Source organism: Streptomyces sp. NPDC107498 (genome assembly GCF_055582805.1).
The window spans coordinates 243440-300008 of the sequence record NZ_JBVJPE010000003.1 but is presented as its reverse complement, the minus strand read 5'-3'; the positions used below and the strand labels follow the sequence as shown (position 1 = coordinate 300008).

Here is a 56569-nt window from a genome sequence, read left to right as displayed (position 1 = left end):
CCTTCTTCTCGGCCTTCGTCTCCGCCCGTACGGCCTTCCGGTCCGCCGCCGCCTCGGCCTTCGCGAGCTCCCGCTCGTGCTTGGCCGCCTCCGAGGCCGCGAGCACGGCCTCCCGCTCCCGCGCGGACCGCTCCCGCGCCAGCTTCCGCAGCGTCGCGCGCGTGGAGCGGCTCAGCGCGATGGGCTGGAGCAGCGGCAGACAGTCGGCGACGGTGTCCGGCCCGAGGACCTCGACGGCCGCGGAGACCGCCCGCTCCGCCCCCACCCGCAGCCCGAGGGTGGTGAGCAGCTGGGCGATGTCCATCCGCAGGACCAGGTCGCCGGCCGCGATCTCGCCGCCCCTCAGATCGGTGAGGATCACCTTGCCGGAACGATCCACCAGGATCGCGTCCCCCGTGAGCCGGCGGTGCGCGATCCGCCGGGACTGCAGCGCCCGGACCTGCCGCCAGGCGCTCCGGGCCAGCTCGTCGGTGATCTCGGCGTCGTCGAGCGAGTCCAGGTTCCGGCCGCCGATGTGCTCGTACACCAGCATCACGGCGTCCGGGCCGAGCTCCGAGGTGGCGATCAGCTTGGGCGCGTTCGCCCCGGCGGCGATCGCCGCGTACGCGAGGAGCGCCTCCTGCTCCAGGGCCTGGCGCAGCGAGACGATCGAGCGGCGGGTGGTGATCGTCCGCAGGGTGATCCGCCGCCACGCGCGGTAGAAGAAGCCGTGCGCCTGCTGCTCCCGGTCGACGACGGTGACGTCGAGCGGCGGCCCGGCCTCCAGGGTCACGATGTAGCGGCGGCCCCGGTCGGCGCTGTCCGCCGAGTCGGGCACGCCCTCGGCGCGCAGCGCGGTCACCGGCCGGAAGCCGACCCGGCGCAGACCGGCGAGGAGGGTCTGCCCGGTGGGCCGGACGTTCGGCGAACCGACGGCGTACAGCGTGCCGTACGCCACCGTCCAGCCGATCAGCACGGTCAGGATGATCGAGAGGGCGGTGGTGTAGCCGGCCACCAGCATCGTGAACGCGTCGAGCAGCAGCACCACCCAGAGCGACACCCGCCAGCGGGGCCTGCGGGCCATGCCGACGGCCGTCATGTACGCGATCACCGGCGCGAGGTAGTTGTGCACCGGGTCCGTGAGCCCGCCCCCGGACTGCGGCTGGGTCAGCGCGTCCTGGATCGTGCCCGGCGCGGCCTGGGCGACCCACAGGTCGGTGGCGAGGGTGACGCCGTGCGCCAGGACGGCGGCGAGGACCCCGTCCGCGATGCGCAGCCCGTCCCGTTTGATCAGCCGCTCGATGGCGAAGGCGACCGGCACGAGCAGGACGGCGATGGACGAGACGAGACCGGCGATCTTGACGAAGACGTCCGGGGTGCCGGTCGCACCCTTGTTGATGTCCTGCTCCAGGCCCGAGGTCGTGGCGTGGGCGAACGCGGCGACGGCGATGACGAGCCCGATGGCGAGCAGACCGACGAGCAGCCGCATGAGGTCGGAGGGCCGGTGGACGCGGGCGGCGAGCAGCGGCTCGTCGCCGGAGACCCGCTCGGGCACGTCGGGCCGGGCCCCGCCGGGAGGCTGCGTGTCCTGCCCCATCACCATGTCCGTCTCTGCCTGCGCGTCTCGTCCATCACGTTCTTGTACGTCTTGTACGTGTGCGTGTCGCTCTTGATCTCGTATCACCAGTCACCGCCCGCACGATGGTGGCACGAAGAGCTGCCGCGCGGAGGCATCAGGGCCATGTCGGTGGAGTGAGGCAGGATGGGGCGGATGAGCATGGAGGAGCCCGTGGGGGAGACCGGAGAACTGCCCGAGTACGCGGAGCGGGTGCTCGACCTCGCCGACGCGATCCCTCCCGGCCGCGTCATGACCTACGGCGACGTGGCCGAGTGGCTCGGCGAGGGCGGGCCGCGCCAAGTCGGCCGGGTCATGGCCCTGTACGGCGGGACGGCCCCCTGGTGGCGGGTGGTCCGCGCCGACGGCACGCTGCTGCCCGGCCACGAGCTCCGGGCCCTCGGCCACTACCGCGAGGAGGGCACCCCGCTGCGCGCGGCGGGCCCGGTTGCCGAGGGGCACGTACCGAGGATCGACATGCGCCGGGCCCGTTGGGACGGAACTCACATCTGAGGGAGCCGCCCCGGTCGGCCCGGGCGGAACGGCCCCGCGGGGGTGGAAGCGGTACGGAGTGCGGCTTGTCGGCGGCCCGCTTCGCGTAACGTCTTCGCTCGCGTCTCCCGAGGCGGCGGCCACGGCACACGGCCGCCTCACCCGCATCACCCCACCCACCAGGACCGGCGAACCACGTGAGCTCCTCCTCCACCACCCGGCGTACGCCGCCGCACCAGGGACAGCCGTACCCGGGTCCGGGACGGCAGCGGACCCCGGGCGCGTACCGACTGGTGCGCACCACGCCGGCCCCGCTGGATCCCCCTCAGCTGGACGCAGTCCAGCGGGAAGTGGTTGACCACGCCGGCGGACCTCTCCTCGTCCTCGCCGGACCCGGCACCGGCAAGACGACCACGCTGGTCGAGGCGGTCGCCGCCCGCATGGAGGGCGGCGCCGACCCCGAGCGCCTCCTCGTCCTCACCTTCAGCCGCAAGGCCGCCGTCGAACTCCGCGACCGCATGGCCGCCCGGCTCGGCGGCCGCCGCCCCCCGCAGGCGACGACCTTCCACTCGTACTGCTACGCCCTCGTCCGCGCCCACCAGGACGCCGAGCTCTTCGCCGAACCGCTCCGGCTGCTCTCCGGACCCGAGCAGGACCTCGCCGTCCGCGACCTCCTCGCCGGCCAGATCGAGCTGGAGAAGGAGGGCCGCGGCCGGGTCGGCTGGCCCGACGAACTCCGCGCCTGCCTCACCACCCGGGGCTTCGCCGACGAGGTGCGGGCCGTCCTCGCGCGCTCCCGCGAACTGGGCCTCGGGCCGGACGCGCTCGCCCGCTTCGCGGACCGGGTCGGCCGCCCGGACTGGAAGGCGGCGGCCGGCTTCCTCGCCGAGTACCTCGACGTCCTCGACCTCCAGGGCGTCCTCGACTACGCGGAGCTCGTCCACCGGGCCGTGCCGCTCGCCCGGGACGCCCGCCTGCCCGCGTACGACGCGATCTACGTCGACGAGTACCAGGACACCGACCCGGCACAGGTCCGGCTCCTGCACGCGCTCGCGGGCGACGGCCGGAGCACGGTCGTCGCCTTCGGCGACCCGGACCAGTCCATCTACGCCTTCCGCGGCGCCGACGTGAACGGCATCCTCGACTTCCCGTCCTCCTTCGGCGGCGCGGACGTCCGCGTCCTGCGCACCTCGCGCCGCTCCGGCGCCGACCTGCTCGACGCGACCCGGCTGCTCGCCCAGCGCATGCCGATGCCCCGGCTCCCCGCCGACAAGGTCCGCGCCCACCGCGCGCTCGCCCCGACGCGGGAGGGGGGACGGGCGGAGGCGTACACGTACCCCACGGCCTCGGCGGAGGCCGAGAACATCGCCGACCTGCTGCGCCGCGCCCACCTGGAGGACGGCGTCCCCTGGCAGGACATGGCCGTCCTCACCCGCGCCGCCGCCTCCCTCCCCTCCCTCCGCCGCGCCCTCACCTCGGCGGGCGTCCCCGTGGAGACGGACGCGGCGGACACCCCCCTCCGCCACGAACCGGCGGTGGCACCGCTGCTCCTCGCCCTGAGGGCGGTGGCGGGCGCCACGCCTTCGGCCCCGGCCGCGGACACGCCCTCCCCGGCCCCGGCCGTGGACATGCGTTCCGCCGGGGCGGAACGGGCGGGCACGACCGACGACGGCGCCGCACCCACCCCGGACAGCGAGCCCCGGGACGCCGCGTCCGCGCCGGACGGCGACCCCGCCCCCGCCGCGGCGGACACCCCGGGCGCGCCCGGCACCGAAGCGACCTGGCTTCCCGTGGAGACCGCGCTCGAACTCCTCGCCTCCCCCCTCGCAGGGGTGGACCCCGCCGACCTGCGACGGCTCGGCCGCGCCCTCCGCGACGAGGAACGCGCCGCGGGCAACAAGGTCCCGCCCCCCTCCGACGTCCTCCTGGCAAGGGCCCTCGCCGAGCCCGAGCGCCTCGTCGCGCACGACCCCGCCCACGCGCGCGGCGCCCAGCGCCTGGGGCAGCTCCTCCAGGAGACCCGCGCGCTGCTCGACGCCGGCGGCACCGCCGAGGAGGCCCTCTGGGTCCTCTGGCAGGGCACCCCCTGGCCCGGCCGCCTGGAGCGCGCCGCCCTCCGCGGCGGCCCCGCGGGCCGCAACGCCGACCGCGACCTCGACGCCGTCTGCGCCCTCTTCGAGACCGCCGCCCGCGCCGAGGAGCGCGTCGGCGGCCGGGGCGTCCTCAACTTCCTGGAGGAGCTCGACGCCCAGGACATCGCCGCCGACACCCTCACCCGCCGGCACACCCGCCCGGACGCCGTCCGTCTGATGACCGCACACCGCTCCAAGGGCCTGGAGTGGGGCTTCGTCGTCGTCGCCGGTGTGCAGGAGGGCCTCTGGCCGGACCTCCGTCGCCGGGGCTCCCTCCTCGAAGCGGACCGCATCGGCCGGGACGGCCTCGCCGAGCCGCTCAGCCCCGGCGCCCTCCTCGCGGAGGAGCGCCGGCTGTTCTACGTCGCCACCACCCGCGCCCGCGACCGGCTCGTCGTGACCGCCGTGAAGGCCGCGGCCGAGGACGGCGACCAGCCGTCCCGCTTCCTCACCGAGTTCGGCGCCGAGCCGAAGGACGTCCCGGGCCGTCCGCGCCGCCCGCTCGCCGTCTCCGCCCTGGTGGCCGAGCTCCGCGCCACCACCGTCGACCCGGAGGCCTCGCCCGCGCTCCGCGAGGCGGCCGCCGACCGGCTCGCCCGGCTGGCCGCGCTCACCGACGAGGACGGCCAGCCGCTGGTCCCGGCCGCGCATCCGGACCGCTGGTGGGGCCTGTTCGAGCCGACGCACAGCGCGGCGCCGCTGCGCGACCGCGACCGGCCGGTGGCGCTGTCGCCGAGCTCCCTGGAGAACCTGGTCTCCACCTGCGCCCTCCAGTGGTTCCTGGGCCGGGAGGTCAAGGCGGCGGCCCCGGCCACCGCCGCCCAGGGCTTCGGGAACGTCGTCCACGTCCTCGCCGACGAGGTCGCCTCCGGGCGCACCCCGGCCGACCTCGACGTCCTCATGGCCCGGCTGGACTCCGTGTGGGACGCCCTCGCCTTCGACGCGCCCTGGAAGTCGGCCCAGGAGAAGCAGCACGCGCGCGTGGCCCTCGAACGCTTCCTCAGCTGGCACGTCATGGACCGGGGCGGCCGCACCCCCGCCGCCTCCGAGCACGGTTTCGACGTGACCCTGGCGGCGGGGGAGTACGAGGTCCGCATCCGGGGCTCGATGGACCGCGTCGAGACCGACGAGCACGGGCGCGCGTACGTCGTCGACTTCAAGACCGGCAAGTCGGCCCCCACCCGTGACGAGGTCGCCCACCACCCGCAGCTCGCCGTCTACCAGCTCGCGGTGCGGGAGGGCGCCCTCGACGAGGTCTTCGGCGGCGACCGCCCGGAGCCGGGCGGCGCGGAGCTCGTCCAGCTGCGGCAGGCCGCCCCGAAGAAGGAGGGCGGCGACGCGCTGCCCAAGGTCCAGGCGCAGGAGCCGCCGGCCGGGGAGTGGGTCGGCGAGCTGCTCGCCAACGCGGCGGGCCGGGTCCTCGACGAGCGGTTCACCCCGAGCACCGGCCAGCACTGTGCGACCTGCGCCTTCCGGGCCTCGTGCAGCGCCCGGCCGGAGGGCCGCCAGGTCGTCGACTGACCCCGGCCGCTTCATCAGCCCGCCGGCCCGCGGCCCCGCCGCCCCGCCGGCCCACCGCGACCCACCGGCCCCCGGCCCACGCGGCCCGCCGACCCGCCGCGGCCCGCCGCCCCCGGCCCGGTCGCGGCCACGCGCGCGTGGGGCGACCCTGGTGGACAGGGGGCAGGGAACGCGAGGAGGCCCGCATGGCGTCCCACCGAAAGCTCCGCGTCGCGGCGGTCGTCTGCGCCGCCGTCGTCGTCACGGGACCCGCGCCGACCGCGGCCTGGGCGGCGACCGCCCGGGCCGGCGCCGTCCCGTCCGGGGTCGCGGCGCCCGCGCCCCCTCCCTCCCCGGATCCGTTCAAGGGCCTCACCGCCGACGAGATCGGCGACCGGGCCGTGACCGCCACCCGGTCCGCGACCTCCCTGCGCATGACCGGCCGGGTCTTCAGCGAGGGACAACCGCTCGACATCGACTTCGCCGTCGACGACAGCGACGAATGCACCGGCCTGATGAAGATCAAGGGCGGCACCGCCGAACTGCGCCGGGTCGACCACGTCACCTACATGAAGGGCGACGAGGCCTTCTGGCGGGCCTCCATGGCCTCCCAGGGCCTGCCGGAGGCACAGATCACGGCCGCCCTCGAACTGATCAAGGACCGCTGGCTGAAGATCGCCCCGGGACAGGCGGGCAGCCGGGGCCTCGGAGGCGTCTGCGACCTGAAGTCGCTCCTCGCCGACCTGGGCAAGGACCGGAAGGAGCGCAGGGGACTGACCCGGGGGCCGGACGGCAAGGTCGACGGGACCCCCGTCGCGACCCTGGTGAAGAAGAAGACCGGCGGCGAGACGACCACCGTGTCCGTCTCCGAGCAGGGCAAGCCCTACATCCTGAAGATGGTCAGGACCGGCGGCGACGAGCCGGGCACGGTGGTGCTCTCCGACTACGACGAGCCGGTCGACGTGAAGGCCCCGCCGCCCGGCGAGACCGTCGACCTCACCAAGCTCGACCAGGGCGCCCCCGCGTAGAACCGCAGGTGGGAACCGCGCGGGGCCGGAGTGTCGGTGAACCCCGCTAGCCTCTTCCGGTGACCGCGCACCTCACCGACCCCGAGCAGCTCAAGGAGCTGCTCGGCATCCCGTTCACCCCGGAGCAGACGGCCTGCATCACCGCGCCGCTCGCCCCGCAGGTCGTCGTGGCCGGAGCCGGCTCCGGCAAGACGACGGTGATGGCCGCCCGGGTGGTCTGGCTGGTCGGCACGGGCCAGGTCGCCCCCGAGCAGGTCCTCGGCCTCACCTTCACCAACAAGGCGGCGGGCGAGCTCGCCGAGCGCGTCCGCACCGCCCTCGTCCGCGCCGGCGTCACCGACCCCGACGTCATCGACCCGGAGAACCCCCCGGGCGAGCCCCGCATCTCCACGTACCACGCCTTCGCCGGACAGCTCCTGACCGACCACGGCCTCCGCATCGGCCTGGAGCCCACCTCCCGCCTCCTCGCCGACGCCACCCGCTACCAGCTCGCCGCGCGCGTGCTGCGCGAGGCCCCCGGCCCGTACCCCGCGCTCACCCGGTCCTTCCCGACCCTCATCACCGACCTGCTCGCCCTCGACGCCGAGCTCGCCGAGCACCTCGTGCCGCCCGAGCGGCTCCTCGCGTACGACTCTGGGCTCCTCGCCGCCCTCGCCGACGCCAAGCTCAGCAACGCCGAACTGCGCAAGGTCCCCGAGGCCTCCGCCGCCCGCCGCGAACTCCTCGACCTCGTCGTCCGCTACCGCGCCGCCAAGCGCTCCCGCGACCTGCTCGACTTCGGCGACCAGATCGCCCGCTCCGCCGAGCTCGCCACCACCCGGCCCGAGGTCGGCGCCATCCTCCGCGAGGAGTTCCGCGTCGTCCTCCTCGACGAGTACCAGGACACCTCCGTCGCCCAGCGCCTGCTGCTCTCCGGACTCTTCGGCCAGGGCCCGTCCGGCCGGAGCACCGGACACGCCGTGACCGCCGTCGGCGACCCCTGCCAGGCCATCTACGGCTGGCGCGGCGCCTCCGTCGCCAACCTGGACGACTTCCCCGAGCACTTCCCGCACGCGGACGGCAGCCCCGCGAGCCGCTACTCCCTCTCCGAGAACCGGCGCAGCGGCGGCCGCCTCCTGGACCTCGCCAACGGACTCGCCGCCCCCCTGCGGGCCATGCACGCGGGCGTGGAGGCGCTGCGCCCCGCCCCGGGCGCCGAGCACGACGGCAGCGTCCGCATCGCCCTCCTCCCCACCCACGCGGAGGAGATCGACTGGCTCGCCGACTCCCTCGCCCACCTCGTACGGACCGGCCGCGAGCCCGGCGAGATCGCGGTCCTGTGCCGCACCGCCACCGACTTCCCCGCCCTCCACGCGGCCCTCGTCGCCCGTGACGTCCCCGTCGAGGTCGTCGGCCTCTCCGGCCTCCTCCACCTGCCCGAGATCGCCGACCTCGTCGCCGTCTGCGAGGTCCTCCAGGACCCGGGGGCCAACGCCTCCCTGGTCCGCCTCCTCACCGGCCCCCGCTGGCGCATCGGCGCCCGCGACCTCGCCCTCCTCGGCCGCCGCGCCCGCCTCCTCGTCCACCGGGGCGGCGAGGAGACGGACCCCGAGCAGCGGCTCGCCGCCGCCGTCGAGGGCGTCGACCCGGCCGAGGTCGTCTCCCTCGCCGACGCCCTCGACACGTTCCTCGACTCCGGCGGCACCGACGACGGCCTGGCCTTCTCCGCCGAGGCCCGGGTCCGCTTCGCGCGCCTCGCCACCGAGCTGCGCGCCCTGCGCACCTCCCTCGCCGACCCGCTCATGGACGTGCTGCACCGCGTCCTCGCCGCGACCGGCCTGGAGGTCGAGCTCTCCGCCTCGCCGCACGCGCTCGCGGCCCGCCGCCGCGAGACCCTCGGCCAGTTCCTCGACGTCGCCGCCGGCTTCGCCTCCCTCGACGGCGAGGCCGGCCTCCTCGCCTTCCTCGGCTTCCTGCGCACGGCCGTCCAGTTCGAGAAGGGCCTCGACAGCGCGCTGCCGGGCGGCGAGAACACCGTGAAGGTCCTCACCGCCCACAAGTCCAAGGGCCTCGAATGGGACGTCGTCGCCGTCCCCGGCCTGGTCGCGGGCCAGTTCCCGAGCGCCCGGGCCCGCGAGTCGTGGACCTCTCAGCCCCAGGTGCTCCCGCACGCCCTGCGCGGCGACGCGGCCACCCTGCCGGAGATCGACACCTGGGACGCCAGGTCCCTCACGTCCTTCAAGAACGAGATGCGGGACCACCAGCACACCGAGGAGCTCCGCCTCGGCTACGTCACCTTCACCCGCCCCCGCTCCCTGCTCCTCGGCTCCGCCCACTGGTGGGGCCCGGCCCAGAAGAAGCCCCGCGGCCCCTCGGACTTCCTGCGCGCGCTGTACGACCACTGCGCGGCGGGCCACGGCGAGATCGAGGCCTGGGCGGACGAACCGGAAGAGGGCGCGGAGAACCCGTCCCTGACGGAAGGGGACGAGGACCGGGCCTGGCCGCTCCCGCTGGACGGCGAGGCCCTCAAGCGCCGTCGGGAGGCGGCGGAGGCCGTGACGAGCCGGTTGCGGGCGTACGTTCCGCAGGGCGACGGGGACGCCCCCGGACGGAGTCCGGGGGAGAGCGGGCACGAGTCCACCGGCACGGCGCCCGGCTCCCCGCCCCCCGACCCCGAGGACCTCTGGCCCGAAGAGGAGGAGCCCGTCTGGGACGAGGACGAGGAGGCCCTCCCCGAAGACGTCCACGCGGACGCGATCCCCGCCCCCAGGGCACCCGAGGCCCCGCCCTCGGAGCCGTACACCGGGACCACCCCGGAGGACGCCCGCACCATCGCCTCCTGGGACCGGGACCTCACCGCCCTCACGGCGGAGCTCAAGCGCGCCCGCGCGACCACCCGGGACGTCCTGCTCCCCGCGTACCTCTCCGCCTCCCAGGTCCTGCGCCTGGCCGCCGACCCCGACGGCTTCGCCCAGGAGCTGGCCCGGCCCATGCCGAAGGCGCCGCAGCCCGCGGCCCGCCGGGGCACCCGCTTCCACGCGTGGGTGGAGTCCCGCTTCGAGGAGCTCCCGCTGCCGTTCCTCGGCCCGGAGGAGCTGCCCGGCGGCGAGGACTTCGCGGGCGAGCCCGAGATCCTCGACGAGCGGGACCTCGACGAGCTCAAGGAGGCCTTCGCCCGCACCCCGTACGCCCGCCGCACCCCGTACCGCGTCGAGGTCCCCGTGCACCTCGCCCTCGCAGGCCGGGTCGTCCGGGGCAGGATCGACGCCGTCTACCGGGACCCGGAGTCCGGCGCGTACGAGATCGTCGACTGGAAGACCAGCCGGGACCGCACCGCGGATCCGCTCCAGCTCGCGATCTACCGGCTCGCCTGGGCCGAACAGCACGGCCTCGCGCCCGAGGAGGTGGCCGCCGCCTTCGTGTACGTCCGAACGGGTGAGGTCGCCCGTCCCGCCCGGCTGCCCGGCCGAGCCGAGCTGGAGGCCCTCCTGCTGGGCGGGGCACCCACGGACGCCGGATAGGCTCGGGGCATGAGCGAGACCCCGGACAGCGCCGTCCGCACCGTACGCGCGTACGTCGAGCAGCACCGTGCCGCCTTCCTCGGCGACCTGGCCGAGTGGCTGCGCATCCCCTCCGTGTCGGCCCGGCCGGACCTGGCCGGGGACGTACGGCGCAGCGCCGAGTGGCTCGCCGCCAAGCTCACGGAGACCGGTTTCACCACGGCCGAGATCTGGGAGACCGACGGCGCGCCCGCCGTCTTCGCCGAGTGGCCCTCCGAGGACCCGGACGCCCCGACCGTCCTCGTCTACGGCCACCACGACGTGCAGCCCGCGGCCCGGGAGGACGGCTGGCACACGGACCCGTTCGAGCCGACGGTGATCGACGGCCGGATGTACGCGCGCGGGGCCGCCGACGACAAGGGGCAGGTGTTCTTCCACACCCTCGGCGTCCGCGCCCACCTCGCCGCCACCGGCCGCACCGCGCCCGCCGTCCACCTCAAGCTGATCGTCGAGGGCGAGGAGGAGTCCGGCTCCCCGCACTTCCGCGCGCTCGTCGAGGAGCACGCCGAGCGGCTCGCCGCCGACGCCGTGATCGTCTCCGACACCGGCATGTGGTCCGAGACCACCCCCACCGTCTGCACCGGCATGCGCGGGGTCGCCGACTGCGAGATCGAGCTGTACGGCCCCGACCAGGACGTCCACTCCGGCTCCTTCGGCGGCGCCGTGCCGAACCCGGCCACCGTCGCCGGCCGGATCGTCGCCGCCCTCCACGACGAGCACGAGCACGTCGCGATCCCCGGCTTCTACGACGGCGTGACGGAACTCACCGACGCCGAGCGGGCCCTCGTCGCCGAGCTGCCCTTCGACGAGGAGGCCTGGCTGCGGACGGCCAAGTCCCACGGCACCCTCGGCGAGGCCGGCTTCACGACCCTGGAGCGGGTCTGGGCCCGCCCCACCGCCGAGGTCAACGGCATCGGCGGCGGCTACCAGGGCCCCGGCGGCAAGACGATCGTCCCCGCCTCCGCCCGGCTCAAGCTGTCCTTCCGACTCGTCGCGGGCCAGGACCCGGCCAAGATCGAGCTCGCGGTACGGCACTGGCTCGAAGGACTCGTCCCCGCCGGCATCCGGTACGAGATCGTCTTCGGCGCCCCGACCCGCCCCTGCCTCACCCCCCTCGACCACCCCGCCCTCAAGGCGGTGGCCGGGGCCATGAGCCGGGCCTTCGACGGCGCCAAGGTCCGCTACACCCGCGAGGGCGGCTCCGGACCGGCCGCCGACCTCCAGGACGTCCTGGGCGCCCCCGTCCTGTTCCTCGGCATCTCCGTCCCGTCCGACGGCTGGCACGCCCCCAACGAGAAGATCGAACTCGATCTCCTCATGAAGGGCGTCGAGACGACCGCGCACCTGTGGGGCGACCTGCCCGCCGCCCTCCACGCCGCCGCGCGCTGAACCCACACACCGATCCGGGGGAGTTGGAAGCACCTGTGAGCACCTTGAAGAACGCGCCGAGCGGTCCGACGCCCGTGCCGAGCGCCCCGGCGCCCGTGCCGAGCGTCCCGGCGGACCGCCCGATCTCGCTCACCGCCCCGAGCGGCATCGACCGCGCCGCCCACCACCGCCTCGACGAGGCGTGGCTGGCGGCGGCCTGGAGCCACCCCACGACCCGGGTCTTCGTGGTCTCCGGCGGCCAGGTGCTGATCGACGACCGCCCCGACGGCACCACCGAGATCGTGATGACCCCGGCCTTCGAGGCCCCGGTCACCGAGACCCACCGCTACTTCCTGGGCACGGACGCCGACGGCGTCTCCTACTTCGCCCTCCAGAAGGACTCCCTGCCCGGCCGCATGGACCAGTCCGCGCGCCCCGCCGGACTGCGCGAGGCCGGCCTGCTGCTCTCCGACCGCGACGCGGGCCTCATGGTGCACGCCGTGGCCCTGGAGAACTGGCAGCGCCTCCACCGCTTCTGCTCGCGCTGCGGCGAGCGCACGGTCATCGCGGCCGCCGGTCACGTCCGCCGCTGCCAGGCCTGCGGCGCCGAGCACTACCCGCGCACCGACCCCGCCGTGATCATGCTGGTCACCGACGAGCACGACCGGGCGCTGCTCGGCCGCCAGGTGCACTGGCCCGAAGGCCGCTTCTCGACCCTCGCCGGCTTCGTGGAGCCGGGCGAGTCCATCGAGGCGTCGGTGGCGCGCGAGGTCTTCGAGGAGGCCGGCGTCACGGTCGGCGAGGTCGAGTACATCGCCAGCCAGCCCTGGCCGTTCCCGTCCAGCCTCATGCTGGGCTTCTTCGCCCGCGCCACGTCCTCCGAGATCACCGTGGACGGCGAGGAGATACACGAGGCCCGCTGGTTCTCCCGCGAGGACCTGGCCGCCGCCTTCGAGTCCGGCGAGGTCCTGCCCCCGTACGGCATCTCGATCGCCTCCCGGCTGATCGAGCGCTGGTACGGCAAGCCCCTCCCGAAGCCGGGCGACGTGATCTGACCCGCTCCCCACCACGGAGAAGTCCCCGTCCGGCGCCGCCGGACGGGGACTTCTCCGTACTGCTCACAGACGGACGAGGTTGCGCTTGAGGCACCGGCCGAGCGGCCGCTCGACGAGACGGTGGACCAGGTACGACAGCACCAGCATCCCGAGCAGCACGCCGATGAGCAGCACCCACGGGGGGACGCGCGCCGCGAAGCGGGCGAAGAACTCCCAGCCGATGACCTCGTGCAGCAGGTACAAGGGGTAGGTCAGCGCCCCGGCGACCGGCAGCCATCCCCACCGGATGCGGGAGAGCCTGCCGGTGGCGACCAGCGCCATCGCCCCGAAGAACGCGGCGAGCACGACGAGCACGGGCCACGCCGGCCGGTCGCCGAGGAAGGTGAGCCCCTTGAACTTCTCGATGGAGGGCGCGAGCGAGGCGCAGTAGCAGAATCCGACGACGCCCCAGAGCATCAGGTTCGGACGGAACCGGTACATCAGGTAGAACGCCATGCCGGCGATGAAGAACCAGCTGTACTCGGGGATCAGGAGCAGGCGCAGGGGGCCGGGCGCGGCCGGGGCGACCAGGGCGGTGGCCGCTCCCCAGACGCAGCAGAACAGCAGCACCCTGCGGTACGTCAGCCCCCACCAGGCGAGCAGCGAGAAGAGGAGGTAGAAGCGGAGCTCGGCGAAGAGGGTCCAGTAGACGCCGTCGACGGGGTCCGCTCCCAGCGGCTCCTGGAGCATCGTCAGATTGGTGAGGATGTCGTTCCACGGCAGGTGGTGCCGCCCGCCGGGGATCACGGCGACGGTGACGGACGTGGCGAGGACGGCGAACCAGTACGCGGGGTAGAGGCGTACCACGCGGGAGACGAAGAAGTCCTTCACCGGCCGTCCCCAGCCGCTCATGCAGATGACGAAGCCACTGATGAGGAAGAAGAACTCCACGCCGAGATAGCCGTAGGAGGCGATGGGGAAGGTTGCGGGGAAGACCTCCTCGACCGGCGTCGGCCAGCCCTCCCCGAAGGCCAGGTAGTGGTAGGCGACCACCATGAGGGCAGCGGTGAGGCGCAGTCCGTCGAGGGCATGGAGGCGTCCGGGACCTCTGCCCGTGGAGTCCGTCGTGGGGCCCGGCGCTCTCCAGGAGGGGCGCGGTGCCGGGACGACAGGAACTATCTGGTTGAGCAAGGGGTATCCCGCCTTGATATGCAGTCGCAAATCTTGGTCGGGACGAGAGCGTAGAGGTGACGTCGGGGGCCTTGCAAAAGCTCGCAGGTATGTGACGCCCCTCACGGCGGGCTGGGTTCGGCAGGGTTCGCTCGGGCGAAATTCCTGCACAAAGGCCCCGCGGCCGGCTCTCGCCGGCCGCGGGGCCGCTGCCACTCCTCGTGGTCTCCTCGCGAACGTTTCGCGATCTTCACTCGGAGACCTCGCGATCTCCTCGCGATCAGACGCCGAGCGCCTGCTTCACCTGCGCGAGGCTCGGGTTCGTCAGGGTCGAACCGTCCGGGAAGAGAACGGTCGGCACCGTCTGGTTGCCGCCGTTGGCCTTCTCGACGAACGCCGCCGAGTCGGGGTCCTGCTCGATGTTGATCTCCGTGTACGCGATGCCCTCGCGGTCCATCTGGCTCTTCAGCCGACGGCAGTAGCCGCACCACGTGGTGCTGTACATCGTCACAGTGCCCTGCATGACCAGGCGCTCCTCTTGTTCGCGGACGGGTGCCGAGAGGGAGAACGCACGGCCTCCCGGCGTCATTCCCGGAACTCGTACGACCGGCGTCCCCCGCCTGTGGACGAGCCGCCGCACCGGTCCCGTCGACCTGGCAGCATGGCGGGGTGACAGCAGCAACGCACTCCACTCTCTTCCCACAGGTCCCGGAGACGGCCGACGCGGTGCTCGACGGGCTCGACCCCGAGCAGCGCGAGGTCGCCCTTGCCCTGAACGGACCGGTGTGCGTCCTCGCCGGAGCCGGCACGGGCAAGACGCGGGCCCTCACCCACCGCATCGCGTACGGGGTGCGGGCCGGCATCCTGCAGCCCGCCAGTGTGCTGGCCGTCACGTTCACCAACCGCGCCGCGGGCGAGATGCGCGGTCGGCTCCGACAGCTCGGCGCGGGTGGCGTCCAGGCCCGCACGTTCCACTCCGCGGCCCTCCGACAGCTCCAGTTCTTCTGGCCGAAAGCAGTCGGTGGCGAACTGCCCCGCCTCCTGGAGCGCAAGGTCCAGCTGGTCGCCGAGGCCGCGGCCCGCTGCCGGATCCGACTCGACCGGAACGAGCTCAGGGACGTGACCGGCGAGATCGAGTGGGCCAAGGTCACCCAGACCGTCCCCGCCGACTACCCGGCCGCCGTCGCCAAATCCCTCAGGGACGCCCCCCGCGACCCGGCCGAGATCGGCCAGATCTATGCCACGTACGAGCAGCTGAAGCGCGACCGCTCGGTGATCGACTTCGAGGACGTGCTGCTGCTCACCGTCGGCATCCTCCAGGACCGGCACGACATCGCCGACCAGATCCGCCGGCAGTACCAGCACTTCGTCGTGGACGAGTACCAGGACGTCTCCCCGCTCCAGCAGCGGCTGCTCGACCTGTGGCTCGGCGACCGCGACAACCTCTGCGTCGTCGGCGACGCCGGCCAGACGATCTACTCCTTCACCGGCGCCACCCCCGACCACCTGCTGAACTTCCGCACCCGGCACCCGGGCGCCACCGTCGTCAAACTGGTCCGCGACTACCGCTCCACCCCCCAGGTCGTCCACCTGGCGAACGGGCTGCTCGGCCAGGCCCGCGGCCGGGCCGCCGAGCACCGCCTGGAGCTGATCTCCCAGCGCGACCCCGGCCCCGAGCCGGTCTACACGGAGTACGCCGACGAGCCCGCCGAGGCCGAGGGCACCGCCCGTCGCATCCGCGACCTCATCGCCGCCGGCGTCCCGGCCGGCGAGATCGCCGTCCTCTACCGGATCAACGCCCAGTCCGAGGTGTACGAGCAGGCCCTCGCCGACGCCGGAGTGCCCTACCAGCTCCGCGGCGCCGAGCGCTTCTTCGAGCGCCAGGAGGTGCGGGAGGCGGGCATCGCCCTGCGCGGCGCCGCCCGCGCCGGGGGCAACGACTCGCTCCTCGACGACGCCGAGGACCTCCCCGCCCAGGTCAGGGCCGTCCTCTCCACCAAGGGCTGGACCACCGAGCCGCCCGCAGGCTCCGGCGCCGCCCGCGACCGCTGGGAGTCCCTCGCGGCCCTCGTCCGGCTCGCCGAGGACTTCGCCCGCGCCAAGCCGGGAGCCACCCTCTCCGACCTGGTCGCCGAGCTCGACGAGCGGGCCGCCGCCCAGCACGCCCCGACCGTCCAGGGCGTCACCCTCGCCTCGCTGCACGCGGCCAAGGGCCTCGAATGGGACGCCGTCTTCCTGGTCGGCCTCACCGAGGGCATGCTGCCGATCACCTACGCCAAGACCGACGAGCAGATCGAGGAGGAGCGACGCCTGCTGTACGTGGGCGTCACCCGGGCCCGGGTCCACCTCACGCTCTCCTGGGCGCTCTCCCGCTCCCCGGGCGGCCGGGCCAACCGGCGCCCCAGCCGCTTCCTCAAGGGCCTGCGGCCCGGCTCCGGCTCCCTCGGCGCCGTCGGCTCCGGCGGTGCCTCCGGCTCCGTCGAGCGGGGGAGCGGCCTCCGCCGGCGGGGGCCCCGCGGCCCCGTCCTGTGCCGGGTCTGCGGCGCCACCCTCACCGAGGCCGGCGCGATGAAGCTGATGCGCTGCGAGGACTGTCCCTCGGACATGGACGAGGGGCTGTACGAGCGGCTCCGGGACTGGCGGTCGGAACAGGCCGGACGGCTCGGCCAGCCCGCCTATTGCGTGTTCACCGACAAGACGCTCATGGCGATCGCCGAGCGCGTCCCCGTCACCGACGGGGAGCTCGCCTCCATCTCCGGCGTCGGCGTCCGCAAGCTCGACCGCTTCGGAGCCGAGGTCCTGGCCATCTGCGCAGGTGAGCAGGGCGGGGCGGACGGGGACGAGGCCTGAGGAAAACTCGTCGGAAAAATAGTTTGCGCCCGCCCCGTCAAGCCCCATAGGTTCTTAACCACGGAAACAGCGGCTTCTTCGAAGCCCTGTCTTCGTGCTGTACTTGTCCAAATAAACACGAGGGTCCGGCTCGCACCCGAGCCCTCCGAGACGCCGAGAGGAGGCGATTCCAGTGATCAGCTACACCATCCAGACCAGCACCGTCAGCACCGCCGGCTTCATCGGCACGGCCAAAATGACCGATCTCTCGGTCGTCTCCGCCTGCTCGCTCGGCCTCTCCGCCTCGGCCCTCATCGGCACCGGTCTGCCCGTCGCCGGCCTGCCCGTCACCGGTCTCTCCGGTCTCGGTGCGGCCGCCGTGGCTCCGCGCAATGAGCGACCGACCAAGGCACTGGAAGCAGGAGTAGCAGGCAAGGCCACGACCTATGGCTTTGCGGCGACCAGTGCCGGAACCCAGCAGCAGACGACGACGCACCACCACATGATGTGGGCCTTCCGTGGGCTCGAACCCTGGAGTGATCCAGTCTGATCCATGATCAGACCGGCGCCTTCAGGGCCGCGGAACCCCACCCGGGATCCGCGGCCCTTCTGTTTGTCCCCGAACGGGGACGACGGCGCGAAGGGGCCTCGGGAAAGACACCACCCGGTACCAGCCGAAACCCCGGCCAACAGGCCGGAACGACCAGACGAGGAAAGACCACCGTGCAACTCGAAGCGCACGCCCCGTCCGTACCGCATTCCGAATCGATCCCCCTGCCCGGCTCCACGGAGGACCCCGCTTTGACCCCCCTCACCGCGCTCACCGCGCTCGACGACGCCATCGAGAACCTCGGCGTCCCCGTACCGTGTCGCGCCTACGACCCCGAGGTCTTCTTCGCCGAGTCCCCGGCCGACGTCGAGTACGCGAAGTCCCTCTGCCGGACCTGCCCGCTCATGGCCGCCTGCCTCGCCGGCGCCAAGGAGCGCCGTGAGCCCTGGGGCGTCTGGGGCGGCGAGCTCTTCGTCCAGGGCGTGGTCGTCGCCCGCAAGCGGCCCCGTGGCCGCCCGCGCAAGAACCCGGTCGCGGCATGAGCGCCACCGGAACCATCGACCGCCCCCTCACGCACGATCCCCAGAAGCAGGCCCCGATGACCTCTTCCACCAGCGAGCCCCTGGGCTCCGCGACCCCAGTCTTCGCCCCCGCCGCCGCGTACACCGCGCGTCAGAACAGGACCCGTGAAATGCAACTCGCCCCCGAAGCCCTGGCCCGTGCCCATATGCACGAGCGACAGCGTGAGGCCGACGCGGAACGCCAGGCCGTGCGCCTGGTCGCCGCCCGGCGCATGCAGCGTCGCGCCGAGCGCGTCTCGCTGCGCGCCCGCCGCGCGCTCGCCATGGCCGTCATGCACTGAGCATCTCCGTGATGCCCTCGCGGGGGCCGGTCCGAACGGACCGGCCCCCGCGGTGCGTTGTCCGCACCACGACCTCACGCCGGGCTATCGTCACCAGGATGAACGAAGCCCGCGTCCCCCAGGAGCCCGTCACCTGCGCCCGCTGCGGCAGGACCGCCGACCCCCTCCCGGTGACCTGGACCTGCTCCGTCGAGAACGGCCGCCGCGAGTACTTCTGCGAGGAGTGCGCCCGCGCCAACATCCGCTCCATCGAGGGCCGCCTCGACTCCTCCTGGTGGTGAGCCCCCGCCCCCCTGCCGCCCCTCCCCCCACCCCCTCCCCGCCCCGCCCCGAACTCGCATTCGTACCGCGTGTGGTGGACTTCCCCGATGGCAGCTCTCGTCGATCGTCTTCTGCGCACCCTCGAACGGTTCAACGCCGCCCACCCCTGGGACCACAACGCCCACTACCACCGGTGGATCCTGCGGCAGCTGCCGCGCCGCATCGACCGCGCCCTGGACGTCGGCTGCGGCAGCGGTGACCTCGCCCGGCTCCTCGCAGGCCGTGCCGCGGCCGTCCGCGCCGTCGACGCCGACCCGGTGATCGTCGCCCGCGCCCGCGAGCTCACCTCCCCGGCCGCCCCCGTGACCTTCGACGTCGAGGACGCCCTCGCCGACACCGGGGACGACGGCGACCACACCGCCGTCACCTGCGTCGCGACCCTCCACCACCTGCCGCTCGCCCCGGCCCTCCAGCGGTTCGGGGACCGGCTGGCCCCCGGCGGGACCCTGGTCGTCCTCGGGCTCTCCCGCCCCGACACCGCCGGCGACCACCTCCTCGGCCTCCTCTCGATCCCCCTCAACGCGGCCACCGGCTGGCTCAAGAACCGGGGCCGCCCGGCACCCCGGCCCGTGGCCATGACCGCCGTGACCCACGACGCCGAGGAGACCCTCACCGAGATCGCCCTCGCGGCCCGGCGGATCCTCCCCGGCGTCCGGATCCGCCGCCACCTCTTCTGGCGCTACACCCTCGTATGGCGCAAGCCCGCCCCCTAGACGGGGTCCGGGTCCTCGAAGCCCGGCAGCCACTCGACGAGCTCGTCCCGCAGCCGCACCGTCGCGTTCAGCTGGCAGAGCACCCCGATGGTGCTCAACGTCACACGGTGGATCAGCAGATACGCGGGCGGCAGGTTCAACTGCTTGCCCAACTGGTGGGCGGGGGAGCGGGGATCGGCGATCCGGGCCGCCTGGGCGCGCATCCAGCCGCGGGTGAAGGCGAAGGCCTCCGCCTCGGCCGGCTCGATGATCGGCAGCAGGTACTCCAGGACCGCGTCCGGGTCGAGCGCGACGGACTCCTTGACGAAACCCTCCGCGCACAACAGCTCGTAGACGGTCTCGGCCTCGCCCGCGACCGTCATCCGCAGACAGGTGCCGATCGTCTCCGGCAGCCCGCCCGGCAGCCGGTCCACGGTGCCGAAGTCGAGGACGCCGAGCCGCCAGCCCCCGGGCCCCTCGTCCTCGCCGCCGGGCAGCAGCCGGAAGTTCCCCGGGTGCGGGTCGGCGTGCAGCAGGCCCGTGCGCGCGGGGCCGGAGAAGAGGAAGCGGGCGAGGAGCTGACCCGCCCGGTCCCGCTGCGCCGCCGTGCCGTCCGCGATCACCTCCGCGAGCGGCACCCCGTCCATCCACTCGGTCACGAGGATCTGGTCCGACCGGTGCACCACCGCGGGCACCACCACATCGGGATCGTCCGCGAACTCCTCCGCGTGGACCCGCTGCGCCTCCGCCTCCAGGGCGTAGTCCAGTTCCTCCGAGACCCGGTCCCGCATCTCGGCGATCAGCGGCTTGATGTCCATGCCCGGGATCAGCGGACCGAGCAGCCGGGCGAAGCGGCTCAACTGCGTCAGGTCCGAGAGCAACGCCTCCCCCGCGCCCGGGTACTGCACCTTCACCGCGACCTCGCGGCCGTCGTGCCACACGGCCCGGTGCACCTGCCCGATGGAGGCCGCGGCCGCCGGCTTGTCCTCGAACTCGAGGAACAACTCCCGCCACCCGGCACCGAGCCGCTCCTCCAGGACCGTGTGCACCGTGCGCGTCGGCATCGGGGGCGCCGCTTCCTGGAGCTTCGTCAGCGCCGCCCGGTACGGTCCGGCGATCTCCTCCGGCAGGGCCGACTCGAAGACGGAGAGCGCCTGCCCGAACTTCATGGCCCCGCCCTTCAGCTCGCCCAGGACCTTGAACAGCTGCTCGGCCGTGCGCTGCTGGAGCTCGCGGGCGACCAGCTCGGCCGATCTGCCGCCGATCCGCTTGCCCAGGCCCCAGGTGGCCCGGCCCGCGAAGCCCAGCGGCAACGCGGCCAACTTGGCGGTCCGGGTGACCGCCTTCCGGGGAAGATCAGACATGCGCCCCTCCAAAACCCAGACTGCCGTGCCGCGCAGGGCCGTTACCCCGCCATTGTGTCGTGCGCTTCCCCGGCCGCCGAGGCGCGCTCCCCTTCCGCTCCGCGAGCTGCCCCGCAAGGACAGGCCGGGTGGGGTCTCAGCCGCTCCGCCCGCCACTCCAGCAGCGGCAGTGACGCCTCCCAGCGGGTGCCCGTGCTCGCCGGGAGGTCCCCGTCCAGGAAGGCCAGCGCGTGCGCGGCGGCCAGCCCGGCGACCGCCGTGGCCAGAGCGAGGTCGCAGGCGGGCAGCGGATGCGGGGCGCCGGAGCGCCACTGGGCGAGCAGCCGGGGCGCCACCGGTTCCCGGTCCGTCCGCTCCTCCTGGAGGCACCGCGCGCAGGCCGTGCCGCCGGGCAGCACGAGCGGCCCGACCGTCCCCGTCGCCTCCAGGACGCCCGCGTACAGGTGAGGGGTGCCGGTGGAGATCCACGGCTCGGCGGGGAGCGGATCGGGGACGTACGCCCCGAGCCCGTCCCGCGGCGTCACCACGACGAGCGACAACCCGGGCTCGCCCGGGCCGCCCCGACCGCCCGGCCCCATTCCCCCCGTCCGCGTCCCGCGGCCCGGTTCCCGCGTCCAGCGGGTGACCAGGCGGCGGGCCGCCGTCGCGCGGCGCTCGCCGACCGACTCGGCGGGGAGGCCGCCCGGGGCCGTCTCCCAGGGCTCGACCCGGCCCGAGTCGAGGACCTCGACCGAGCCGACGCCCGCGGCGGCGAGCAGGGACGCCACCGTCGCCCCCACCCGGCCCGCGCCCCGGACCTGGACGCGCAGGGCCCGCCGGGCCGTCAGGGTCCGCGCCGCCCGCTCCGGCTCGGGGTGCACCACGGAGAGGGAGGCCAGGTCCGCGCGGAGCGGGTCGAGGGCCACGTCCACCGCGCCGGCGGCCGGACCCGCCTTCCCGGGCCGTCCGGTCGCGGCGTCCGTGAGGAGTCCGGCCGACTCCAGCCGGCCCAGGAGCGCCTCCAGGCGCCCGTCCGGCAGGCCGAGCGCCCGCGCCTCGGCGCGCAGCAGCGCGGTCCCGCGGGTGCCGTCGAGCAGTCCGAGCACCGCCCCCGTCGCCGGGTCGACCGGGTCGAGCACCACCGCGTGCGCCGGGGCGGCGCCGAACTGCACGCACTGCAGACTGCGCCACGCCCGCCGCAGTGCCGGTTTCACCATCGGATGCATTTCCCCGCCCCCGTTCGTCCCCATGCCCGTCCTCGACATCCGTCCTCGCCCATGACCGCATTCATGATCGACAGCGACATTCCGTCGCCCGAAGTGAGAATGCCCCGCCGCCGTGGTGGGCGCCGAAAGTTGTCCACAGGGCAGGGGGATTAGTCATTCGAATGGTGCGCGGTGGGGTCGGATCGTTTCCGAAACGACTCCCGGGGCGGGACTTCCCCCGTCGGCACCGGGTAACGTCGGGCCCGTGCCCGCCGACCCACAGCGCAGCGTGACCAGTGAACCGCCCCGCGGGGCGGGGACGAGCGCGGTCGAGGTCCGCAGAAGCCCGCGGCGGAGGAGAACCGTCTCGGCCTACCGCGAGGGCGACCGGACCGTCGTGCTCATCCCGGCCCGCATGTCGGAGGCCGAGGAGCGCCGCTGGGTGGGCGTCATGCTGGACAAGCTCGCCGCCCAGGAGAGCCGGAGCGTCCTCGGCGACCGGGAGCTCACCGAGCGCGCGCTGCGCCTCTCGGAGCAGTACTTCGACGGCCGGGCCCGCCCAGGATCGGTCCGCTGGGTGACCAACCAGAACACCCGGTGGGGCTCCTGCACCCCCTCCGAGGGCAGCATCCGCCTCTCCCACCGGCTCCAGGGCATGCCCGAGTACGTCGTCGACTACGTCCTCCTGCACGAGCTGGCCCACCTCCTCGTCCCCGGGCACGGGCCGCGGTTCTGGCGGCTCCTGGAGGCGTACCCCCGCACCGAGCGGGCGCGCGGCTACCTGGAGGGCGTGGTCGCCGCCGGGCGCCTGCCGCACCTCGCGGACGCCCGCGAGGAGTGACGGCGCCGTCACGCGCGTGCGCGTGGATTTCCCGATTCCGTACCGAACAGGACCTGGCCTGTCTCAATGTCGTGCCCAGCGGTTAGCCTGGCGCGAGCATTCGCCATTCGGGATGGGGGACGGTCGTTACGCATGGCCAGGGAATTCCAACGCGGCCACAAGGCCAAGATCAGTGATCTGACCGCAGGGACCGATCTGTACGTCGGTGTGCAGATCGCGGCCCCCGGACTGACTTTCGACATCAGCTGCTTCGGACTCGACGCGGACGAACGGCTCTCCGACGACCGCTACTTCGTCTTCTTCAACCAGCCGAAGTCGCCCGAGGAGTCCATCCAGCTGCTCGGCGCGCAGTCCGGCGACACCGAGTCCTTCCGCGTCACCCTCGACCGCATCCCCGCGCACATCCACAAGCTGTCGTTCACCGCGACGATCGACGGCGCCGGCCAGATGTCCCAGATCGGCCCCGGCCACCTGCGGATCGTGGCGGGCGGCGAGGAGGTCGCGCGCTACGCGTTCACGGGCGCGGAGTTCTCCACCGAGCGCGCGGTGATGCTCGGCGACTTCTACCTCAAGGACGTGTGGCGCTTCGCCGCCGTCGGCCAGGGCTTCGACGGCGGCCTGGAGGCGCTCCTGCGGAACTTCGGCGGCGAGGTCGCCGAGGACCAGCCGGCCGCCGCCCCGCAGCAGCAGGCCGCCGCCCCCGGTTTCGCCCCGCCGCCGCAGGCCGCGGCGCCCCCGGCCTTCGGCGCCCCCGCCGCGCCCGCCCCGGCCCCCGCGCCCGCGTTCGGCGCGCCGCAGGCCCCGCCGCCCCCCGCCCCGCCCGCGCCGCCGGTCCACACGCAGCCGACGATGGTCGCGCCCCTGGCCCCGGCCCCCGTGCCGCCGCCCGCCCCGGCCCCCGCCCCGTACGGGCAGCCGCCGCAGCAGCCGCAGTACGGCCAGGTCCCGGGACAGCCTCCCGCCCCGTACCCGGGTCAGGTCCCGGGGCAGCACCCCGGCCAGTACCCCGGTCAGGGCCGGCCGCCGCAGGCCCCGTACGGGCAGGCCGCGCCCGCCCCGTACGGGCAGCAGCCCCCGGCGTACGGGCAGCAGCCCGGCGTCCCGCAGGGCGTGCCGGCCACCGGAGCGGGGCTCGCCGCCGCGCTCGCGCCGTACAAGGAGACCGCCACCGGCGCCCGCTGGACCCCGCAGAACCAGCAGCTCATGCGGGTCGACCTGGCCATGGGCGGGGTGCCCGTCCTCGCCCGGCAGGGCTCCATGGTCATGTACCAGGGCAAGGTCGACTTCGGCTACAAGGGCGCGGGCTTCGCCGGCCGGGTCGTGGGCAACGCCACCGGCCAGGAGATGCAGCTCATGCGCTGCACCGGCCGCGGCCAGGTCTTCCTCGCCGAGGAAGGCGCCCATCTGCACCCGATCGAGCTCCAGGGCGACGGCATCTGCGTCTCCGCCGAGAACGTCCTCGCGTTCGACGAGTCCCTGCAGTACGAGGTCCGCCGCATCGAGGGCCACGGCATCCCCGGCGGCGCCCTGTTCACCATGCAGTTCCAGGGCACCGGCACCGTCGTCGTGAAGACGCACGGCGTTCCCGTCGTCCTGCCCGTCACGCCGACCACCTTCGCCGACTGCAACGCCGTCGTCGCCTGGTCGTCCGCGTCCCAGGTCGTCCTCTCCAGCCAGGTGCGGCTCCGCCGCAACGCCTACCCGGGCCACAGCGGGGAGACCGTGAACCTCCAGTTCCGGGGAGCCCCCGGCAACTTCATCGTCGTCCAGCCCTACGAGGTCTGAGGGAGCCCGTCATGAACCAGCAACTCGCGGGCTACGCCCCGACCCCCGTCGCGGCCCGGATGGAGAACCACGGCCGCACCATGCTCAAGGTCGCCATGGCCTCCGGCCAGGACCTGTACGCCCGGACCGGCTCGATGGTCGCCTACGAGGGCTTCGTCACCTACGAGCCCAACCCGCCCGCCGTCCGCCAGGTCGCCCAGCAGTGGGCTACCGGCGAGGGGGCGCCCATCATGAAGTGCTCCGGCGACGGGCTGCTCTACCTCGCCGACTACGGCGCCGACGTCGTCGTGATCAACCTCCAGAACGACTCGATCTCGGTCAACGGCACCAACGTGCTCGCTTTCGACGCCCACCTCCAGTGGGGCGTCGAGCGGGTCAAGGGTCTCGCCAAGTTCGCCGGCCAGGGCCTCTTCAACGTGGAGATCGCCGGCACCGGCTGGGTCGCGCTCACCTCGCGCGGCACGCCGATCGTCGTCGACTGCGGCCGCGGCGAGGACGAGACGTACGTCGACCCCGACGCGCTCGTCGCCTGGTCGCCCGCGCTCAAGGTCAAGGGCAAGCGCAGCTTCAAGGCGTCCTCCCTCATCGGGCGGGGCAGCGGCGAGGCATACCAGATGGCCTTCTCGGGCCAGGGCATCGTCGTCGTACAGCCGAGCGAGGACAGCACCGACCGCCTGCGGGCCCGGGGCTGAGGGGGAGCGAGAACACACCATGCAGAGCCCGCTTTTCAACCACGCCGAACAGCAGAGCCAGGAGCGGTACGTCATCCAGAACCCGCAGCTCCTGCGGGTCAGCCTGACCGGGCAGGACGACGTCCTCGCCCGCAAGGGCGCCATGGTCGCGTACCAGGGACTCGTCGACTTCGACGGCGAGTACAAGACCCCCGGCCAGCGCCGGGCCCAGGCCCGCACCGGCGAGGGCCTGGACCTGATGCGCTGCTCCGGCCAGGGCACGGTCTACTTCGCCAACCTCGCCCAGCACGTCCACATCGTGGAGGTCGAGCAGGACGGCCTGACCGTCGACAGCGCCTACGTCCTGGCGCTCGACTCGACCCTCCACACCGAGGTCATCGCGGTCGACAGCCAGTACGGCGTCTCCGGCTCCGGCAAGTACCAGCTCAACGTCTCCGGCCGCGGCAAGGTCGCCCTCATGACCTCCGGGCAGCCGCTGATGATGCAGGTCACGCCGGAGAAGTACGTCAGCGTCGACGCGGACGCGATCGTCGCCTGGTCCACCGGGCTGCGCGTCCAGATGCAGGCGCAGACGACCAACTCCAGCGTCCGCCGCCGCCGGGGCGACACGGGCGAGGGCTGGGAGCTCAGCTTCCTCGGCCAGGGCTTCGCGCTCGTCCAGCCGAGCGAGGTCATGCCCCCGCAGCACGCGGCCATCGGCCAGGGCATCGCCGCCCAGTTCGGCGCCGGCCAGCACGGCTCCCACGCCCAGAACCAGAACAACGCCTGGAACTGAGCACCCGCGGACGGGGGGCGGTCTCCACCGGAGACCGCCCCCCGTCCGTGCTCACGCCAGCCGCGCCAGCGTGCCCTTCAGCAGCTCCACCACCGAGGCGTCGGCCACCGAGGCCACCTCGTCGTACGCGAACCAGCGCAGGTCCAGCGACTCGTCACTGATCTCCGCCACCGCGTCCGCCGGGGCGAGCGCCGCGTACTGCACGTCCAGATGCCAGTGGCAGGGCGCCGGGATCGGGTGCCGGTCAAGACGCACCGGACCGCCCGGCAGCAGGCCGAGACCCGCGATGCCGGACTCCTCGGTCGCCTCGCGCAGCGCCGCCGCCTCCACCGTCGGGTCGCCCGGCTCGCAGTGGCCGCCCATCTGGAGCCACATGCCCAGCTTCTTGTGCAGGGTCAGGAGGACCCGCCCCCGCGAAGGGTCGATCACCAGCGCGCTGGAGGTGAGGTGCCCCGCCCCGCAGGGCTTGTACATGCCGTCCTGGTGCCGGGCGAGATGGTCCAGGTAGACATCGCGCAGCTCCGGCTGGTCCTCGTACCCCCTCAGGACGAGGACCGCGTCGTCGTGCAGGGTCACTCCTTGCCGTCCCCGTCTTCCGGCGCGTCGCCCCTGGCCGCCTCGCCGAGCATCTTGTCCAGCTCGGAGAAGTCGAGGTGCTCCCGGTGCACGAAGCCGTCGGGGTCGTCCAGGTCCGTCGCCGTCGGCAGCATGTCCGGGTGCTCCCACAGCCCGTCCCGGCCGTCGACCCCGCGCGCGTCCGTGAGCGAGGCCCACAGGCGCGCCGCGTCCCGCAGCCGCCGCGGACGCAGCTCCAGACCGATCAGGGTCGCGAAGGTCTGCTCGGCGGGACCACCCGAGGCACGGCGCCGGCGCAGCGTCTCGCGCAGCGCGTCCGCCGAGGTCAGCCGGGACTTGGCGGCCTCGTGGACCACCGCGTCCACCCAGCCCTCGACCAGCGCGAGCGCCGTCTCGAGACGGGCCAGGGCCGCCTTCTGCTCCGGGGTGTCCTCCGGCTGGAACATGCCCTGCTGGAGGGCCTCCTGCAGCTGCTCCGGGTGCGTCGGATCGAGCTGCCCGACGGCCTCCTCCAGCTTCGAGGTGTCGACCTTGATCCCGCGCGCGTAGCCCTCGACCGCGCCGAAGAGGTGCGCCCGCAGCCACGGCACGTGCGCGAAGAGACGCTGGTGCGCGGCCTCGCGCAGGGCCAGGTAGAGCCGCACCTCGTCCGAGGGCACGCCCAGGTCCCTGCCGAAGACCTCGATGTTCAGCGGCAGCAGCGCGGCGCGCCCGGCCGGCCCCAGCGGCAGACCGACGTCCGTCGAGCCGACGACCTCACCGGCGAGCGCGCCCACGGCCTGCCCGATCTGCTGGCCGAACATGGCACCGCCCATGGAGCGCATCATGCCGATCAGCGGGCCGGCCATGGCCTGCATCTCCTCCGGCAGGACGTCGCCCATCGCCGAGCCCACCCGCTCGGCGACCGGGTCCACGAGCTGCTGCCACGCCGGCAGCGTCGCCTCGACCCACTCGGCACGGCTCCACGCCACGGCCGTGCCCGCGCCGGAGGGCAGCGAGGTGACCTGGTCCAGCCACAGGTCGGCCAGCCGCACGGCCTCCTCGACCGCCGACTTCTCGGCCGGGCCCACGCTCGCGTCCTTGGTGCCGTCGGCGGTGCCCTGGGCCACCACCTGGCGCGCGATCTGCTTGGCCATGTCCCAGTTCACGGGACCGCCCGAGTGGCTCAGCATCTGCCCGAGCTGCTGGAAGGCCGCGCCCAGGTCGTTGGGGTTCATGGAGCCGAACATCGCGGCGAACGGATTGTCCGCGCCACCGGGGCCGCCCATGCCCGGCAGCCCGCCGAAGCCGAAGGGATTCGCGCCGAACGGGTTGCCGCCGGACCCCTGGCCACCTCCGGCGGGGTCCTTCTTCTTGCCCTCGTCGCCGTTCTCCGGCTCCTCCGGCGGAAGGCCGAATCCGAATGGGGTGTCACTCACAGGTTTCCTCGGCTCGTAGGGCCGCCGGCCTCCTGCCGACGGCGACTGCCCGACCAGGGCCTGATCGACAGGCCCCGCACACCACCAGCGTAGACATCCGGGCCGGAAATGGGCTCGGTGCTCCGCCGGGTCGTGCCCTGCGGCAGGATGGACGCCACCTGGTCCGTACGCGTCATGCGCGTACGTACTGAAGACAACCGCTGGAGACGCCCGGTGAGTTCCCCAGATCCACAGGTTCGCGGAGCGCGAAACCACTCAACCCGGTCCGCCGCGCGCGGCCCCGTCGTCGCGGTCACCGGCGCCGCTTCCGGCGTCGGTGACCTGCTCACCAGGCGCCTCGCCGCCTCCGACGAGATCAAGCGGGTCGTCGCCATCGACGAGCGCCGCGGCGAGGTCGACGAGGCGCAGTGGCACATCCTCGACGTGCGCGACCCGGCCATCGCCGAGAAGCTGCGCGGCGCGGACGTCGTCGTGCACCTCGCCGTCGACCTCGACCTGGAGACCGACCCCGCCGCCCGGACGGCCTACAACGTGCGCGGCACGCAGACCGTGCTCACCGCCGCCGCCGCGGCCGGCGTCCACCGGGTGGTGCTCTGCACCTCCGCCATGGTCTACGGCGCCCTGCCCGACAACGACATCCCGCTCTCCGAGGACGCCGAGCTCAGGGCGACGGCGGAGGCCACCGGCGTCGGCGACATGCTGGAGATCGAGCGCCTCGGCCGCCGCGCCCCCCGCGCGCACCCCGGCCTGAACGTCACCGTCGTCCGCCCGGCCGTCCTCGTGGGCGGTACGGACACGGCGCTGACCCGCTACTTCGAGTCGCCCCGGCTGCTCGTCGTCGCCGGGTCCCGGCCGACCTGGCAGTTCTGCCACGTCGACGACCTGGTGAGCGCCCTGGAGTACGCGGCCCTGGAGAAGGTCGACGGGGAGCTCGCGGTCGGCTGCGAGGGCTGGCTCGAACAGGAGGAGGTCGAGGAGCTCTCCGGGATCCGGCGCATGGAGCTGCCCTCCGCGGTCGCCCTCGGCACGGCGGCCCGGCTCCACCGCATCGGCCTCACCCCGTCCCCGGCGGGCGACCTCGCCTACACCATGCACCCCTGGGTGGTGAGCGTCGGACGCCTGCACGACGCCGGCTGGCGCCCCAAGTGGACGAACGAGGAGGTCCTCGCCGCGCTCCTGGAGGAGGTCGAGGGCCGTCACACGGTCGCCGGTCGCCGTCTGGGCCGCAAGGACGCGACGGCGGCCGGGGCGGCCGGCGCGACGGTGGCGCTGCTCGGCACGGCGGCGCTGGTGCGCCAGATGCGGAAGCGGCGCGGGCTGTAGCGACCCGGCTTGTAGGACCCTCCTACGGAGGGTCCCGTCCACAGGTCGAAAGGTCCCTTGACCCGATGTCGGAGCCGTGCGGCACCATGGGCTCATGGCGCAGACGCACGACCACCCCGGCGAGCAGGCCGCGGACGACCCGATCAAGCTGCTCGCGATCCGTGACACCCCGCTCTCGGTCGACGAGGTCTTCCGGGCCGTCGGGGACGACGCCGCCGGCGGCACCACCCTCTTCGTCGGCACCGTGCGCAACCACGACGGCGGCGCGGACGTCGACGCGCTGGGCTACTCCTGCCACCCGAGCGCCGAGGCGGAGCTGCGCCGCGTCGCCGAGAAGGTCGTCGCGAACCACCCGGTCCGCGCCCTGGCCGCCGTCCACCGCGTCGGCGACCTGCGCGTCGGCGACCTCGCGGTCGTCGTCGCCGTCTCCTGCCCCCACCGCGGCGAGGCCTTCGAGGCCTGCCGGAAGCTCATCGACGACCTCAAGCACGAGGTCCCCATCTGGAAGCACCAGAAGTTCTCGGACGGCACCGAGGAGTGGGTGGGGGCCTGCTAGAGCCCGTCGTCCCCCCAGACCATGTCGTCCCCAACGCCCGTCGTTCCCCGGGGCGGCAAGGCGGCGCGCCGACAGGGCGTAGTCGAACGCCCGATTTGCGTAACCGGCCCCCAAGGGCGAGCGTTGACCTCACGGATGAGACAGTCTGCTGATCAACTCACTGGGGATGGGAGGTCGGGATGGCAGCGCTGGCCTGGTTGCTGATTCCGCTTTTCGCAGTCGTCGGCGCGGCGATATGGGGAAGCTGGGCCCAGAGGAACAAGACCATAGGCGACGTGGCGGAACTCGCCGGCTACGCGCGCTTCCGGGACGCCATGGAGCGGTCCCACACCGCGATCGCCGATTCCGCCCGTTCCGAGCGCGAGCCGGCCGCGACGGCCTCCGCCGTCACCACGTCGCCGTCCGGCTGAGGCGGGGCCGCCTCGTACGGACCGCCCCAGGGGTGCACCCACAGGCGGGTCCCGTACTGTCGTTCCATGCCACGCCGCACCGCGACGATGCTCGCCTCCACCCTGGTCCTGATCTGCCTGCTCATCGCGGGCGTCCTGATCCCGGTGCCGTACGCGGAGATGAGCCCGGGCCCCACGGTCAACACCCTCGGCGAGGCCAGGGGGGAGCCGGTCCTCCGGATCTCCGGACGCAAGACCTACCCGACCGACGGTCACCTCAACATGACGACGGTCCGCGTCACCAGCGCGGACTACAAGATGAACGCCGTCGAGGCCGTCTACGGATGGCTGGCCCACGACAACGTGGTGGTGCCGCACGACACCCTCTATCCGGACGGCAAGACCGAGGAGGAGTCGAGCCAGGAGAACGCCGAGGAGTTCTCCCAGTCGCAGGAGAGCGCGAAGGTGGCGGCCCTGAAGGAGCTGGGCATCCCGGTGGTCGCCCGGGTCGTCGTCGCGACCGTCGTCAAGGGCGCCCCGGCCGAGGGCAAGCTGCACGCCGGGGACGTCATCAAGGCCGTCGACGGGGTGCCGGTCAAGGAGCAGGGTGACGTCGCCAAGCAGGTGACGAAGCGGAAGCCCGGCCAGGACGTCGCGTTCACGATCGTCCCCGCCAAGGAGGCGGCCGCCGCCGAGAAGGCCCACAAGGAGCCCACCGTCACCCGGAAGGTGGTCATCACGACCACCACGTCCGAGGAGGGCGACCGGGCCGTCGTCGGCATCCAGGCCGGCACCGACCACGTCTTCCCGTTCACGATCGACATCAACCTGGCCGACGTCGGCGGCCCCAGCGCGGGCCTCATGTTCGCCCTCGGCATCGTCGACAAGCTCACCCCGGAGAGCCTCACCGAGGGCCGGTTCATCGCCGGCACCGGCACCATCGACGACAAGGGCGAGGTCGGCCCGATCGGCGGCATCGAGATGAAGCTGGTCGGCGCGCGGAACGCGGGCGCCGAGTACTTCCTCACCCCGGCCGACAACTGCGAGGCGGCCGCCGCGGACACGCCCGACGGGCTCACCCTGATCAAGGTCGACACCATCGACGACGCCACGAAGTCGCTGGAGAAGCTCCGCGGGGGCGACACGAAGTCGCTGCCGAGCTGCTCGAAGGGCTGAGCACGCGCGCGTACGCGAGAGGGGCGCCCGGTCGTCGACCGGGCGCCCCTCTCGCGCGTGCGAACCGCACGAACCGTACGCGCTCAGCTCTCGAAGGTCGCCGCCAGCGCCTCGGCGAGCCCCGGCACCAGGTCGGGGCCGGTCAGCACCTCGGTCGGGGAGTCCTTCTCGCGCAGCCGGATCGCCGCCTCGCGCCTGCCGTTCCGCAGCACCGCCACGGTCATCCGGACCTCCTGGCGGTCCGGGTGCCCGGCGACCCACTTGGCGAGCTGCTTCTCGTTCAGGCCCTGCGGGACCTGGGCCTCGGCCGACGGGGGCAGCATGAGCCGCTCCACCGTCATGGCGCAGCCGGCCACGGCGTCGGGCCAGGCGATCGTGCCGAGGAACTCGTCGAGCGGCTTGCCGCGCGGGAGCTTGTCCTGCTCGATCGGGGTGTAGGCGGTGGCGTCGTCGCCCAGCCCGAGCTGGGAGGCGAGCTTGGGTTCCTGGGCGCGCAGCCGTGCGGTGTCGACCAGGGCGAACAGGCGGGCGGGCTGGTCCCAGCCGAGGCCCGACGCGTACTCGTCGATCTCGAGCACCGCGCGGGTGAGGGGGCTCGCGGCCATGGCCGGGCCGGAGGGGGAAACGTTGGACATGACCAATATCCTGCCTCCTCTTCCCCGGAAGGCGGGAACTAGGTAAAGCCTCAGTAAGTTGCACCAGTGGGCTCTACGATCGCGGGGCCTGCTTTCAGACGCATCAACATCGAGGGGCGCACGTTGGCTTTCCAGATGCCGGACCGTGGCCAAGGTCCGTCCGGGCCGAGGATGAGAGTCGGCCGGCCGTCACGGCGGGCCCGCACCCTGCTCATGACACTCGGGGTGCTGGCCGTTCTGGCCATGGCGTTCGTGATGTTCGCCGGGTTCTGGACGGACTGGCTCTGGTACCGCTCGGTCGAGTACTCGTCCGTGTTCACCACCACCCTGTGGACCAAGATCGGTCTCTTCCTGGTCTTCGGCCTGCTGATGGGGCTCGCCGTCGGCTTCAACGTGTGGCTGGCGTACCGGCTGCGGCCGCCGCTCAGCGCGATGTCGCTGGAGCAGCAGAGCCTCGACCGGTACCGGATGGGTCTGGCCCCCTTCAAGAAGTGGGTGCTGCTCGCGGTCACCGCCCTGGTGGCCCTGATCGCCGGCGCCTCCGCGTCCGGCCAGTGGCGCACCTGGCTCATGTGGGTCAACGGCGTGAAGTTCGGCCAGAAGGACCCGCAGTTCGGGCTCGACGTGTCGTTCTACGCCTTCGACCTGCCCTGGTACCGCTTCCTCCTCGCGTTCGGCTTCGCCGCCGCCGTCCTGTCGCTGGTCGCCGCCGCGATCACGCACTACCTGTACGGCGGGCTGCGGATCACCAGCCCGGGCGCGCGTGCCACCGCCGCCGCCACCGGCCACCTCTCGGTGCTGCTCGGCCTCTTCGTCGCGCTCAAGGCCGTGGCGTACTGGCTCGACCGGTACGGCCTCGCGGTGAAGTCGAGCGACTTCAAGGCCACGGGCAACTGGACGGGCCTGCGGTACGTCGACGCCAACGCGTACCTGCCGGCGAAGACCATCCTGTTCTGCATCGCCGTCATCTGCGCCCTGCTGTTCTTCGCGACGCTCTGGCGCCGCACCTGGCAGCTGCCGGTGATCGGCTTCGGCCTGATGGTCCTCTCCGCGATCCTGATCGGCGGTCTCTACCCGGCCATCGTGCAGAAGTTCCAGGTCCAGCCGAACGAGCAGGCCAAGGAAGCGCCGTACATCCAGAAGAACATCGACGCGACCCGCAGGGCGTACGCGATCGACGGGACGAAGGCCGAGAACTACTCGGGCAAGTCGACGGTCAAGGCCAAGGACAAGCTGCGGGCGGACGCCGACACGGCGGCCAGTTACCGCCTGCTCGACCCGAACATCGTGTCGCCGACGTTCCAGCAGCTGGAGCAGAAGCGGAAGTACTACCAGTTCCCGACCACCCTGGACGTGGACCGCTACGCCGGCAAGGACACCGTCGTCGGCCTGCGCGAGCTGAACATCCGGGGCATCCCGAAGCGGAACTGGATCAACGACCACTTCACCTACACCCACGGCTACGGCGCGATCATGGCCGCGGGCACGCAGACGGACGCCAACGGCTCCCCGGTCTTCACCGAGTCCGGCCTGCCGACCACCGGCCAGCTCCCGAAGTACGAGCAGCGGATCTACTACGGCGAGAAGACCGACCAGTACTCGATCGTGGGCGGCCCGCAGAAGGAGCTGGACTACGAGGAGAACGGCGAGAAGACCACCAGCTACAAGGAGAAGAGCGGCGTCAGCCTCTCCAACACCTTCAACCGCGCCGCGTACGCGGTGGCCTTCAGCGAGCCGCAGATCCTCTACTCGGGAGCCATCGGCGAGGGCTCGCGGATCCTCTACAACCGCACGCCCAAGGAGCGCGTCGAGGCCGTCGCGCCCTGGCTGACCATCGACGGCGACGCCTATCCGGCGGTCGTCGACGGCCGGATCCAGTGGATCGTCGACGCCTACACGACGACCAACGGCTACCCCTACGCCTCGCGCACCACGCTCGGCGACACCACGGCCGACTCGCTGACCGTCGGCAACCAGCAGCGCACGGTCGTCGCCCAGCAGAACCAGGTCAACTACATCCGCAACTCGGTCAAGGCCACCGTCGACGCCTACGACGGCACGGTGAAGCTCTACGAGTGGGACACCCAGGACCCGGTCCTGAAGACCTGGATGAAGGCCTTCCCGGGCACCGTCGAGCCGAAGTCCGAGATCAAGGGCGACCTGCTCGCGCACCTGCGCTACCCGCAGGACATGTTCAAGGTGCAGCGCGAGCTGCTGACCCGCTACCACGTCACCGACCCCGCGCAGTTCTACAGCGGCTCGGACGCCTGGCAGGTGCCGGACGACCCGACCAACAAGGACGGCAACGCGGTCCCGCCGTACTACCTGAGCATGAAGATGCCCGGGGACGCGCAGCAGCGGTTCTCGCTGACCACGACGTTCACGCCGAACGGGCGGCCCAACCTGGGCGCCTTCATGGCGGTCGACGCCGACGCCACCAGCAAGGAGTACGGCCGGCTGAGACTGCTGAGGGTCACCGAGGACGTGCCGGGCCCGGTCCAGGTGCAGAGCAAGCTCAACGGCCTGCCCTCCGTGGCCACCTTCGTGCGGGACATGAAGGGCGCCGACTCCGACATCCAGTACGGCAACCTGCTGACCGTGCCGCTCGACGGCGGGTTCCTGTACGTGGAGCCGGTGTACGCCCAGGGGCGCAACGCGCTCTACCCGCTCCTGAAGAAGGTCGCGGTGTCGTACGTGGACGCGGACCAGCCGGACGGCGACACGACCAAGGACACCACGGTGTTCGAGGACAACCTCACCAAGGCGCTCAACGCGGTCTTCGGGGTGGAGGCGCCCACCGCGCCGACGACCCCGCCGGGCACCACGCAGCCGCCCGGCACGACCCAGCCGCCGGCCTCGAACGACGCCGCCCTGAAGCAGGCCATCGCCGACGCCCAGAAGGCGTACGACGCGGGCCAGGCCGCTCTGCAGAAGGGCGACTGGACCGCGTACGGCAAGGCCCAGGAGGACCTCCAGGGGGCGCTCCAGCGGGCCGCGGACGCCGGGGCGAAGCTCAAGACGCCCGGGTCAGGCGGCTGACCTGAGGTTTTCCGTCCCCGCGTCGTGATACTGTGGTTTCACCGACGCGGGGTGGAGCAGCTCGGTAGCTCGCTGGGCTCATAACCCAGAGGTCGCAGGTTCAAATCCTGTCCCCGCTACTCAGAGGACAAGGGCCCGGATCCATAAGGATCCGGGCCCTTGTCGTGTGTCGACGTGCCGGGGGGTGCCGAAGGGCGGTAGGGAGGGGGCGAGTTGGCGTGAGTCGTGTTTGACTTGTCTCTCTGTGGGCATGTCGACAAAACGCTGAGTGACCTCACTGGCTGCGGTATACCAGGTGTGCTCGGGTTGCGGGTGGTGCGACGATGGTATTTATGGGGGACAGGGCAACTCTGTTGGAGACAGGGCGGTTTGTGCAGCGGCACGCCAGAAACGCCGCGGACGAGATCATCGAGGCAGTGGGGGCCGTCGATGCGGCCGTCGACACCACCGCCGAGACCGACGCCGAGAACGAGACCGAGACCGAGGCCCGGCACCGGCGGGCCGCCGAGCGCGGTGACCTCGCCTCGATGAGCGCGCTCGGCGCGCTGCTGCTGCGCCGCGGCGACCTCGACGGCGCCGAGCCGTACCTGCGCGGGGCCACCGCCGAGGGGGACCGGGCCGCCGCCAACAACCTGGGCGTCCTGCTCCACCAGCGCGGATACCCCGACGAGGCCGCCGGCTGGTGGCGGGTCGCCGCCGTCGCCGGCTCGGCCCCCGCCGCCCACGCCCTCGGCCGCCACCACCGCGAGCGCGGCGACGAGCCGGCCGCCGAGTACTGGCTCCGCCAGGCCGCCGAGCAGGGCCACGCCCTCGGCGCGTACGCCCTCGCCGACCTCCTGGAGCACCGCAGCGACGTCGGCGCCGAGCGCTGGCTGCGCGCCGCCGCCGAACAGGGCCACCGCGAGGCCGCCTACCGCCTCGCCCTCGCCCTGGAGCGCCGGGCCACCGAGACCACCCGCGGGCCGCACGAGACCGGCACCCGGCTCCGCGCCCCGGGCGCCGGGGCGGCCGCGCCCTCCGGCGCGGCCGCGACCGGCACCGCGACCGCCGTTCCCGGCCAGCCGACCGGCGCGGGCGCGGGAGAGGCCGCCGAGGCCGAGCAGTGGTTCCGGCAGGCCGCCGCGCGCGGCCACCGGCGGGCCGCGCTCCACCTGGGCGCCATCCTGGAGCACCGCGGCGAGCTCAAGGAGGCCGGCCGCTGGTACCTCAGCTCCGCCAAGGAGGGCGAGGCGAAGGCCGCCTGCGCCCTCGGCTTCCTGCTCCGCGACGCGGGCGACGAGGAGAGCGCCGCCGCCTGGTGGCTGCGGGCCGCCCAGGACGGCGACGGCAACGCCGCCAACGCGCTGGGCGCCCTGCACGCCGCCCGGGGCGAGCAGCAGACCGCCGAGCGCTGGTACCGGGCCGCCATGGACGCCGGCGACGTGAACGGCGCCTACAACCTCGGGCTGCTCTGCGCCGCCCAGGACCGCATCCCGCAGGCCGAGCAGTGGTACCGGCGCGCCGCCTACGCGGGTCACCGCGAGGCCGCCAACGCGCTCGCCGTCCTGCTCCTCCAGGCCGGCGACGCCAACGGCGCCGAGCCCTGGTTCTCCAAGGCCGCCGAGGCCGGCAGCGTGGACGCCGCCTTCAACCTGGGCATCCTCCACGCCGGCCGGGGCGACGACCGCACGGCACTGGTCTGGTACGAGCGGGCCGCGGCCGCCGGACACACCGAGGCCGCCCTCCAGGTCGGCATCGCCGCCCTGCGGGACGGCGACGAGCAGACCGCCGAGCGGCACCTGCGGTGCGCGGCCGGCGGCGGCAGCGCCGAGGCCGCCTTCCGGCTCGCCTCGGTGCTCGACGCGCGCCGCCCCGACCCCGGCCCCGCCGTGCTCGGCGCGTCCCGCGAGGAGAAGTCCGAGTGCGAGGAGTGGTACGAGCGGGCCGCCCAGCAGGGTCACCGGCGCGCCCAGGTGAGGGTCGGGATGCTCGCCGCCGGGCGCGGCGACCTGGCCGAGGCCGACCGCTGGTACCGCGAGGCCGCCGAGGCGGGCAGCCGCAACGGCGCCTTCAACCTCGGGCTGCTCCTCGCCCGCGAGGGCAGCGAGCGGGAGGCCGCCCTCTGGTGGACCCGGGCGGCCCGGGCCGGCCACGGCCGCGCCGCGCTCCGGCTCGCGCTGCTCGCGGCGCGCCGGGGCGAGCTCACCGAGGGGCGTCGCTGGTGCGACCGTGCGGTGGAGCTGGGTCCGGCGGAGGTCGCCGAGCGGGCGGCCCGGCTGAGCGAGGCGCTGCACCAGGAGCTCACCGCCTGAGGCGTTAACGGATTTGCGCTGGTGACGGGGGTCCCGTAGAGTCGTGTTTACCGACGCGGGGTGGAGCAGCTCGGTAGCTCGCTGGGCTCATAACCCAGAGGTCGCAGGTTCAAATCCTGTCCCCGCTACTCAGTGGCAACGAAGGCCCGGATCCATTCACTGGATCCGGGCCTTCGTCGTGTCCACGTGCCCGGGGCGCGAAGAAGCCCCCGCCGGAGCGGGGGCTTCCTCGGTGCGTCGTCAGGCCGTCGTGGCGCAGCTCGGGCAGACGCCCCGGTAGGTGACCTCGACGTTCGAGATCGTGAAGCCGAAGCGCTCGGTGTCCGGGAGGTCCGCCAGCGGGTCGCCGGCCGGGTGCACGTCGCGGATCGCGCCGCAGCGGCCGCAGACCAGGTGCTGGTGGGGCCGGTGGGCGTTGGGGTCGTACCGCTTGGCGCGTCCGTCGGTCGCGACCTCGATGACCTCGCCGAGGACGACCATCTCGCCCAGCGTGTTGTAGACGGTCGCGCGCGAGATCTCGGGCAGCTTCGTCACCGCGCGGGCGTGGACCTCGTCGGCGGTCAGGTGCACATGATCCCCGTCGAGGACCTCGGCCACGACGCGGCGCTGTGCGGTCATCCGCCAGCCGCGTCCGCGCAGTCGTTCCAACAGGTCACTCATGGGGGCCAGCCTAACAGCCGGGAGCAAGATCCCGAACGGGTGTGAGTTTGGATGTTCACTTGACTTAGACATTATCTAATATAGGATCAACATCGAGATTGGCCAGGGTCTCGTTCAGGGGCCGGGTCGAGGGACAGGATCCGCAGGGATGACGCAGGAGGCGCACGTGACGCAGGGACCGCTCACCACGGAGGCCGGGGCTCCGGTCGCGGACAACCAGAACAGCGAGACCGCGGGCGTCGGCGGTCCGGTCCTCGTCCAGGACCAGCTCCTCCTGGAGAAGCTCGCCCGCTTCAACCGCGAGCGCATCCCGGAGCGCGTGGTCCACGCGCGCGGTGCGGGCGCCTACGGCACCTTCACGGTGACCCGTGACGTCACGCGGTGGACGCGCGCCGCGTTCCTCTCCGAGGTCGGCAAGGAGACCGAGACCTTCCTGCGCTTCTCCACCGTCGCGGGCAACCTCGGCGCGGCGGACGCGGTGCGCGACCCCCGGGGCTGGGCGCTGAAGTTCTACACCGAGGAGGGCAACTACGACCTCGTCGGCAACAACACCCCGGTGTTCTTCATCCGGGACGCCATCAAGTTCCCCGACTTCATCCACACCCAGAAGCGCGACCCGTACACCGGCTCGCAGGAGGCGGACAACGTCTGGGACTTCTGGGGCCTCTCCCCGGAGTCGACCCACCAGGTCACCTGGCTCTTCGGCGACCGCGGCATCCCCGCCTCGTACCGCCACATGGACGGCTTCGGCTCGCACACGTTCCAGTGGAACAACGAGGCCGGCGAGGTCTTCTGGGTCAAGTACCACTTCAAGACCGACCAGGGCATCGAGAACCTTACCCAGGGGGAGGCCAACCGCCTCGCGGGCGAGGACCCGGACTCGCACCAGCGCGACCTGCGCGAGGCCATCGAGCGCGGCGACTTCCCCACCTGGACCGTGCAGGTCCAGATCATGCCCGCGGCCGAGGCGGCGACCTACCGGTTCAACCCGTTCGACCTCACCAAGGTGTGGCCGCACGCCGACTACCCGCCGATCGAGATCGGCAGGCTGGAGCTGAACCGCAACCCGGAGAACATCTTCGCCGAGGTCGAGCAGTCCGTCTTCAGCCCCGCGCACTTCGTGCCCGGCATCGGCCCCTCCCCGGACAAGATGCTCCAGGGCCGCCTCTTCGCCTACGGCGACGCCCACCGCTACCGCGTCGGCATCAACGCCGACCACCTGCCGGTGAACCGCCCGCACGCCACCGAGGCGCGCACCCACTCGCGGGACGGCTTCCTCTACGACGGCCGCCACAAGGGCGCGAAGAACTACGAGCCGAACAGCTTCGGCGGCCCGCACCAGACGGACCGGCCGCTCTGGGTCGGCTCCCCGGTCACCGGCGCGACCGGCGACCACGCCGCCCCCTCGCACGCCGAGGACGACGACTTCGTGCAGGCGGGCGACCTCTACCGCCTGATGTCGGAGGACGAGAAGGGCCGTCTCGTCGGGAACCTGGCCGCCTTCATCGCCAAGGTCTCGCGCGACGACATCGCCGAGCGGGCGATCGACAACTTCCGCAAGGCGGACGGTGACTTCGGCAAGCGGCTGGAGGCCGCGGTCCAGGCCCTGCGCGGCTGAGGGCGCTTGCCGTCGAGGGGGGCGGGTCGGACGTCCGTACGGAGGTCCGGCCCGCCCCCGCACGCTCAGCCGGCGATGCTGTGCACCGGGATCCAGCAGCGGATGATGTCGCGCACGGAGACGATGCCGACGGGGCCCCGGTCGTCGAGGACGACGAGGTGGCGGAAGCCGCCGCGCGTCATGGCCTCGGCCGCCTCCGCCAGGGTCCAGGTGGGCGCGGCGAAGACCACGTCCCGGGTGGTGTGGGAGCCGGCGGTCTCCCGGTCGGGGTCCTGGTCCCGCGCCAGGGAGTTGAGGACGTCGCGCTCGGTGAGGATGCCGAGCCCGCCGGCGTCGGTGTCGAGGACGATCGCCGCGCCGACGCGGCGGGCCGACATCAGCCGGGCGGACTGTCGGAGGGTGTGGGCGGGGCCGATGGTGAGGACCACGGTGCTCATGGCGTCACGGACGAGCATGGACGGAGCCACCTCCTTGGTGAACCCTTCAACGAGAAGGGATTCACAAGTTCACAAGCGGGGGGACTCTCAGAGTGGCACCGGGGCGCGGGGTCGACAAGGGGGCGCGCGAAGCTCCTCCGGGGCGCCTCAGGAGCGCTCGCCCTCCTGGTTCAGATAGCTCAGCAGCTCGCCGTGGAGCAGACCGTTCGACGCCGCCGCGTTCCCGCTGTGCGGGCCGTGCCGACCGTCCAGGCCCGTGTACGTGCCACCGGCCTCCTGGACCACGATCGCGACCGCGGCCATGTCCCACAGCGACAGCTCCGGCTCGGCGCAGATGTCCACCGAACCCTCCGCGACCATCATGTACGGCCAGAAGTCGCCGTACGCCCGGGTCCGCCAGCACGCGCGCGTGAGGTCGAGGAAGCCGTCGAGCCTGCCCTGCTCCTCCCAGCCGCTCAGCGAGGAGTACGCGAAGGAGGCGTCCGACAGGGACGAGACCTTCGAGACGCCCAGCCGGGTCGCCGAGGACAGGCTGCGGCCCGTGTACGCGCCGAGCCCCTTCGCCGCCCACCACCGCCGGCCGAGCGCCGGGGCGGACACCACGCCCACCACCGGCTGGAAACCGGTCTCCCCGGCCTCCATCAGTGCGATCAGCGTCGCCCAGACCGGCACCCCGCGCACGTAGTTCTTGGTGCCGTCGATCGGGTCGATCACCCAGCGGCGCGGACCCGAGCCCTCCACGCCGTACTCCTCGCCCAGGACGGCGTCGCGCGGCCTGGCGCGCTGGAGCTGTCCGCGGATCAGCTCCTCCGCCGCCTTGTCGGCCTCGCTCACCGGGGTCATGTCCGGTTTCGTCTCGACCTGGAGGTCGAGCGCCTGGAAGCGGTCCATGGTGGTCGCGTCGGCGGCATCCGCGAGGACGTGGGCGAGACGCAGATCATCGTGGTAATCGGCCATGGTCGGCACTCTATCCCCGACGCGCGGACCCGCGGCGAACCGTCCGCCGCGGCCCCTTGACAGAGGGTGGCCGCCTGCCGACGCTGGGCGGAGAACCGTTCCGTCCGGAGGTGAGGATGGCGAACGCCCGCGAGGCCCTGCTCGACGCCGCGCTCGCCGCGCTCGCGCACCGCCCCTGGTCCGCCGTGCGGATGGCCGACCTCGCCGCCGCCGCCCGGGTCTCCCGGCAGACCCTCTACAACGAGTTCGGCAGCAAGGAGGGGCTCGCGCGCGCCCTCGTGCGCAGGGAGGCCGACTCCTACCTCCAGGGCGTCCGGCACCTGCTCGCCGCCCCCGCCCCGCCCGAACGGAACCTCGTCGCCGTCGCCGAGTGGATCGTCGCCCGCGCCGCCGTCCGCCCGGTACTCCGCGCCCTGCTCACCGGCGCCTGGAACGAGCGGCTGCCCCAGCCCCGGCCGGCCCGGCCCGGCACCCGGCCCGCCCCCGTCCCCGCCCAGCGGCGCGCCGACGCCGGACCGCCCGCGCCCGGCGAACTCGTGGCGCAGACCGCGGCCTGCGCGGGGGAGCGGTGGGCGGCCGGCTGCGAACTCGTCGTACGGATCGCCCTCAGCCACGTCGTCGCACCGGCCCTGCCGGTGACCCCTCAGTGCGCGGACCCGGAGAGCTGGAGCCCGATGACCCCCGCGATGACCAGGGTGATCGAGACGATCTTGAGCGTGGAGACCACGTCGCCGAGGAAGACCATCCCGTAGATCGCCGTCCCGGCCGCGCCGATCCCCGTCCACACCGCGTACGCCGGACCCACGTCGAGCTTGCGCAGCGCCAGGGTGAGGAGGCCGAAGCTGCCCAGGGCGAAGGAGGCGAAGGCGATCGTCGGCCACAGCCGGGTGAACCCGTGCGAGAGCTTCAGGCAGACCGCGAAGCCCGTCTCCAGGACTCCCGCGATCACCACCAGCAGCCACGCCATCGTCAGTGCCTCCCACGCCGTCGGTGACTGCTTCGTCGCACTTGGTGCGATTATGCACTTACCGGCAGCGACCGGGAGTGAACGCCGGGGGCTCAGTCGCCCTCGCGTCGCTCCCTGGTCGCGAGCAGCCGCCGCAGCGAGACCAGCCGCGCCGGATCGGCGTTCCCCTCCGCCACGTACGCGTCGAGCCCGCAGTCCTGCTCGTCGTGGCTGCACGCGCGCGGGCAGTTCTCCGTGCCCGGCACGAGATCGGGGAAGGCGAGGATCACCCGGGACGGGTCGACGTGGTGCAGACCGAAGGAGCGCACGCCCGGGGTGTCGATGACCCAGCCGCCCTCCTTGTCGTTCAGCGGCAGCGCGAGCGCCGAGGTGGTGGTGTGCCGACCGCGGCCCGTGACCGCGTTGACCACGCCCGTGGTGCGCCGCCGGTCCGGCGGGACCAGCGCGTTCACCAGGGTCGTCTTGCCGACGCCGGAGTGACCGACGAAGGCGGTGGTGCGGCCCTTCAGGTGCTCGTGGACCCGCTCGGCCGCGACCCCGTCGACGAACTCCTCGCGGGTCGTCACCACATGGGGCACGCCCAGCGCGCCGTACATCTCCAGGAGCGCGTCCGGCGGCGCCAGGTCCGACTTGGTCAGGACGAGCAGCGGGGAGAGCCCGCCGTCGTACGCCGCCACCAGACAGCGGTCGATCAGCCGGGGGCGCGGCTCCGGGTCGGCGAGCGCGGTGACGATCGCCAGCTGGTCGGCGTTGGCGACGACCACCCGCTCGTACGGGTCGTCGTCGTCGGCCGTGCGCCGGAGCACCGAGCTGCGCTCGCCGATCCGCACGATCCGGGCCAGCGTGTCCCTCTCGCCGGAGAGGTCGCCGACCAGGGAGACGCGGTCGCCGACGACGGCGGCCTTGCGGCCCAGCTCGCGCGCCTTCATCGCCGTCACGCTCCGGTCGTCCACCAGACAGGTGAGCCGCCCCCGGTCGACGGTGAGGACCATGCCCTCGACGGCGTCCTCGTGCTTCGGGCGGATGCTGGTGCGGGGACGGGTGCCCTTGCGGTTGGGCCGCTGGCGGATGTCGTCCTCGTCGGTGTGCTTGCCGTAACGCCGCATGGTTCAGACCCCGAGCATTTCGGTCCACATCGTCGGGAAGTCCGGCAAGGTCTTCGCCGTCGTCGCCACGTCCTCGATCTCCACGCCCTCGACCGCCAGGCCGATGATCGCGCCCGCCGTCGCCATGCGGTGGTCGTGGTACGTGTGGAAGACGCCGCCGTGCAGCGGGCGCGGGCGGATGTGGAGGCCGTCCTCGGTCTCCGTCACGTCGCCGCCGAGCTCGTTGATCTCCTTGGTGAGCGCCGCGAGCCGGTCCGTCTCGTGCAGCCGCAGATGGGCCACCCCGCGCAGGGTCGACGGGGAGTCGGCGAGCGCCGCGACCGCCGCGATGCCGGGGGTCAGCTCGCCGACCTCGCCGAGGTCCACGTCGATGCCGTGGATCCGGCCCGTGCCGGTGAAGGTCAGGCCCGCGTCGGTGAGCTCGCAGGAACCACCCATCTCGGTGAAGATCCGACGCAGCTCGTCGCCCGGCTGGGTGGTCCGCTCCGGCCAGTCGGGGACCGTCACCCGGCCGCCGGTCACCAGGGCCGCCGCCAGGAACGGCTGTGCGTTCGACAGGTCGGGCTCCACGACGAGGTCCCGGCCCCGCAGCCCGGTGGGCCTCACCCGCCACACGTTCGGGGCGCCGCCGTGCTCCGGCTCGTCGACCCGGGCGCCGACCGCGCGCAGCATGTCGACCGTCATCCGGATGTGGGGGAGCGAGGGGAGCCGGGTGCCGACGTGCCGCACCTCGACGCCCTGGTTGAAGCGGGGCGCGGAGAGCAGCAGGGCGCTGACGAACTGCGAGGACGAGGAGGCGTCGATCTCGACGGTGCCGCCGTCCAGGCCGCCGGCGCCGTGCACGGTCATCGGGAGCGCGCCCCGGCCCCCGTCGTCGATCCGGGCGCCGAGCGCGCGCAGCGCGTCGATCACGCCGTGCAGCGGGCGCTCGTGGGAGCGGGGGTCGCCGTCGAAGCGCACCGGCCCGTCGGCGAGGGCCGCGACCGGGGGCAGGAAGCGCATGACCGTGCCCGCGTTGCCGACGTCGACGGTCGCGGGGCCGCGCAGCGGGGAGGGGATGATCCGCCAGGCCTCGCCGGAGCCGTCGGGCCCCACCCCCTCCTCGATCTTCACGCCGAGGGTACGGAGCGCCTCGGCCATCAGGAGGGTGTCGCGGGAGCGCAGCGGGCGGCGCAGCCAGCCCGGCTCGGCGGCGAGCGCGGCGAGGACCAGGGCGCGGTTGGTGACCGACTTCGATCCGGGCACGGTGACGGTCGCGTCGACGGCGCCGCGGGCGTACGGGGCGGGCCAGAGGTCGGTGGACGGGTCGGTGTGCGCGGAAGCTGCTGCGGTCATGGACTCACTGTACGGGGGAGTCAGATGCCCAGGAGCCAGCGCCCGCCGCCGATCAGGGCGGATATCGCGACCGTGTGGAAGAAGAACAGCCATACGCCCGCGGGCACCTGGGTGAGCCGCGACAGCTGGTCCGCGTCCGAGTCCTGGGTGCCGCCGCGGCGCCGCTTCGCCTGGAGCTCGAAGGCCGGGCGGACACCGCCGAGCAGCAGGAACCAGACCGCCGCGTACGCGAAGGCCGACTGGACGTCGGGCCCGGTCAGCCAGGAGACGAGGAGGAAGGCGGCGCCCGTCAGGACGACGGTGAGGATCCCGTACGCGTTGCGGACCATCACCAGCATCGCGAGGAGCAGGGCGGTCGCGATCCAGAGCAGCAGGGTGACGTGGCGGGTGCCGAGCAGGGCGGCGCCCCCGAGGCCGAGCAGCGGGGCCGCCGGATAGCCCGCGGCGAGGGTGAGGACGACGCCGAGGCCGGTCGGGCGGCCCCGGGACACGGTCAGTCCGCTGGTGTCCGAGTGCAGCCGGATCGACTCCAGGCGGCGGCCGGTGGCGAGGGCGACGAGTCCGTGACCGCCCTCGTGGGCGATGGTGATCGCGTTGCGGGCCGGGAGCCAGAGACGGCGGAGGACGACCAGGCACAGGGCGCAGGCGGCGGTGGCGTAGGCGATCCACGTGTCGGGAGCCGGCTGGGTGCCGAGGATCTCGGTCATGTGGCGGACTGCTCCTCGCTCGTGGTCGGAATCGTGGCAGTGTGGCACGTATGTGCGGACGATATGCATCGAGTCGGCGGCCCGAGGACCTCGTCGGTCTCTTCGGCGTCGAGAAGTGGGAGCCGGAGGAGACGCTGGCCCCCGACTGGAACGTGGCCCCCACCAAAGAGGTCTGGGCCGTTCTCGAGCGTCCTGTGAAGGACGCCGGATCCCCGCGCCCGGTTCGCCAGCTGCGCGCGCTGCGATGGGGACTCGTGCCCTCCTGGGCGAAGTCGCCGGAGGGCGCTGCCCGGATGATCAACGCGCGCGCGGAGACCGTGGACGAGAAGCCCTCCTTCAAGCGCGCCTTCCAGGCCCGCCGGTGCATCCTGCCCGCCGACGGCTACTACGAATGGGTGACCGGGGCCGCCGAGCGCGACCTGGAGGTCGAGGGGAAGAGGAAGCGGCCCCGGAAGCAGCCGTACTTCGTGACCCCGGCGGACGGCTCCGTCTTCGCGATGGCCGGGCTCTACGAGTTCTGGCGGGACCGCACCCTGCCCGACGGCGACCCCTCCGCGTGGTGGGTGACCTGCTCGGTGATCACCACCGAGGCCGAGACCGGACCGCTGGGCGTCGCCCCGGCCGAGGGCCCGCGCTCGCTCGCCGACATCCACCCCCGGATGCCGCTGATGCTGACCGAGGACCGCTGGGACGCCTGGCTCGACCCGGCCCGCACCGACCCCGAGGAGCTGCGCGGTCTCCTCGCCCCGCCGCCGGAGGGCCTGATGCGGGCCTACCCGGTCGGGACCGCCGTCAGCAACGTCCGCAACAACGGCCCCGAGCTCCTGGAGGAGTTGGCCGGACCGGAGGTCGGCACGCTGTTCTGACGCGCGGGCCGGACGGCAGGATGGGGACGTGACACAGTACGAGACCGTCCCCACCGACGCCGGTGAGGCCCGCATCACGTGGTACGCCGGGACGAAGCCCCGGACCGTCCTCGCCCTCGGGCACGGCGCCGGCGGCGGCGTCGAGGCCCGCGACCTCCAGGCCCTCGCCGGGGCGCTGCCCGCGCACGGCGTGACCGTCGCCCTCGTCGAACAGCCCTGGCGGGTCGCCGGGAAGAAGGTCGCACCCGCGCCGAAGACCCTCGACACCGGCTGGCGCGGCCTCTGGCCGTCCCTCGCGAAGCCCGGCCTCCCCGTCGTCGCCGGCGGCCGCAGCGCCGGCGCCCGGGTCGCCTGCCGGACCGGACGGGAACTCGGCGCGCTCGCCGTCCTCGCCCTGGGCTTCCCGCTCCACCCGCCCGGCAGGCCCGAGAGGTCCCGCGCCGAGGAGCTCCTCTCCACCGGCCTGCCCACCCTCGTCGTCCAGGGCGGCAAGGACCCCTTCGGACGGCCCGAGGAGTACCCGGCAGGCCCGTACGAGCTCGTGGAGGTCCCGTACGGGGACCACGCCTTCGCCGTCCCCCGGCGCGCGCCGCTGAGCCAGGACGAGGCCCTCGCCGGTCTCGTCGACGGCGTCACCGCCTGGATCACCGCCCTGCGCTGACACGCGCCCCGCGCACCGGGAATGCGGAACGGAGGGCCACTGTTGTGGAGAGCGTCGGTGTGAGAGCGAGAAGAGGGAGTCCGTCGCATGGGTTCGACCATCTGCCCGGAGCGTGCGCAGGCCGCTGACCTCGACTGGACAGTGCTGCCCGCGCCCAGGACCGCCCCCATTCGGGCGGCGGGCGGAGCGGTTCCTCGTCTATCCTCCGAAACGAGCGGGTCCGCCCTCGGGCTCGCCGCCGCGCTGGAGGAGGTGGGTCCGGTCACTGGGACCGACACAGGGACCGACGACGGCCCCGAGGAGACGACCGAGGAGCGCAACGCGCGCTTCGAGCGGGACGCCCTCGGCTACCTCGACCAGATGTACTCCGCCGCGCTGCGCATGACGCGCAACCCCGCGGACGCGGAGGACCTGGTGCAGGAGACCTACGCCAAGGCGTACGGATCGTTCCACCAGTTCCGCGAGGGCACGAACCTCAAGGCCTGGCTGTACCGCATCCTCACGAACACCTTCATCAACTCGTACCGCAAGAAGCAGCGCGAGCCCCAGCGCAGCGCCGCCGAGGAGATCGAGGACTGGCAGCTCGCCCGGGCCGAGTCGCACATGTCGACGGGCCTGCGCTCCGCCGAGTCGCAGGCGCTCGACCACCTTCCCGACTCCGACGTGAAGGAAGCGCTCCAGGCGATTCCCGAGGAGTTCCGCATCGCCGTCTATCTCGCCGACGTCGAGGGCTTTGCGTACAAGGAGATCGCGGACATCATGGGGACACCCATCGGTACGGTGATGTCCCGACTGCACCGGGGCCGCCGCCAGCTGCGCGGCATGCTCGAGGACTACGCCCGCGACCGCGGGCTGGTACCCGCGGGCGCCGGAGAGTCGAACGATCTGAAAGGCTCGGGCTCATGAGCTGCGGAGAGCCGCACGAGACGGATTGCTCAGAGGTCCTGGATCATCTCTACGAGTTCCTCGACCACGAGATGCCCGACAGTGACTGCACCAAGTTCGAGGTGCACTTCGAGGAGTGCTCCCCGTGCCTGGAGAAGTACGGCCTGGAGCAGGCGGTGAAGAAGCTCGTCAAGCGCTGCTGCGGCAGTGACGACGTCCCCACCGACCTGCGCGCCAAGGTCATGGGCCGGATCGACCTGATCCGCGCCGGTCACCTGGTGCCCGAACAGGACATCACGGAGAGCGCCCCGACGACGCAGGCCCCGCAGGAGTAGCTCCCCTCCGTACCGGGAACCGAGGCCGTCGCGCACCGCTCGCGGCGGCCTCACGCATACATCAGCTTGTATCACCCGATGGTGCGAATCACCGCGACCGCGCCGTCGCCGTCCGCCCGACTCGCTAGCGTGACGGGCGTGATGGGCGTGAAGGTCATTCCGCGAGCGGCCCGCGTGTACATCGGCTGCGCCCTGCTCGGCGCGGGGGCGTGCACCCTGCCCGCACTGCGACCCGGCGCGCCCGTCCCCTGGGACACGGTCGCGCTCCTCGCCGCCCTGTACGCGTTCTGCGAACTGCCCGCCCGCCGTCGGTTCGTCGGCCGCGCACTGGGTCGCCCCCTCCCCGTGGCCACCGGCTCCTTCCTCCCCGTCCTCCTCGCCGCCGCCCTGCTCCTGCCGCCCGCCGCCGCCGCGCTCACCGCGATCCCTGGCAGCCTCCTCGCCCGCGTCGAGGAACCCCCCGCCGCACCCCGCCGCGCCTGGCGGGCCGCCGCGGCGGCCCTCGCCGTCTGGGCCGCGGCCCGGACCGCCGCCGCCCTCGGCGGCCCCGCCGCCCTCGGCCGCGGCCCCGACGCCCCCGACCTGCCGTACGCGCTGCTGCCCGCGGGCGCCGCCGCCCTCGCCTTCTGCCTGGCCCTCACCGCCCTCGACGGCGGCATCCGGGCCACCGCCCGAGGGCTCCCCCCACGGACCGCCTGGCGCGGCCTCCTCGGCCGGTCCCTCACCCCGCACACCGTCCACGGCCTCGCCGGGCTGATGATGGCCGTCCTCTGGCGCAGCACGTACGGCCCCGTCGCGGCGCTCTTCGTGCTCCTCCCCATGCACATCTCCCACTGGGTCTTCGCCCAGTACCACCGCGAGCGCGCCGCCCACCAGGCCACCATCCGCGCCCTCGTCCAGGCCGTCGACATCAAGGACCGGTACACCCGGGGCCACAGCGAACGCGTCGGCCAGGCCTCCGTCCTGATCGCCCGTGAGCTCGGCATGGCCGAGGACCGCCTCGACGTCGTCCGCTTCGCCGGCATCCTGCACGACGTGGGCAAACTCGGCGTGCCCACCCGGGTGCTCACCAAGGACGGCCCCCTCACCCCCGAGGAACGCCGGGTCATCGAGCTGCACCCCGAGTACGGCCACGAGATGGTCCGCGGCATCGGCTTCCTCGGCGAGGCGCGGGCCGCGATCCTCCACCACCACGAACGCATGGACGGCAGCGGCTACCCGTACGGGCTCCACGGGGAGCAGATCCCCGAGTTCGCCCGGGTCGTCGCCGTCGCCGACGCCTTCGACGCCATGACCTCCACCCGCTCCTACAGCCGGGCCCGCCCGGTGCCCACCGCCCTCGCCGAACTGGAGCGCTGCGCCGGCGCCCAGTTCGACCCCCGGATGGTCACCGCCCTCGTCCGGGCCCTGGACCGGCACGGCTGGCAGCCCGCCGTCACCGCCGACGAGACGACCGGAGGCCCGGCGCGGACGGAGCCGCTCCCCCCGCCGCGCGCGTCCCGCCCCGCCCCCGCCAGGAGGCCCGCGTGAGACCCGGGACCCTCACCGTCGGCGCCGTGCGCGGCGCCGCGCTCCTCCTCGGCCTCGCCGGCTTCGGCAGCACCCTCTGGCACGGCCTCGACGAACCCGGCAACGCCCTCGCCTTCGGCACCCTCGTCGCCCTCGGCGAGCTCGCCCGCTGGGACGCCCCGCCCGGCACGGACGCGCGCCCCGCGCCCGAACAGCCCCGGGGGAGCGAACCCGCGCCCCTCGCCGCCGCCGGAGCCCTCGCGTACGCCCTGCTCGGAACCAGCGGTGGCACCGCCACCACCCACGGCGTCCCGCAGACCGTCGCCGTCGTGGTCGCCGCGGGCCTCGTCGGGATCGTCCCGCACATCGCCCGCGGCCGGGGCCCCGGGCCCGACCACCTCGCCCGCCGCGTCCTCACCGTCGGTTTCGCCGCGCTCTGCTTCCAGCCCCCCTACAACACGGGCGCCGTCACCGAGCACCTCGGCCGGGGCCCCGCGTACGCCCTCTTCCTGACCCTCCTGCTCGTCCTGACCGCCCTGTGCGACGCCGTGCTCGCCGCCCTCCTGCTCCGCGCCCGCACCGGATTCCCGTACGGTCCCCTCCTGCGCGACGAACTCCGCGCCTTCCTCGGCATCGGCTCCGCCGTCTGCGCCACCGGCACCGTCATGGCGCTCGGCGTCGCCGCCGCCGGACTCTGGGCGCTGCCCGTGCTCGCCGTCCCGCTCCTGCTCACCCAGGTCTCCCACCGGCGGTACGCGGCCGTGCGGACCGTCAACCGGCAGACCATCGCCTCCCTCGCCCGCGCCACCGAGGTCGCCGGCTGCACCCCGCCCGGCCACGCCCACCGGGTCGCCGCCCTCAGCACGGCCGTCGGACGCGAGCTCGGCCTCTCCGGAACCGAACTGGCCGTCCTGGAGCACGCGGCGCTCATGCACGACATCGGCCAGCTCTCCCTCGTCGACCCGGTCGCGGGCGGCGCCACCGCCCTCCTCCCGGCCGAGGAACAGCGCCGGATCGCCCTCCTGGGCGGCGAGGTCGTCCGCAGGACCGGCGTCCCCGAGGCCGTCGCCGTCGTCGTGGAGCGGCAGGCCGACCCGTACCGCGAGCAACCGCTCCCCGCCCGGATCGTCCGTGCCGTGAACGCCTACGACGACCTCGCGGGCACCGGAACGGACGAGGGAGCGGCCGCCGCGCTCGAGGCCCTGGAACGGCTCAGACTCGGCACCGCCCGCGACTATCACCCGGATGTCGTCGAATGCCTGGCCAGGGTCCTGGCACGGGGCGGAGCCGCTGGGGTGACCTCCGCCGTCCCTGGGTAACCCATGGGTAATGAGCGCGCGTCCGACCGGGCATGGTTGGATGCGAACAAGAGGGTGAAGCGACCGGCAGGCGGGAATCGTGAAGATCTTCGGGAAGGTACGGCATCGGCCCTCCGCCTCGTGGCGGCAGGCCACCGACCGCGCGTTCACGCTGATCGGCGACGGCCGGTACGAGGACGCGGGCGCACTGCTCACGCGCGCGGCGGATCTGGAGCCCTGGCTCTCGGAGTCCTGGTTCAACCTGGCGCTGCTGCACAAGTTCCGGCACGACTGGGAGCAGGCCCGGGCCGCCGGACTGCGCGCGGTCGCGCTGCTCGACAAGGAGAGCGGCGCCCCCGACTGGTGGAACGTCGGCATCGCCGCCACCGCGCTCCAGGACTGGCCGCTGGCCCGCCGGGCCTGGCAGGCCTACGGCCTCAAGGTGCCCGGCGCCGCCGCCGGCACCGGCGAGCCCGCCGGCATGGAGCTGGGCAGCGCCGCCGTCCGGCTCTCGCCCGAGGGCGAGGCGGAGGTCGTGTGGGGCCGCCGGCTCGACCCGGCCCGGATCGAGGTCCTCTCCGTCCCGCTGCCCTCCTCCGGCCGCCGCTGGGGCGAGGTCGTCCTCCACGACGGCGTGCCCAACGGCGAGCGGACCACCACCGCCGGCCCCTCCTACCCCGTCTTCGACGAGATCGAGCTGTGGGCGCCCTCGCCCGTCCCCACCTGGGTGGTGCTCCTGGAGGCGGCCACCGAGGCCGACCGGGACGCCCTGGAGCACCTCGCCGCCGAGGCCGGTTTCGCCGCCGAGGACTGGTCGTCCTCCGTGCGGCTGCTCTGCCGCGCCTGCTCGGAGTCGACCATGCCGAGCGCCGAGGGCGAGGGCGAGCACTCCGACCCGCACGACCACAGCGAGCCGGGCCACCCGGGCCCGCTCGGCCACCGCTCGCCCGGCGAGTTGTGGGTGCCCGAGCGGGAGTGCGGCATCGCGGCCCCGGCGGGCCTGGTGCGGGGCCTCCTCGACGGTTGGGTCGCGGACAGCCCGGACAGCCGCGAGTGGCGCGATCTCGAAGAGGTCTGCTGACCCGGGGCCCCGTAGGCTGTCCCTCGACGGAATCGGGTTTTCAGAAGGGCGCGGCCGGACATGGCGCAGCAGGAGACGGACGAGCAGACGATCAACGACGGCTTCGTCGTGGACACGGAGGACTGCGAGGCGCGGGAGCTCGCCTACCGCGAGCGCGGCACGGCCCGCCCGATCACGGTCGTCGGCAACCCCGTCCTCCACCGCGAGTGCAAGGACGTCACCGAGTTCGACGACGAACTCGCGAAGCTCATCGACGACATGTTCGCCAGCCAGAAGGCCGCCGAGGGCGTGGGCCTGGCCGCGAACCAGATCGGCGTGGACCTCAAGGTCTTCGTCTACGACTGCCCCGACGACGAGGGCGTCCGGCACACCGGTGTCGTGGTCAACCCGGTCCTCCAGGAGCTCCCGGCCGAACTGCGGGTCCTGGACGAGTCCAACGAGGGCTGCCTGTCCGTGCCGACGGCCTACGCCGAGCTGGCCCGCCCCGACTACGCGGAGGTCCACGGCCAGGACGCCCAGGGCAACCCGATCAAGGTGCGCGGCACCGGCTACTTCGCCCGCTGCCTCCAGCACGAGACGGACCACCTGTACGGCTTCCTGTACATCGACAAGCTCTCCAAGCGCGACCGCAAGGACGCCCTGCGCCAGATGGCCGAGGGCACCCCGCGCTACGAGACGGTCCCGAACGACTGATCTCCGAGCACGTACGGCGAAGGGCCCCGCACTCCGAGGAGTGCGGGGCCCTTCGCCGTACCGGCTAGAAGTCCTCGTCGAGGTCCACCGAGCCCTCGACCGCCACCTGGTAGGCGGACGGGCGGCGCTCGAAGAAGTTGGTCAGCTCCTGGACGCCCTGGAGCTCCATGAACGCGAACGGGTTCTCCGAGCCGTACACCGGCGGGAAGCCGAGGCGCTGGAGGCGCTGGTCGGCGACGCACTGGAGGTACTCGCGCATCGACTCGGTGTTCATGCCCGGCAGGCCGTCGCCGCACAGGTCGCGGCCGAACTGCAGCTCCGCCTCGACGGCCTCCTTCAGCATGTCCGTGACCTGCTGCCGAAGGGCGTCGTCGAAGAGCTCGGGCTCCTCCTTGCGGACGGTGTCCACGACCTCGAAGGCGAAGTTCATGTGCATCGTCTCGTCGCGGAACACCCAGTTGGTGCCCGTCGCCAGGCCGTGGAGCAGGCCGCGGGAGCGGAACCAGTAGACGTACGCGAAGGCGCCGTAGAAGAACAGGCCCTCGATGCACGCCGCGAAGCAGATCAGGTTCAGCAGGAAGCGGCGGCGGTCGGCGGCCGTCTCCAGCTTCTCGATCTTCTCGACCGAGTCCATCCACTTGAAGCAGAACTGCGCCTTCTCGCGGATGGAGGGGATGTTCTCGACGGCGTCGAACGCGGCGGCGCGGTCGTCCGGGTCGGGCAGGTAGGTGTCGAGCAGCGTCAGGTAGAACTGGACGTGCACCGCTTCCTCGAAGAGCTGACGGCTCAGGTACAGCCGCGCCTCCGGGGAGTTGATGTGCTTGTACAGCGTCAGGACCAGGTTGTTCGCCACGATCGAGTCGCCCGTCGCGAAGAACGCGACGAGCCGGCCGATCATGTGCTGCTCACCGGGGGTGAGCTTGGCGAGGTCGGCGACGTCCGAGTGGAGGTCGACCTCCTCCACGGTCCAGGTGTTCTTGATGGCGTCCCGGTAGCGCTCGTAGAAGTCCGGGTAGCGCATGGGGCGGAGCGTGAGCTCGAAGCCCGGGTCCAGGAGGTTCTTCTTCTCGGTGGAGCTCATTACTGGCAGGCCTCGCAGGACTCGGGGTTCTCAAGGGAGCAGGCGAGGGCGTCCGCGTCGGGGGCCGCCTGCTGGACGGGGATCGGGGCGGCGGCGGTCGTCGAGGCCTGGGCCGCGCGGGCGATCCGGGTCGCCGGGCGGGAACGCAGGTAGTACGTCGTCTTCAGGCCCTGCTTCCAGGCGTACGCGTACATCGACGACAGCTTGCCGATCGTCGGCGTCTCCAGGAACAGGTTCAGGGACTGGCTCTGGTCGAGGAAGGGGGTCCTCGCCGCCGCCATGTCGATGAGGCCGCGCTGCGGGATCTCCCAGGCCGTGCGGTACAGCTCGCGCACCTCGGCGGGGACCCAGGTGAAGCCGGCCACCGAGCCGTTGGACTCGCGCAGCGCCTCACGGGTCTGCGCGTCCCACACGCCGAGCTTCTTCAGCTCGTCGACGAGGTACGAGTTGACCTGGAGGAACTCACCGGACAGCGTCTCGCGCTTGAACAGGTTGGAGACCTGCGGCTCGATGCACTCGTAGACGCCCGCGATCGAGGCGATGGTCGCCGTCGGCGCGATGGCCAGGAGGAGGGAGTTGCGCATGCCGGTCGACGCGATCCGCTCGCGCAGTGCCGCCCAGCGCTCCGGCCAGGTGAGCTCCACGTCGTAGTGGTCGGGGTGCAGGACGCCCCGGGCGGTGCGGGTCTCGTCCCAGGCGGGGAGCGGGCCGTTGCGCTCGGCGAGGTCGGCGGACGCCTCGTACGCGGCGAGCATGATCCGCTCGGCGATCCGGGTGGACAGGGCGCGCGCCTCGGCGGAGTCGAACGGCAGCTTCAGCTGGAAGAAGACGTCCTGGAGGCCCATGGCGCCGAGGCCCACCGGGCGCCACCTGGCGTTGGAGCGGCCCGCCTGCTCGGTCGGGTAGAAGTTGATGTCGACGACCCGGTCGAGGAAGGTGACGGCCGTGCGGACGGTCTCGTCGAGGCGCTCCCAGTCGATGTCCGAACCCGACACGAAGGCGCCGAGGTTGACCGAGCCGAGGTTGCAGACCGCCGTCTCGCCGTCGTTCGTGACCTCGATGATCTCGGTGCAGAGGTTCGAGGAGTGGACGACGGTGCCGGGCTCGGCCGTCTGGTTGGCCGTACGGTTCGAGGCGTCCTTGAAGGTCATCCAGCCGTTGCCGGTCTGGGCCAGGGTCCGCATCATCCGGCCGTACAGGTCGCGGGCCGGCATCGTCCTGCGGGCCAGGCCCGCCGCCTCGGCCTTGCGGTAGGCGGCGTCGAACTCCTCGCCGTACAGGTCGACGAGCTCGGGCACGTCCGCCGGGGAGAACAGCGACCACTCGGCGTCGGCGTTGACCCGGCGCATGAACTCGTCCGGGATCCAGTGCGCCAGGTTCAGGTTGTGCGTACGGCGCTGGTCCTCGCCCGTGTTGTCGCGGAGCTCCAGGAACTCCTCGATGTCCGCGTGCCAGGTCTCCAGGTAGACCGCGGCGGCGCCCTTGCGGCGTCCGCCCTGGTTCACGGCGGCGACGGAGGCGTCGAGCGTCTTCAGGAACGGCACGATGCCGTTGGAGTGCCCGTTGGTGCCGCGGATCAGCGAACCGCGGGCGCGGATGCGGGAGTACGAGAGGCCGATGCCGCCCGCGTGCTTCGAGAGGCGCGCGACCTGGTGGTAGCGGTCGTAGATGGAGTCCAGCTCGTCCTGCGGGGAGTCCAGCAGGTAGCAGGAGGACATCTGCGGGTGGCGGGTGCCGGAGTTGAAGAGCGTGGGGGAGGACGGCAGGTAGTCCAGACGGCTCATCAGTCCGTACAGCGCGGCCACCTCGTCGAGGGCGCGGACGCCGTCGTCCTCGGCGAGGCCGCAGGCGACGCGGAGCATGAAGTGCTGCGGGGTCTCGATCACCTTGCGGGTGATCGGGTGGCGCAGCAGGTAGCGCGAGTAGAGGGTGCGCAGGCCGAAGTAGCCGAAGCGGTCGTCGCCGGCCGCGTCGATCGTCGCGTCGAGCCGCGCGGCGTGCAGGGCGACGAAGTCGGCGGTGCGGTCGGCGATGAGGCCCTCGCGGTGACCGACGGCGACGGAGGCCGAGAAGGAGACGGCGCCCTGGCCGGCGGCCTCGTCGGCGATGGTGACGGTGAGGAGCCGGGCGGCGAGCCGGGAGTACGCGGGGTCCTCGGCGATCAGGCCGGCGGCCGCCTCGGTGGCCAGCTCGCGCAGTTCCGCCTCGTCCGCCGCGGCGCTGCGGCCGCGGAGCGCGGCGGCGGCGACCTTGCCGGGGTCGGTGTCGGGGAGATCGGCGGTGAGGTCGGTCAGGGTCCGCAGGAGCACGGTCCCGGGTCCGTCGCTCTCGACCGCGGAAGCCTCGGCCGAAGCCGGATCGGCGGGCGCGATGGTCACGTGGGGGCTCTCCCTCGCTCGGCGGGGCGCGCGGGCGGGGGAGGCGGGCAGGCGGGCACCCCGTACGCGCGGGTGCGCCGCGTCCACCGGCCCACTCCGCGAGACCCGGACGTCTGTGGCACCCGGAACGGACGGACCGGGCGCGCTGCCGGAAGGTCTTCGGACTCACCGCGTACGAAACCGCACGAAGCACACCGTTGCGGGACAGTTCCGGATTCGCGCCGGATTCCCCTGCGTCGACAGCGAGGACGAGCATACATGTGGGGGGCGCCGCTCGTGGCACCCCCCACATGTTGTGTCGGTCTGGTGTGTCGGCCCGGGGTCACAGCTCCAGGGCGTACGTCCGCAGCACATGGCCGGGGACCGGCTCCCAGTCCCGTTCGGGGGTGCGGACGAAGCCGATCCGCTCGTAGATCCGGTGCGCCGAGACCATCTTGGCGTCCGTGGAGAGCACGAGCCGCGCGCATGCGGGGAGGGCCTGCGCCCGCTCCACGCAGGCGCGTACGAGCGCCTCTCCGACGCCCCTGCCGCGGGTCGCCGGCGCGACCACGAGCATCCGGAACTCGGCCTCGCCGGCGACGGCGATGTCCGCCCAGGCGGTGCCGCCGGGGGCGAAGGTCACCCCGCCGACGATCCCGCCGTCCGCGTCGGCGGCGACGAGCACCTCGCTCTCACGGGCCCGCCGGGCGGTGTCGCGGAGCACGTCCAGGTAGAAGTCGTCCTCGCCGTGCAGCAGCAGACCGTCGTTCAGATAGGTCAGCCCGGTGAGGTCACCGAGCTCCTCGTGCTCCTCGGGCCGTACCGCCCTGATCGTGAAGTCCATGGAGGAAGTCTGCCCCG

Annotated in this window: 50 protein-coding genes, 2 tRNA genes and 1 riboswitch (1 of these 53 only partly in view); of the genes, 34 read left to right on the top strand and 18 right to left on the bottom strand. The window is 73.1% G+C overall.

Features of this window, described 5'->3' with window-relative positions:
* Positions 1–1582, bottom strand: the 5' portion of a protein-coding gene (locus ACZ66Z_RS07050; protein ID WP_469932963.1) for a lysylphosphatidylglycerol synthase domain-containing protein. The gene continues 1064 nt to the left of window position 1, outside the view; the window shows 1582 of its 2646 coding nt (coding positions 1–1582); the start codon lies at positions 1580–1582; its stop codon lies off the left edge, out of view.
* A gap of 159 nt (positions 1583–1741) precedes the next feature.
* Here ACZ66Z_RS07050 and ACZ66Z_RS07045 point away from each other — a divergent pair, with 159 nt between their 5' ends.
* The 6 genes from ACZ66Z_RS07045 to nudC all read left to right on the top strand — a co-directional run bounded on the left by ACZ66Z_RS07045 (position 1742) and on the right by nudC (position 12708).
* Positions 1742–2107 (top strand): MGMT family protein, encoded by a 366-nt coding sequence (locus tag ACZ66Z_RS07045; RefSeq protein ID WP_469932962.1) that lies wholly within the window; start codon positions 1742–1744, stop codon positions 2105–2107.
* Positions 2108–2283: 176 nt separating this feature from the next.
* Entirely contained in the window at positions 2284–5739 is a 3456-nt protein-coding gene (locus tag ACZ66Z_RS07040) for an ATP-dependent helicase (protein WP_469932961.1), read from the top strand.
* 185 nt (positions 5740–5924) lie between these two features.
* Positions 5925–6746: a hypothetical protein gene (locus tag ACZ66Z_RS07035; RefSeq protein ID WP_469932960.1), complete on the top strand. Its 822-nt coding sequence runs from the start codon at positions 5925–5927 to the stop codon at positions 6744–6746.
* A gap of 59 nt (positions 6747–6805) precedes the next feature.
* The gene (locus ACZ66Z_RS07030; protein ID WP_469932959.1) at positions 6806–10246 is read left to right on the top strand and encodes a UvrD-helicase domain-containing protein; all 3441 of its coding nucleotides are present in this window, start codon (positions 6806–6808) and stop codon (positions 10244–10246) included.
* Between the two features lie 9 nt (positions 10247–10255).
* Complete coding sequence (locus ACZ66Z_RS07025; RefSeq protein WP_469932958.1) at positions 10256–11674, top strand: dipeptidase; 1419 nt, start codon at positions 10256–10258, stop codon at positions 11672–11674.
* A gap of 95 nt (positions 11675–11769) precedes the next feature.
* Positions 11770–12708 (top strand): NAD(+) diphosphatase, encoded by a 939-nt coding sequence (gene nudC / locus ACZ66Z_RS07020; RefSeq protein ID WP_469933197.1) that lies wholly within the window; start codon positions 11770–11772, stop codon positions 12706–12708.
* A gap of 63 nt (positions 12709–12771) precedes the next feature.
* On the opposite strand, the gene ACZ66Z_RS07015 is transcribed toward nudC, so the two are convergent.
* Complete coding sequence (locus ACZ66Z_RS07015; protein WP_469932957.1) at positions 12772–13878, bottom strand: acyltransferase family protein; 1107 nt, start codon at positions 13876–13878, stop codon at positions 12772–12774.
* A gap of 259 nt (positions 13879–14137) precedes the next feature.
* Positions 14138–14380: a mycoredoxin gene (locus tag ACZ66Z_RS07010; RefSeq protein ID WP_351907081.1), complete on the bottom strand. Its 243-nt coding sequence runs from the start codon at positions 14378–14380 to the stop codon at positions 14138–14140.
* 146 nt (positions 14381–14526) lie between these two features.
* Between ACZ66Z_RS07010 and ACZ66Z_RS07005 the strand changes: the two genes are divergently transcribed.
* The 6 genes from ACZ66Z_RS07005 to ACZ66Z_RS06980 all read left to right on the top strand — a co-directional run bounded on the left by ACZ66Z_RS07005 (position 14527) and on the right by ACZ66Z_RS06980 (position 19132).
* A complete protein-coding gene (locus ACZ66Z_RS07005; RefSeq protein WP_469932956.1) occupies positions 14527–16707 on the top strand; it encodes an ATP-dependent DNA helicase UvrD2 in 2181 nt (726 codons plus the stop codon).
* A 172-nt stretch (positions 16708–16879) separates the two neighbouring features.
* Positions 16880–17236, top strand: coding sequence for a hypothetical protein (locus tag ACZ66Z_RS07000; protein WP_469932955.1), 357 nt, complete (start codon positions 16880–16882; stop codon positions 17234–17236).
* Between the two features lie 173 nt (positions 17237–17409).
* The gene (locus ACZ66Z_RS06995) at positions 17410–17778 is read left to right on the top strand and encodes a WhiB family transcriptional regulator (protein ID WP_030688652.1); all 369 of its coding nucleotides are present in this window, start codon (positions 17410–17412) and stop codon (positions 17776–17778) included.
* Positions 17775–18098, top strand: a complete 324-nt coding sequence (locus ACZ66Z_RS06990; protein ID WP_469932954.1) for a hypothetical protein — start codon at positions 17775–17777, stop codon at positions 18096–18098. The genes ACZ66Z_RS06995 and ACZ66Z_RS06990 overlap by 4 nt, the downstream gene beginning before the upstream one ends.
* Before the next feature lie 98 nt (positions 18099–18196).
* Positions 18197–18379 (top strand): hypothetical protein, encoded by a 183-nt coding sequence (locus tag ACZ66Z_RS06985; RefSeq protein WP_469932953.1) that lies wholly within the window; start codon positions 18197–18199, stop codon positions 18377–18379.
* 87 nt (positions 18380–18466) lie between these two features.
* On the top strand, positions 18467–19132 hold the full coding sequence (locus ACZ66Z_RS06980; protein WP_469932952.1) for a class I SAM-dependent methyltransferase: 666 nt from the start codon (positions 18467–18469) through the stop codon (positions 19130–19132).
* Here ACZ66Z_RS06980 and ACZ66Z_RS06975 read toward each other — a convergent pair.
* Together ACZ66Z_RS06975 and ACZ66Z_RS06970 are read right to left on the bottom strand one after the other, a co-directional pair.
* Complete coding sequence (locus tag ACZ66Z_RS06975) at positions 19129–20475, bottom strand: ABC1 kinase family protein (RefSeq protein WP_469932951.1); 1347 nt, start codon at positions 20473–20475, stop codon at positions 19129–19131. The two genes, ACZ66Z_RS06980 and ACZ66Z_RS06975, sit on opposite strands and share 4 nt — an antisense overlap.
* Before the next feature lie 41 nt (positions 20476–20516).
* Positions 20517–21680, bottom strand: a complete 1164-nt coding sequence (locus ACZ66Z_RS06970; RefSeq protein WP_469932950.1) for a TOMM precursor leader peptide-binding protein — start codon at positions 21678–21680, stop codon at positions 20517–20519.
* 244 nt (positions 21681–21924) lie between these two features.
* Here ACZ66Z_RS06970 and ACZ66Z_RS06965 point away from each other — a divergent pair, with 244 nt between their 5' ends.
* From ACZ66Z_RS06965 to ACZ66Z_RS06950, 4 genes are all read left to right on the top strand, one after another.
* Entirely contained in the window at positions 21925–22500 is a 576-nt protein-coding gene (locus tag ACZ66Z_RS06965; RefSeq protein ID WP_469932949.1) for a M48 metallopeptidase family protein, read from the top strand.
* Between the two features lie 132 nt (positions 22501–22632).
* The gene (locus ACZ66Z_RS06960) at positions 22633–24285 is read left to right on the top strand and encodes a TerD family protein (RefSeq protein ID WP_469932948.1); all 1653 of its coding nucleotides are present in this window, start codon (positions 22633–22635) and stop codon (positions 24283–24285) included.
* Between the two features lie 11 nt (positions 24286–24296).
* The gene (locus tag ACZ66Z_RS06955; RefSeq protein WP_469932947.1) at positions 24297–24977 is read left to right on the top strand and encodes an AIM24 family protein; all 681 of its coding nucleotides are present in this window, start codon (positions 24297–24299) and stop codon (positions 24975–24977) included.
* 19 nt (positions 24978–24996) lie between these two features.
* Positions 24997–25752, top strand: coding sequence for an AIM24 family protein (locus tag ACZ66Z_RS06950; RefSeq protein ID WP_469932946.1), 756 nt, complete (start codon positions 24997–24999; stop codon positions 25750–25752).
* Between the two features lie 51 nt (positions 25753–25803).
* On the opposite strand, the gene ACZ66Z_RS06945 is transcribed toward ACZ66Z_RS06950, so the two are convergent.
* Complete coding sequence (locus tag ACZ66Z_RS06945; RefSeq protein WP_469932945.1) at positions 25804–26328, bottom strand: NUDIX hydrolase; 525 nt, start codon at positions 26326–26328, stop codon at positions 25804–25806.
* Positions 26325–27746 (bottom strand): zinc-dependent metalloprotease, encoded by a 1422-nt coding sequence (locus tag ACZ66Z_RS06940; protein ID WP_469932944.1) that lies wholly within the window; start codon positions 27744–27746, stop codon positions 26325–26327. Before ACZ66Z_RS06940 ends, ACZ66Z_RS06945 begins: the two co-directional genes overlap by 4 nt.
* Before the next feature lie 213 nt (positions 27747–27959).
* Here ACZ66Z_RS06940 and ACZ66Z_RS06935 point away from each other — a divergent pair, with 213 nt between their 5' ends.
* The 4 genes from ACZ66Z_RS06935 (at position 27960) to ACZ66Z_RS06920 (ending at position 31190) form a co-directional block, all read left to right on the top strand.
* The gene (locus ACZ66Z_RS06935; RefSeq protein ID WP_469932943.1) at positions 27960–29069 is read left to right on the top strand and encodes an SDR family oxidoreductase; all 1110 of its coding nucleotides are present in this window, start codon (positions 27960–27962) and stop codon (positions 29067–29069) included.
* Between the two features lie 94 nt (positions 29070–29163).
* On the top strand, positions 29164–29625 hold the full coding sequence (locus tag ACZ66Z_RS06930) for a molybdenum cofactor biosynthesis protein MoaE (RefSeq protein ID WP_190154885.1): 462 nt from the start codon (positions 29164–29166) through the stop codon (positions 29623–29625).
* Between the two features lie 179 nt (positions 29626–29804).
* The gene (locus tag ACZ66Z_RS06925) at positions 29805–30035 is read left to right on the top strand and encodes a hypothetical protein (RefSeq protein WP_469933205.1); all 231 of its coding nucleotides are present in this window, start codon (positions 29805–29807) and stop codon (positions 30033–30035) included.
* Between the two features lie 66 nt (positions 30036–30101).
* Positions 30102–31190, top strand: coding sequence for a YlbL family protein (locus tag ACZ66Z_RS06920; RefSeq protein WP_469932942.1), 1089 nt, complete (start codon positions 30102–30104; stop codon positions 31188–31190).
* Between the two features lie 83 nt (positions 31191–31273).
* Here ACZ66Z_RS06920 and ACZ66Z_RS06915 read toward each other — a convergent pair whose 3' ends face one another.
* Positions 31274–31825, bottom strand: coding sequence for a PPA1309 family protein (locus tag ACZ66Z_RS06915; RefSeq protein ID WP_469932941.1), 552 nt, complete (start codon positions 31823–31825; stop codon positions 31274–31276).
* A 135-nt stretch (positions 31826–31960) separates the two neighbouring features.
* Between ACZ66Z_RS06915 and ACZ66Z_RS06910 the strand changes: the two genes are divergently transcribed.
* The 4 genes from ACZ66Z_RS06910 (at position 31961) to ACZ66Z_RS06895 (ending at position 37283) form a co-directional block, all read left to right on the top strand.
* Positions 31961–34864: a UPF0182 family membrane protein gene (locus tag ACZ66Z_RS06910; protein WP_469932940.1), complete on the top strand. Its 2904-nt coding sequence runs from the start codon at positions 31961–31963 to the stop codon at positions 34862–34864.
* 45 nt (positions 34865–34909) lie between these two features.
* Positions 34910–34983, top strand: a tRNA-Met gene (locus ACZ66Z_RS06905).
* A 204-nt stretch (positions 34984–35187) separates the two neighbouring features.
* Complete coding sequence (locus tag ACZ66Z_RS06900; RefSeq protein ID WP_469932939.1) at positions 35188–37155, top strand: tetratricopeptide repeat protein; 1968 nt, start codon at positions 35188–35190, stop codon at positions 37153–37155.
* Positions 37156–37209: 54 nt separating this feature from the next.
* Positions 37210–37283: transfer RNA gene (locus tag ACZ66Z_RS06895), tRNA-Met, on the top strand.
* A 112-nt stretch (positions 37284–37395) separates the two neighbouring features.
* Here the strand turns inward: ACZ66Z_RS06895 and ACZ66Z_RS06890 are convergent.
* Positions 37396–37815 (bottom strand): Fur family transcriptional regulator, encoded by a 420-nt coding sequence (locus ACZ66Z_RS06890; RefSeq protein WP_469932938.1) that lies wholly within the window; start codon positions 37813–37815, stop codon positions 37396–37398.
* Positions 37816–37963: 148 nt separating this feature from the next.
* Here ACZ66Z_RS06890 and ACZ66Z_RS06885 point away from each other — a divergent pair, with 148 nt between their 5' ends.
* A complete protein-coding gene (locus ACZ66Z_RS06885; RefSeq protein WP_469932937.1) occupies positions 37964–39433 on the top strand; it encodes a catalase in 1470 nt (489 codons plus the stop codon).
* Between the two features lie 65 nt (positions 39434–39498).
* Here the strand turns inward: ACZ66Z_RS06885 and ACZ66Z_RS06880 are convergent, their stop codons facing one another.
* Together ACZ66Z_RS06880 and hisN are read right to left on the bottom strand one after the other, a co-directional pair.
* Positions 39499–39888 (bottom strand): CBS domain-containing protein, encoded by a 390-nt coding sequence (locus tag ACZ66Z_RS06880; RefSeq protein WP_469932936.1) that lies wholly within the window; start codon positions 39886–39888, stop codon positions 39499–39501.
* Positions 39889–40017: 129 nt separating this feature from the next.
* Positions 40018–40827 carry a histidinol-phosphatase gene (hisN, locus tag ACZ66Z_RS06875; protein ID WP_469932935.1) on the bottom strand — a complete coding sequence of 270 codons (810 nt, stop codon included), beginning with the start codon at positions 40825–40827 and terminating at the stop codon, positions 40018–40020.
* Between the two features lie 116 nt (positions 40828–40943).
* On the opposite strand from hisN, the gene ACZ66Z_RS06870 reads away from it, so the two are divergent.
* Positions 40944–41579, top strand: a complete 636-nt coding sequence (locus ACZ66Z_RS06870) for a TetR/AcrR family transcriptional regulator (RefSeq protein WP_469932934.1) — start codon at positions 40944–40946, stop codon at positions 41577–41579.
* Here ACZ66Z_RS06870 and ACZ66Z_RS06865 read toward each other — a convergent pair.
* The 4 genes from ACZ66Z_RS06865 to ACZ66Z_RS06850 form a co-directional block, all read right to left on the bottom strand.
* Complete coding sequence (locus ACZ66Z_RS06865) at positions 41471–41794, bottom strand: DMT family transporter (protein ID WP_093874161.1); 324 nt, start codon at positions 41792–41794, stop codon at positions 41471–41473. The genes ACZ66Z_RS06870 and ACZ66Z_RS06865 overlap by 109 nt on opposite strands.
* 92 nt (positions 41795–41886) lie before the next feature.
* Positions 41887–42900, bottom strand: coding sequence for a ribosome small subunit-dependent GTPase A (gene rsgA, locus ACZ66Z_RS06860; protein ID WP_469932933.1), 1014 nt, complete (start codon positions 42898–42900; stop codon positions 41887–41889).
* A 3-nt stretch (positions 42901–42903) separates the two neighbouring features.
* Positions 42904–44235 carry a 3-phosphoshikimate 1-carboxyvinyltransferase gene (gene aroA / locus ACZ66Z_RS06855; protein ID WP_469932932.1) on the bottom strand — a complete coding sequence of 444 codons (1332 nt, stop codon included), beginning with the start codon at positions 44233–44235 and terminating at the stop codon, positions 42904–42906.
* 20 nt (positions 44236–44255) lie between these two features.
* Positions 44256–44942 (bottom strand): M50 family metallopeptidase, encoded by a 687-nt coding sequence (locus ACZ66Z_RS06850; RefSeq protein ID WP_469932931.1) that lies wholly within the window; start codon positions 44940–44942, stop codon positions 44256–44258.
* Between the two features lie 50 nt (positions 44943–44992).
* Here ACZ66Z_RS06850 and ACZ66Z_RS06845 point away from each other — a divergent pair, with 50 nt between their 5' ends.
* From ACZ66Z_RS06845 to def, 8 genes are all read left to right on the top strand, one after another.
* Positions 44993–45808: an SOS response-associated peptidase gene (locus ACZ66Z_RS06845; protein WP_469932930.1), complete on the top strand. Its 816-nt coding sequence runs from the start codon at positions 44993–44995 to the stop codon at positions 45806–45808.
* Between the two features lie 28 nt (positions 45809–45836).
* A complete protein-coding gene (locus tag ACZ66Z_RS06840) occupies positions 45837–46469 on the top strand; it encodes an alpha/beta hydrolase family protein (RefSeq protein WP_469932929.1) in 633 nt (210 codons plus the stop codon).
* 252 nt (positions 46470–46721) lie between these two features.
* Positions 46722–47375 (top strand): sigma-70 family RNA polymerase sigma factor, encoded by a 654-nt coding sequence (locus ACZ66Z_RS06835; protein WP_030688710.1) that lies wholly within the window; start codon positions 46722–46724, stop codon positions 47373–47375.
* Positions 47372–47689, top strand: a complete 318-nt coding sequence (gene rsrA / locus ACZ66Z_RS06830; protein ID WP_469932928.1) for a mycothiol system anti-sigma-R factor — start codon at positions 47372–47374, stop codon at positions 47687–47689. Before ACZ66Z_RS06835 ends, rsrA begins: the two co-directional genes overlap by 4 nt.
* Before the next feature lie 147 nt (positions 47690–47836).
* Positions 47837–49219 (top strand): HD-GYP domain-containing protein, encoded by a 1383-nt coding sequence (locus tag ACZ66Z_RS06825; protein WP_469933196.1) that lies wholly within the window; start codon positions 47837–47839, stop codon positions 49217–49219.
* Positions 49216–50517 (top strand): HD domain-containing protein, encoded by a 1302-nt coding sequence (locus ACZ66Z_RS06820; RefSeq protein WP_469932927.1) that lies wholly within the window; start codon positions 49216–49218, stop codon positions 50515–50517. Before ACZ66Z_RS06825 ends, ACZ66Z_RS06820 begins: the two co-directional genes overlap by 4 nt.
* Positions 50518–50596: 79 nt before the next feature.
* The gene (locus tag ACZ66Z_RS06815) at positions 50597–51577 is read left to right on the top strand and encodes a tetratricopeptide repeat protein (RefSeq protein ID WP_469932926.1); all 981 of its coding nucleotides are present in this window, start codon (positions 50597–50599) and stop codon (positions 51575–51577) included.
* A 60-nt stretch (positions 51578–51637) separates the two neighbouring features.
* Positions 51638–52270 carry a peptide deformylase gene (gene def / locus ACZ66Z_RS06810; RefSeq protein WP_469932925.1) on the top strand — a complete coding sequence of 211 codons (633 nt, stop codon included), beginning with the start codon at positions 51638–51640 and terminating at the stop codon, positions 52268–52270.
* A 64-nt stretch (positions 52271–52334) separates the two neighbouring features.
* Here the strand turns inward: def and ACZ66Z_RS06805 are convergent, their stop codons facing one another.
* From ACZ66Z_RS06805 to ACZ66Z_RS06795, 3 genes are all read right to left on the bottom strand, one after another.
* Positions 52335–53351 carry a ribonucleotide-diphosphate reductase subunit beta gene (locus tag ACZ66Z_RS06805; protein WP_356905688.1) on the bottom strand — a complete coding sequence of 339 codons (1017 nt, stop codon included), beginning with the start codon at positions 53349–53351 and terminating at the stop codon, positions 52335–52337.
* Positions 53351–55729, bottom strand: coding sequence for a ribonucleoside-diphosphate reductase subunit alpha (locus tag ACZ66Z_RS06800; RefSeq protein ID WP_469932924.1), 2379 nt, complete (start codon positions 55727–55729; stop codon positions 53351–53353). Before ACZ66Z_RS06800 ends, ACZ66Z_RS06805 begins: the two co-directional genes overlap by 1 nt.
* A 154-nt stretch (positions 55730–55883) precedes the next feature.
* Positions 55884–55960: riboswitch (cobalamin riboswitch) on the bottom strand.
* A 91-nt stretch (positions 55961–56051) separates the two neighbouring features.
* Positions 56052–56552: a GNAT family N-acetyltransferase gene (locus tag ACZ66Z_RS06795; RefSeq protein ID WP_469933195.1), complete on the bottom strand. Its 501-nt coding sequence runs from the start codon at positions 56550–56552 to the stop codon at positions 56052–56054.
* Positions 56553–56569: the final 17 nt, after the last annotated feature.

What these genes read in the sequence shown, in the direction of transcription:
- ACZ66Z_RS07045 (WP_469932962.1), top strand. Translation starts at nt 1,742, where the DNA reads ATGGGGCGGATGAGCATGGAGGAGCCCGTGGGGGAGACCGGAGAACTG.
- ACZ66Z_RS07035 (WP_469932960.1), top strand. Translation starts at nt 5,925, where the DNA reads ATGGCGTCCCACCGAAAGCTCCGCGTCGCGGCGGTCGTCTGCGCCGCC.
- ACZ66Z_RS07025 (WP_469932958.1), top strand. Translation starts at nt 10,256, where the DNA reads ATGAGCGAGACCCCGGACAGCGCCGTCCGCACCGTACGCGCGTACGTC.
- ACZ66Z_RS07010 (WP_351907081.1), bottom strand. Translation starts at nt 14,380, where the DNA reads ATGCAGGGCACTGTGACGATGTACAGCACCACGTGGTGCGGCTACTGC.
- ACZ66Z_RS06990 (WP_469932954.1), top strand. Translation starts at nt 17,775, where the DNA reads ATGAGCGCCACCGGAACCATCGACCGCCCCCTCACGCACGATCCCCAG.
- ACZ66Z_RS06985 (WP_469932953.1), top strand. Translation starts at nt 18,197, where the DNA reads ATGAACGAAGCCCGCGTCCCCCAGGAGCCCGTCACCTGCGCCCGCTGC.
- ACZ66Z_RS06980 (WP_469932952.1), top strand. Translation starts at nt 18,467, where the DNA reads ATGGCAGCTCTCGTCGATCGTCTTCTGCGCACCCTCGAACGGTTCAAC.
- ACZ66Z_RS06975 (WP_469932951.1), bottom strand. Translation starts at nt 20,475, where the DNA reads ATGTCTGATCTTCCCCGGAAGGCGGTCACCCGGACCGCCAAGTTGGCC.
- ACZ66Z_RS06970 (WP_469932950.1), bottom strand. Translation starts at nt 21,680, where the DNA reads ATGCATCCGATGGTGAAACCGGCACTGCGGCGGGCGTGGCGCAGTCTG.
- ACZ66Z_RS06960 (WP_469932948.1), top strand. Translation starts at nt 22,633, where the DNA reads ATGGCCAGGGAATTCCAACGCGGCCACAAGGCCAAGATCAGTGATCTG.
- ACZ66Z_RS06955 (WP_469932947.1), top strand. Translation starts at nt 24,297, where the DNA reads ATGAACCAGCAACTCGCGGGCTACGCCCCGACCCCCGTCGCGGCCCGG.
- ACZ66Z_RS06950 (WP_469932946.1), top strand. Translation starts at nt 24,997, where the DNA reads ATGCAGAGCCCGCTTTTCAACCACGCCGAACAGCAGAGCCAGGAGCGG.
- ACZ66Z_RS06930 (WP_190154885.1), top strand. Translation starts at nt 29,164, where the DNA reads ATGGCGCAGACGCACGACCACCCCGGCGAGCAGGCCGCGGACGACCCG.
- ACZ66Z_RS06925 (WP_469933205.1), top strand. Translation starts at nt 29,805, where the DNA reads ATGGCAGCGCTGGCCTGGTTGCTGATTCCGCTTTTCGCAGTCGTCGGC.
- ACZ66Z_RS06920 (WP_469932942.1), top strand. Translation starts at nt 30,102, where the DNA reads ATGCCACGCCGCACCGCGACGATGCTCGCCTCCACCCTGGTCCTGATC.
- ACZ66Z_RS06915 (WP_469932941.1), bottom strand. Translation starts at nt 31,825, where the DNA reads ATGTCCAACGTTTCCCCCTCCGGCCCGGCCATGGCCGCGAGCCCCCTC.
- ACZ66Z_RS06910 (WP_469932940.1), top strand. Translation starts at nt 31,961, where the DNA reads ATGCCGGACCGTGGCCAAGGTCCGTCCGGGCCGAGGATGAGAGTCGGC.
- ACZ66Z_RS06900 (WP_469932939.1), top strand. Translation starts at nt 35,188, where the DNA reads ATGGTATTTATGGGGGACAGGGCAACTCTGTTGGAGACAGGGCGGTTT.
- ACZ66Z_RS06890 (WP_469932938.1), bottom strand. Translation starts at nt 37,815, where the DNA reads ATGAGTGACCTGTTGGAACGACTGCGCGGACGCGGCTGGCGGATGACC.
- ACZ66Z_RS06885 (WP_469932937.1), top strand. Translation starts at nt 37,964, where the DNA reads ATGACGCAGGAGGCGCACGTGACGCAGGGACCGCTCACCACGGAGGCC.
- ACZ66Z_RS06880 (WP_469932936.1), bottom strand. Translation starts at nt 39,888, where the DNA reads ATGCTCGTCCGTGACGCCATGAGCACCGTGGTCCTCACCATCGGCCCC.
- hisN (WP_469932935.1), bottom strand. Translation starts at nt 40,827, where the DNA reads ATGGCCGATTACCACGATGATCTGCGTCTCGCCCACGTCCTCGCGGAT.
- ACZ66Z_RS06870 (WP_469932934.1), top strand. Translation starts at nt 40,944, where the DNA reads ATGGCGAACGCCCGCGAGGCCCTGCTCGACGCCGCGCTCGCCGCGCTC.
- ACZ66Z_RS06865 (WP_093874161.1), bottom strand. Translation starts at nt 41,794, where the DNA reads ATGGCGTGGCTGCTGGTGGTGATCGCGGGAGTCCTGGAGACGGGCTTC.
- rsgA (WP_469932933.1), bottom strand. Translation starts at nt 42,900, where the DNA reads ATGCGGCGTTACGGCAAGCACACCGACGAGGACGACATCCGCCAGCGG.
- aroA (WP_469932932.1), bottom strand. Translation starts at nt 44,235, where the DNA reads ATGACCGCAGCAGCTTCCGCGCACACCGACCCGTCCACCGACCTCTGG.
- ACZ66Z_RS06850 (WP_469932931.1), bottom strand. Translation starts at nt 44,942, where the DNA reads ATGACCGAGATCCTCGGCACCCAGCCGGCTCCCGACACGTGGATCGCC.
- ACZ66Z_RS06845 (WP_469932930.1), top strand. Translation starts at nt 44,993, where the DNA reads ATGTGCGGACGATATGCATCGAGTCGGCGGCCCGAGGACCTCGTCGGT.
- rsrA (WP_469932928.1), top strand. Translation starts at nt 47,372, where the DNA reads ATGAGCTGCGGAGAGCCGCACGAGACGGATTGCTCAGAGGTCCTGGAT.
- def (WP_469932925.1), top strand. Translation starts at nt 51,638, where the DNA reads ATGGCGCAGCAGGAGACGGACGAGCAGACGATCAACGACGGCTTCGTC.
- ACZ66Z_RS06805 (WP_356905688.1), bottom strand. Translation starts at nt 53,351, where the DNA reads ATGAGCTCCACCGAGAAGAAGAACCTCCTGGACCCGGGCTTCGAGCTC.
- ACZ66Z_RS06795 (WP_469933195.1), bottom strand. Translation starts at nt 56,552, where the DNA reads ATGGACTTCACGATCAGGGCGGTACGGCCCGAGGAGCACGAGGAGCTC.